Raw genomic sequence first — 41,092 nt, 5'->3', positions numbered from 1 at the left:
GGTCGCCCACCCCCCCCCCCCCCGGGCGCGGCGGCCGGGGGCCCCCCCCCCCCCCGCCCGGCCCCCCCGCGCGGGGGGGCCCCCCCCCCCCCGGGGGGGGGCCCGGCCCCCCCCCCCCCCCACCACGGTGGGGCGGCGGACCCTCGCGCTCGTCGTGGACCGGGAGGGCGGTCCTGTGCCCGGCACGGGCCTCGCGGGCGTCGAGACCCCGGCGACGGGCACCGACATGTCCGAGGCGCCGACGACGATCATCGGCAAGGGCCTGGCCGCGGCGGCCACCGCCCCGCGCCGCGTCCTGACCGGCTCGCGCCGCAACCTCGTCGCCGCCGGTGCGGGGGCCCTGCTGGCCGCCGTGCTCGGCACCGTCGTCACCCTCGGCACGACGGCCTCCGGGGGCGACCAGAACACCCCCATGAACGTGAAGCCGGTCGAGACCGCACAGGAGGACAACGCGGACGACGGCCTCCCGGCCGAGGACATCCCGAGCCCCGGCTCCAGCCAGCGGCCCCGGCCCTCCGCGAGCGGCAGCGACACCGCGACCACGCCGGCGGCCGGCACCGGCGGTGCCGGGTCCGTGTCCGGTGGCGGCTCCGGCGGCACCGACGGCGGCGGCTCCTCGACGGGCGGCGGCGCGGCCGGCGGCGGATCCGGCGGTGGCTCGCACGGCGGTGGCACGGGCGGCAACCAGACCGGGGGAGGGAACACGGGCGGCAGCCACTCCGGCGGCTCGGGCGACCCGACCGACGGCGGCTCGACGGACGGCGGTTCGACCGGAAGCCCGTCGACGTCCCCGTCGGATTCGGGCACTCCCACACCCACCCCGACCGAGACCGGCACCGACGGCGGTGCCGACGACGGCGGCACCACGGCCAGCGCGAGCGCTCCCGACGGTTCCGCGACCGGCACCGATCTGCCCGGCGTCCCGGACACCTCCGGCACGATCGCCTGACGAGGCGCGGCCCGTCGGCTGGTGCCCGGTGCGCCCGCCCGGGCCGTGCGCCGTCCTCGCCCCACCGTCCGGTGGGGCGGGACGGCGTCCGTCAGAAGAGGCGGAGCTTGTCGTCCTCGATGCCGCGCAGCGCGTCGTAGTCGAGGACGACGCAGTCGATGCCGCGGTCCGTGGCGAGGACCCGCGCCTGCGGCTTGATCTCCTGGGCCGCGAAGACGCCCTTCACGGGCGCCAGCAGGGGGTCCCGGTTGAGGAGTTCGAGGTAGCGGGTGAGCTGCTCGACGCCGTCGATCTCGCCGCGGCGCTTGATCTCGATCGCGACGGTCGTGCCGGACGCGTCCCGGCACAGGATGTCCACCGGGCCGATGGCGGTCGGGTACTCGCGGCGTACCAGGCTCCACCCCTCGCCGAGCACCTCCATGCGGTCGGCCAGCAACTCCTGGAGGTGGGCCTCGACGCCGTCCTTGATCAGGCCGGGGTCGACACCGAGTTCGTGGGTGGAGTCGTGCAGCACTTCCTCGATGGTGATGATCAGCTGCTCGCCGGCCTTGTTGGTGACCGTCCAGACCCCGTCCTCGCCCTCCTTGAGCGTGCAGGGCGGCGACATCCAGTTCAGCGGCTTGTAGGCACGGTCGTCGGCGTGGACGGAGACACTGCCGTCGGCCTTGACCAGGAGCAGCCTGGTCGCCGACGGCAGATGGGCGGAGAGCCGGCCCGCGTAGTCCACGGAGCAACGGGCGATGACGAGACGCATGGTCGGCAACGTTACTCGCTACCGGGCGCGGTCGGAAAATGGCCTGTTGTGAGCGCTCCCGCCTAGTGTCGTGGGACCTCTCCGCCTACGGTTGTGGGTGGAGGCCGTCGCGCGGGAGAACTCTGGGCGGCTTCTCTCCGTAGTCCGTCTGACTCCTCGGACAGGGGGGTCACGAGAGGAGTACTCATGTCGCTCGACGTCTCACCGGCCCTCCTCGAACAGGCCGAGCGAGGCGAGGTCGACGAACGGGAGTTCGTCGACTGCGTCCGGACTTCCCTGCCTTACGCATGGGACATGATCAGCTCTCTGGCGGCACAACTCAAGGTAGACGGCGGTCAGTTCGCCGACAACCAGGTACCCCCGCCGGACGAGCACGCGCGCGGTCAGCTGCTCCGCGCCCTGGCGAGTGACGCGATACGGGGGGCCCTGCAGCGGCACTTCGGGGTCCGGCTGGCGTTCCAGAACTGCCACCGGGTCGCGGTGTTCCCGCTGGACCCGGCGGTCGACGAGCGTTACGCCACCTTCACCTCCGTACGCGCACAGCTGCTGAACCAGTCCCCGGAGCTGCGGGACTGCTGAACCGGGCAGGGTGCTCCCGCAGTTGGTCGCACCACTGCTCTTTGATGTTTCAATCAGGCCAATTGCGGGAGCACTTCGCCGCCGAGCCGCGCCACGTTCTCCTCGGTGGCCGCGAGATCGCCGGAGCCCTCGACGAGCAGGGCGAAGCGGCGGATGCCGGTCCGCTCGGCGGTGGCGGCCAGACGGTCGGCGCACAGCGCCGGCGGGCCCACCGGGTGGAGATCGCAGAGGAGTTCGGTGTAGGCGAGCGGATCGCGCATCGTCCGGGGCCGGCCGTCGACCGTGCGGTGCGCGGCGAGGCCCCGCTGGAGCCAGCCGGGCATCACCTTGGTGAGGGTCTCCACGGCGTCCGCGCGGCGGTCCGCGATCTGCACGACGCCCGCCGAGACGTGTTCCGCGGCGGCCACCATTTCGGGTGAAAGCCCCGCATCGCGCGCCTCCGCCTGCCACATTGCGACCATGGCAGTTTTGTCCTCGTCGCCGCAGTGCATGCCGAGCAGCATCGGCAGACCCCTGCGCGCCGCGAGCCGGACGCTGCCCGGCGAGGTGCAGGCGACGACGACCGGCGGCCCGCCGGGCGCCTCGAACTCGTCCGCCCGCGGCACGACATCGACCTCGCGGAAGGCGAATCGTTCACCCGAGGCCCCCACGCGGGGCTCGCGCAGCCAACGCAGCAGCAGGTCCAGCGACTCGGGGAAACCGCTCTCGAAGGCGGCGAGTCCGGCGCCGAAGACCTCCAGGTCCACCCAGGGACCGCCGCGGCCCACGCCCAGCGTGAAACGGCCGCCCGAGGTGATGTGCAGCAGCGCCGCCTGCTCCCCGAGCGCCACGGGATGCGCGGTCGGCAGCACGCTCACGGCCGTCCCGATCCCGATCCGGCGCGTCCTGCCCAGCAGCAGCGCGGCGAGCGTCACGGCCGACGGGCACACGCCGTACGGCACGAAGTGGTGCTCCGCCAGCCATACGGAGTCCAGCCCGGCCTTCTCCGCCGCCTCCGCGGTCCGCACCGCGCGGTGCAGTGCCTCCCCCGGTCCCTGCCCCGGGAACTGGGCGGCGAGGACGAAAGTACCGACACGCATCGTGCTTCACACCTTCCTCGGTGGCCGACACGGCTCCCCTACCGGCATTAACGCCTGACACGTGCCAAAGGCACGGCCCGGCCGCCGCGATTTCATGATTTTCCAGATGATGGCCGGAATGGGGGATGTCCGATCGGGTACCCGGCACGGTGCGCGCTACGCGTACGCTGGGAAGCGGTCCGAGTCCCCCGAACGCATGAGGTGTGTGCCCGTGTCCCCGCGCCGAAACCGCCCGCGAGGCGCCGCCGGCAGAGCCGAGGAGCCTCCCGAGGCCGGACCGGGCCGCGGTCCGGAGCGCGTGGAGAGCTGGCAGGGCGAGCAGTGGAGCGTCCGCCAACTGGCCGGGAGCACCGGCGGCAAGCACTACCGCTGCCCCGGCTGCGACCAGGAGATCCCGCCGGGCGTGGGCCACTTGGTGGCCTGGCCCGAGTACGGCGGCGTGGAGGACAGGCGCCACTGGCACACCGCCTGCTGGAACGCGAGGGACCGCCGGGGCGCACGGCTCCAGCGGTCCCGCAACGCCCCCCGGTACTGAGCGGGGAGCGGAAGCCCGGTGACCCGGGTCAGACGTCGCGCTTGGCGAGCGCCGCGTAGGCCGCGCCCAGGGCGACGGCCGTGACGATCGCGAGCACGACCAACTGGCGTACGCCGTCGGCGTCCCCGTTCTCCAGCATCGGCATCTGGTAGAGCGACGCGATGGCGTTGGGGGAGGAGTACTCGATCAGCTTCTCCTGCACCGTGTGCAGGCCGTCCGACTGCATGAAGATCGCGATGATCAGCGGCAGCAGGACCACGCCCATCATCGTGGTGATCGCGCCGGCGGAGTGCCGCAGGAGCGCGCCCACGGCCAGCGAGAGGAGCCCGAGCAGGGCCACGTAGAGGCCGACGCCGACGGTGGCGCCGAGCCACTGGCTGCCGCTGGCGGTGGTGAAGCCGTCCTCGACGACCAGCCGGGGGCCGAGGAAGGAACCCTCGCCCACCGGCTTGCCGCCGAAGGTGGCGTAGTTCATCAGCGCGGTGAGCGCGCAGGCCACGGTGGTGACGGTGAAGGTCAGCGCGAAGAAGACGATCGCCTTCGCGGCGAGCACCCGGCCGCGCTGCGGGCAGGCGGTCAGGGTCGTGCGGATCATGCCGGTCCCGTACTCGGAGCTGATCACCAGAACGCCGAGCGTCATGACGCAGAGCTGGCCGAGGAGCACCCCGAACAGGCCGAAGCCGAGCACCGGGTCGGTGACGATGTCAGACGAGGACAGGCCGACGATCAGCAGGTTGATCCCGAGGATCAGCACCAGCATGACGCCGAGCGTCCAGATCGTGGAGCGCACCGTGCGGATCTTGGTCCACTCGGACCTCAGCGCGTGGCCGAGGTGGGTCCGCTCCACCGGGACGGCGGAGGAGAACTGCGGGGCCGGGATGTGGACGGGGGCGGTCATCGGGCGTCCTCGACGGGCTGGGTCGGCTGCGGGGCGGGCGGGGCGGGCGGCACGGCCGGCGACGCGGGCACGGCCGGCGGCACGGACGCGCCGGGCGGAACCGGCGGCTGCGCGTAGGGGTTCGGGGGAGCGCCCGGTGCCGCGCCGGGACCGGGCGGCACCGGCGGTCCGTACGGCTGCACCGGGGGCTGCGGGTGCCCGTAGCCGTACCCGTACGGCGGCTGCGGGGGGACGGGCTGCGGGGCGGGCTGCGGCCACGGGCCCTGCGGCGGCATGCCCCAGCCACCGGGCACCGGCGCACCGGCGGGCTGTTGCAGGCCCTGCCGGGGGTCGGCCGTGGAGCGGTAGTCCACGGCGCCGTTGGTGAGGCGCATGTAGGCCTCCTCGAGCGAGGCCTGGTGGGGGGAGAGCTCCCACAGCCGCACCTCGGCCTCGTACGCGAGGTCGCTGATCCGCGGCAGTTCCAGACCGGTCACGCGCAGTGCGCCGTCCTGCTCCTGCTGCACCTGCGCGCCCGCGCCGGTCAGCGCCTTCGCCAGCTTCTCGCGGTCCGCGGCCACGTCCGGGGTGCGGACCATCGCGAAGCCGGTGGAGTTGCCGGCGATGAAGTCCTTGACGCTCGTGTCGGCCAGCAACTGCCCGCGGCCGATCACGATCAGGTGGTCGGCGGTCAGCGCCATCTCGCTCATCAGGTGCGAGGAGACGAAGACGGTACGGCCCTCCGAGGCCAGCTTGCGCATCAGGTGGCGCACCCAGTGGATGCCCTCCGGGTCCAGCCCGTTGACCGGTTCGTCGAAGAGCAGCACCTCCGGGTCGCCCAGCAGCGCCGCGGCGATGCCGAGGCGCTGCCCCATGCCCAGGGAGAACCCCTTGGAGCGCCGGCCCGCGACGTCCTGAAGGCCCACGACGCCCAGCACCTCGTCCACCCGGCGGGCCGGGATCCCGGACAACTGGGCCAGGCACAGGAGGTGCTGGCGCGCGCTGCGCCCGCCGTGCACGGCCTTGGCGTCCAGCAGCGCGCCCACCCGGCGCGGGGCGTTGGGCAACTGGCGGAACGGCCGGCCGCCGATGGTCACCCGTCCCGCGGTCGGGGTGTCCAGGCCCAGGATCATCCGCATCGTGGTCGACTTCCCGGAGCCGTTGGGCCCCAGGAAGCCGGTCACCATACCGGGCCGCACCTGGAACGACAGGTTGTGGACGGCCGTCTTGCTGCCGTAGGTCTTGGTGAGGCCGACTGCCTCGATCATGCTCCGCCCCTCGACGAACAGTCCGCGGGGCGGCGCTCGCCCCCGTGAGTATCAGGAGGCTGGCGGGGCGCGATCGGTTCCCGCCCCGTGAGGCCCGAAACGTCCCGGTGCGGTCAGGCGTCCCGCTTCTTCAGCAGCGCGTAGCCGCCGATCAGCACGACGATCACCCACAGCGCCATGATGCCGAGTCCGCCCCACGCGCTGTACGGGGCGGGGTCGTCCGGGGCGATCGTGGCCCGCATGATCTTGCTGCCGGCCTGGTCCGGGAAGTACCGGGCCACCTCCTTGGCGCCCGGCACGGCCGAGAGGATCCCGGAGATCAGGAAGAAGAAGGGGATGAGGATGCCCAGCGAGACCAGCGGGCTGCGCAGCATCGTCGCGACGCCGACCGCGAAGAGCACCATCAGCGTCATGTAGAGGCCGGCCCCGAAGACCGCGCGCAGCACACCGGGGTCGCTGATCGAGGTGGCGAGGTCACCGCCGAGGATGGCCTGGCCGATGAAGAAGGAGACGAAGCTGACGATCACCCCGAGGACGAAGGTGATGCCGGCGGCGACGGCGACCTTGGAGAGGTAGAAGGTCGCGCGCTGCGGCACCGCCGAGAGCGAGGCCCGGATCATGCCGGTGCTGTACTCGCTCGAGATGATCAGCACGCCGAAGGTGATCAGCGCGAGCTGACCGAGGAAGAGACCGGACAGGCTCTGGCTGGTGGCGTCGAACTGGGCGCGCGCACCCTCTTCGATGGTGTCCCACTGGGTACGGAAGAGCAGGCAGAACAGACCGCTGATGACGATGGTCAGGACGGCGGCCGACGCCAGCGTCCACACGGTCGACCGGACGGTCCTGACCTTGGTCCACTCCGACTGCAGAACAGCGGTGGTCGCTGCCATGTCAGGCTTCCTTTCCGGCGCTGGTGTTCCAGGCGGAGCCCCACTGGGGTGCGGGAGCGGCGGCCTCGCCGGCCTCCGCCGCGGGCCCACCGGCGTGGTACTCCACCGACTCGGCGGTGAGTTGCATGAAGGCCTGCTCCAGTGAGGCCTGCTGGGGGCTGAGCTCGTGCAGCACCAGCTGGTTGCGGGCGGCCAGTTCGCCGATCTTGGCGGATTCCGCACCCTCGATCTCGAAGGCGCCCTCGTCGCCGATCACGGAGGTGATCGACGCGGCGGCCAGCACGTCCTTGAACTTCTCCGGTTCCGGGGTGCGGACGCGCACGTAGGAGCGGGAGTTCTCGGCGATGAAGTCCGCCATCGTCGTGTCAGCCATCAGCTTGCCGCGACCGATCACGATCAAGTGCTCGGCGGTCAGCGCCATCTCGCTCATGAGGTGGCTGGAGACGAAGATCGTGCGGCCCTGGGCGGCCAGCCCCTTCATCAGGTTGCGGATCCAGTGGATGCCCTCCGGGTCCAGTCCGTTGACCGGCTCGTCGAACATCAGGATCTCGGGGTCGCCGAGCAGTGCCGCGGCGATGCCGAGGCGCTGGCCCATGCCCAGGGAGAAGCCCTTGGAGCGCTTCTTGGCGACGGGGGCGAGACCGACGATCTCCAGCACCTCGTCGACCCGGCGGGCCGGGATGCGGTTGGACTGCGCCAGGCACAGAAGGTGGTTGTGGGCCGTGCGGCCACCGTGGATGGCCTTGGCCTCCAGCAACGCCCCGATGTGTTTGAGCGGTTCGTGGAGCTCGCGGTAGTGCTTGCCGTCGATGCGGATGCTGCCGCTGGACGGATTGTCCAGGTCCAGCATCATGCGCATCGTCGTCGACTTCCCCGCCCCGTTGGGGCCGAGGAAGCCGGTGACCACCCCCGGCCGCACCGTGAAGGTGAGGTCGTCCACCGCGGTCTTGTCGCCGTACCGCTTGGTCAGCCCCTGCAGCTCGATCATGCCGCATACACTATTTGGCCGCGGCGCGCGATGCACGCGGAATTCCCGCCCCCGTTTGCGCTCCCCCCCCGGACGTGCGCGAGCCCCCCGCCGAGGAGGCGGGGGGCTCGCCGTGCGCCAGGGGCTCCGGCTCCGCGGTGCGTCAGCGCTGGGCCGGGACGCCGCGCGAGACGGGCTCGTCGTCGGCGGGGGCGCCGGCCGCGGCGACCGCCGCACCGGTCAGCGTGGCCAGCATCTCGCGGACGTTGGTCAGCTGGGCGTTGATGCTGTCGCGGCGGTTGGTGAGCGCCGCCAGCTCGCGCTCGGATTCGCTGCGGATGCGGTCCGCCTTGGCGTTCGCGTCGGCCACGATGTCCTCGGCCTGGCGCTGCGCGGTCTCCACCGTCTGGCGGGCGCGGCGCTCGGCGTCGGTGCGCAGCTTCTCGGCCTCCAGGCGGAGCTGCTCGGCGCGGTGCTCGATCTCGGCAAGGCGCTTCTCGGCCTTGGCCTGACGGGACGCCAGGTCGCGCTCGGACTGCTCACGGCGCTTGGCCAGGTTGGTCTCGAAGTCGGCCGCGGCCTGGGCCGCCTTGGCGCGGGTCTCCTCGAAGAGGGCGTCCGCCTCCTCGCGCTTGGCCTGCGCGTCCTTCTGCGCGTCGGCGCGCAGCTGACCGGCCTCACCCTTGGCCTTCTCGACGATGCGCTCGCCCTCGTCCTCGGCCTTCGACTTCCGCTCGACGGCGTAGGACTCGGCGTCGTTGCGCACCTGGGTGGCGGCGGACTCGGCCAGTTCGCGGTGCTGCTCGGCGGCCCGGCGGGCCTCCTCGCGCAGGTCCTTCGCCTCCTCCTCGGCGAGGCGGAGGATCTTCTCGACGCGCGCGCCGAGACCGGCGTAGGACGGTTCGGCGTCGTTGACCTGGGCCTGCGCGTTCTGGGTCTCGAGGTGGAGCTCCTCGATGCGCTTCTCCAGCGCGTTGATCCGCGCCAGTGCGCTGTCACGGTCGGCGACGAGCTTGGTGATGCGGTCGTCCACCTGCCCGCGGTCGTATCCACGCCGCACGAGCTCGAAGCCGAAGGGGGAGGAAGTGTCGCTCATGGGGTTCCTGTCAATTCAGACCGGGTGGGGTGATAGGGGGAATCCTAGGGGCCCAAGCGGCGTGTCTTACAGTCACTGTCCAGTAACTGTGCACAATGACCGCTCAATCGAGTGGCGCATCGTCGGACCGCTTGCTCCCTGTCCGGGTCGTACCGGCCGCTGCACCGGCAGTGACCGCGTTCTTACCGTTCTGTGTGGCGTTCTGACTGGTGCCCTTTCCCCCCTCGATCGGCTGCTGGAATGACTCCAGTGCCTCGAGGACATCCTGCACGCGGGTGATCTCCGCGTTGATGTCCTGGCGGCGCCGACTCAGCACCTCGAGCTCCTTCTTGCCCTCGGTCACGATGCGCTCGGCCTCGACGCGGGCCTCGCTCCGCACCCGCTCCGCCTCGCGCTCCGTGTCGTTCTTCTTCTGCTCGGCCCCCTTGAGCAGCTCCTCCGCCTTCTTCACCGCGGCGATGCGCACCTTGCTCGCCTCGGCGCTGGCGTTGGACCGCGTCTCCTCGGCCCTGGCCTCGGCGTCGGTGACCATCTCGCGTGCCTTCGTCTCCGCCTTCTCCAGCTGCTCCGTGGCGGCCTCGACCAGCTTGTCGACCCGCTCGCCGGCCGACTTCATCGTGGCGGCCGACTCGGTACGGGCCCGCTCGTGCAGCTCCTCGACCTCGGCCTCGACGCGCTGCCGCAGCTCCTGCGCGCGCTCACGGATGGCGGTGGCGTCCCTGCGCGCCTCCTCCAGCAGGGTGTCGGCGTCCGTACGGGCGCGCTCCACCATGCCGTTGCTCTCCGCGATGGCCTCGGCGACGATCCGGTCGGCCTCCTTGCGGGCCGCGCCGACCATCGTGTCGGCCTGCTCCTCCGCGGCCGTGCCGATCTTGAGGGCCTCGCTCTGCGCGCCGGAGACGAGCTCGTCCGCCTGCTCGGCGGCCTCGGCGCGGCGCTTGTTGGCGTCCTCGCGCGCCTCGTCGCGGATCCGGTCGGACTCCGTGCGGGCCGCCTCGGCGTCACGCTCGGCGGAGTCCAGGGCGTCCTTGGCCAGGATGCCGAGCCGCTCCGCCTCCGCCCGGGCCTTGGTGATCAGCTGGTCGGCCTGCTGGGCCGCCTCCGTACGGCGCTTGTTGGCCTCGTCGCGCGCCTCGTCCAGGATGCGGCGGGCCTCCGCCTCGGCGACACCCAGCGACTCCTCGGCCGCGCGGCGGCGCTCCTCGGCGTCGCGCTCGGCGGAGTCCAGGGCGTCCTTGGCGAGGATGCCCAGCCGCTCGGCGTCGCGCTGGGCCTTGCCCACGGCCTCCTCGGCCCGGACGGCGGCGTCGGCACGGAGCCGGTCGGCCTCCTCGATGGCCTCGGTGAGCAGCCGGTCGGCCTGCTCGGCGGCATCCACCCGCTGGCGGTTGGCCTCCTCGCGGGTCTCCGCCCGCAGCCGGTCGGCCTCGTCGATCGCCTCGCCGACCGTGCGGTCGGCCAGCTGGCGGGCCTCCTCGGCCTCCTCCTGCGCCTCGCGGCGCATGCGCTGGGCGTCCTCGGTGGCCCGCTCCCGCTCGGCGTTGGCGTCCGAGTGCAGCCGGTCCGCGGCGTCCTGGGCCTCGGACCGCAGCCGCTCCGCGGCGTGCTCGGCCGCCGAGCGCAGCCCGGTGATCTCCTCCTCGGCCTGCTCGTGCATCCCGTTGACCGAGTCCCGCACCTGCTGGGCGGTCTGCTCGGCCGCGCCGACCAGCTCGGCCGCGTGCCGCTCGGCCTCGGCGACCAGCCGCTCAGCCTCGGCGCCGGCCTCCTCCACCCGCTTGCGGGCGGCCGCCAGCAGCTCCTCGACCTCGCGGCCGGCCTGCGCGCGCTCCTGCTCCGCCTCGCCGCGGGCCGCGCCCAGCAGCTCCTCGGCCTCCCGGCGTCGCCGCGTGGCCTCCTCCTGGGCGGCGGACAGCGCCTCGGCCGCCTCGGCCCGCAGCCGTCCCGCGGTCTCCTGGGCCTCGGCCCGGAGCCGGTCGGCGGTCTCCTGCGCCTCGGTGCGCAGCTGCTCGGCCTCGGCCGCGGCGTCGCCCCGCAGGCGTACGGCGAGCTGCTCGGCCTCGGCCCGGGTCCGCGACGCGTCGGCGGCGGCCTCGTCGCGCAGCCGCGTGGTCTCCTGCTCGGCCTGCTCCTGCAGCCCGCGGACCCGCTCGGCGACCTCGGTACGCAGCGTGGCCGCCTCCTCGGCGGTCTCGCGGCGCAGCCGCTCCGCCTCGGTGCGGGCCTCGCGCAGCGCCTCCTCGGCCGCGTCGATGCGGCGCTCGGCCTCCTCGCGCAGCCGGACCAGATCCGCCTCGGCATCGTCGCGCAGCCGCTGGGCGGCCCGCTCGGCCTCCTCGCGCAGCAGCAGCCCGGCGCCCTCGGCGTCCTCCTTGACCTGCTCCGCCTGCTGCTCGGCCTCGGCACGGACCTGCTCGGCCTCGCCGCGGGCCCGCTCCAGCAGCTCGTCGGCCTGCTTGCGCAGCCCCGCGGCGCGCTCGATCGCCTCGGTGCGAACCTTCTCGGAGTCGGTGGTGGCCTTCTGCCGGTGCTCCGCGGCGTCGGCCTTCGCCTTGGTCAGCAGCTCCTCGGCGGACCGGGCCGCCTCCTCGATCTGCTGGACCGCCTCGCGCCGTGCCTCGCCGCGGATGCGCTCGCCCTCGGCGACCGCCTCGGCGCGCAGCTGCTCGGCCTCGCCCCGCAGCCTGCGGGCCTCCTCCTGCAGCTCGACCGTCTTGGCGCGGTACTCCTTGGTGTCGTCCTTGGCGGTGCCGAGCAGCTCCTCGGCCGATTCCTCGGCCTGGCCGCGCAGCCGGTCCGCCTCGGTCTCCGCCTCGCGGCGGATGCGCTCGGCCTCCTCGCTCGCCGCGCGGGTGGTGGCCCGGGCGTCCTCGGTGGCCTTGTTGAGGACCTCCTCGGCGGTGCGGGCCGCCTTGGCCAACGCCGCCGCCGCGTCCTCGGCCGCCTCGGACTTGGCGGTCTCCTGCGCCTGGCTGCGCAGCCGCTCGGCCTCGGTGTTGGCGTCGGCGAGGATCTGCTCGGCCTCGGCCTTGGCGGTCTCCGCCTCCTTGGTCGCCTCGGCGACCAGCCGGGCCACCTCGGCCCTGGCCGTACGGGTGCGCTGCTCGTTGTCGGCGTCGACCGTGGCCAGCCGCTTGGCGGCGTTGGCCGAGGCCTCCTCGCGGAGCCGGTCGGCCTCGCTCTGCGCCTCGCGCAGCTTGTCCTCGGCCTCGCGCAGCTTCTCCTCGGCGGAACGGGACAGCTCGCCGGCCTGGGTGCGGGCGTTGTCCGCGTCGCTCTGCGTGGAGGCACGCAGCTGCTCGGCCTGGGTGGTGGCCTCCTGGGCCTGGCTGGCCGCGGCGTTCAGCAGCCGCTCGGCGTCCGCCCGGGCCCGGCGCAGCAGTTGCTCGGCCTCGGCGCGGGCGGCAATGGAGTCGGCCTCCAGCCGGTCGCGCGCGCCCTCGGCGATCCGCTGCGCCTCGGTGCGGGCGGCGGCCAGCGCGGCCTCCGACTCGGTGCGGGTCTCCTCCATGAGCCGGCGGGCCTGCGACTCGGCGCGGGCCCGCAACTGCTCGGCCCAGGCCACGTTCTCGTTGACGTGGCTCTCGACGTTGGTGCGGCGCTCGGCCAGCTCCTCGTCCAGCCGGCGGCGCCGGGCGACGGCCTCGGCGTGCCACTCGGCCTCGACGCGCGCCTGGTGCTCCGCCTGCTCCTGGAGGAGCCGCTGGGTGGCCGCACGGGCCTCGCGCAGCTCCCGCTCGGCGTCGGCACGCAGCTGGTCGGCCTGGATCTGCGCGTTGCGCAGCAACTGGTCGGCCTGATGGCCGAGGTTGTCGTAGGCAGGGCGAGTCGCGAGGTTACGGCGCGCCTCGTGCAGCTTGGCGCGCAGCACCTCGACCTGGTAGCCGAGGTCTTCGGCATGCTGGACGACCTTGTCCCGCTCCTTACGAAGCCGCTCCATCTCGGCCTCGAACTGCGAGAGGTGGTCGTCCTCAACCTCGTAGCGGTCGTAGCCCCGCACTCCGCGGTCCCATCCGTCTCCTGGTGTACCCACCCGCCAACCGAGTGAGATTCCCCGGGGCCCCGTTCACCGCGGAGCCTTACGGAGAATTGTGTCCGATCCCACGCCGAGGCGCGGGCAGGTACCCCAGCCCACCCCGGGGTCGCCAGGCCACTCTACCGGGGCGAGTCGTCTCCGGTCAGTGGTCCTTGGCCGAGGTGACGAGCTCGGTCAGCACACCGTGGCAGTCCTTGGGGTGCAGGAAGGTGATCCGCGACCCCATGGAACCCTTGCGCGGGCTGTCGTAGAGCACCCGCACGCCCTTGTCGCGGACGGCGGCCGCGTCCGCGTCGACGTCCTCGGTGCCGAAGGCGATGTGGTGCACCCCCTCCCCGTTCTTGGCCAGCCACTTGGCCACCGTGGAGTCCTCACGGGTGGGTTCCAGGAGCTGGAGGTAGGAGGCCCCGCCGTCGGAGGTCTCGTTGATCTTGAGCATCGCCTCGCGCACGCCCTGTTCCTCGTTCACCTCGGTGTGGAACACCTCGAAGCCGTAGGTGGCACGGTAGAACTCGACGGTCTTGTCGAGGTCGAAGCAGGCGATGCCGATGTGGTCGATTCGCGTCAGCATGACTCCAGTGGACCGCCGGACGGCATGGTCACGCAACGTGCGCGCGATCACACCGTCTGCCGGGTGACCGCCGGCCGTACCCCTCAGTACATTGACAGCACCCTCGAAAACCATCGTTAACATTCCCTCCGTGCAAAGGGGCCGCGTCATGACCAGCCAGGCACGAACGTCCGTGATCGTCGCGGGTGCGCGCACCCCCATGGGCCGGCTGCTCGGCTCGCTGCGCACCTTCTCCGGCGCCGAACTCGGTGCCGTCGCCATCAAGGCCGCGCTGGACCGGGCCGGCATCGGCGGCGACCAGGTGCAGTACGTGATCATGGGCCAGGTGCTCCAGGCGGGTGCCGGGCAGATCCCCGCCCGCCAGGCCGCGGTCAAGGCCGGCATCCCGATGAGCGTCCCGGCGCTGACGATCAACAAGGTCTGCCTGTCCGGCCTGGACGCCATCGCGCTGGCCGACCAGTTGATCCGGGCGGGTGAGTTCGACGTCGTCGTGGCCGGCGGCCAGGAGTCGATGACCAACGCCCCGCACCTGCTCCCGAAGTCCCGCGAGGGCTTCAAGTACGGTGCCGTCCAGATGCTGGACGCCATGGCGCACGACGGCCTCACCGACGCCTTCGAGGACATCGCGATGGGCGAGTCGACCGAGAAGCACAACACGCGCCTGGGCATCGGCCGCGCCGAGCAGGACGAGATCGCCGCGCTCTCCCACCAGCGGGCCGCCGCCGCGCAGAAGAACGGCCTGTTCGAGGCGGAGATCACCCCGGTGGAGATCCCGCAGCGCAAGGGCGAGCCGGTGGTCTTCGCCAAGGACGAGGGCATCCGCGCCGAGACCACGGTCGAGTCGCTGGCGAAGCTGCGCCCCGCCTTCAGCAGGGACGGCACGATCACCGCGGGCACCTCCTCGCAGATCTCCGACGGCGCCGCCGCGGTGGTCGTGATGAGCAAGGAGAAGGCCGAGGAACTGGGCCTGGAGTGGATCGCCGAGATCGGCGCCCACGGCAACGTGGCCGGCCCGGACAACTCGCTGCAGTCGCAGCCCTCCAACGCCATCGCGCACGCCCTGAAGAAGGACGGGCTGTCCGTGGGCGACCTGGACCTCATCGAGATCAACGAGGCCTTCGCCGCGGTCTCCGTGCAGTCCATGAAGGACCTGGGCGTGACACCTGAAAAGGTGAACGTCAACGGCGGTGCCATCGCCCTCGGTCACCCGATCGGCATGTCCGGCGCCCGCATCGTCCTGCACCTGGCCCTGGAGCTCAAGCGCCGCGGCGGCGGCGTGGGCGCGGCGGCCCTGTGCGGCGGCGGCGGCCAGGGCGACGCCCTGATCATCCGCGTGCCGGGCAAGTAGCCGCACACCGACAAGCAACGGAACGAATGGCGAGTGAGCCGAAGGGGAGCGGCCGGTGTCGAAAGGGAGAGCGCGCGGAGCCTGCGAGGAACGAGCAGGCGAGCACGGTCGACCGTCGACACCGGCTGAGCGAACCGGAGGCGAGCCGAGCCCGAGGAATGAGGAGCCATGGACGTCCCCACCCTGGTGGAGCAGGCGCGGCAGGGCCGCCCGCGGGCGGTCGCCCGGCTGATCTCACTGGTGGAGGGGGCGTCCCCGCAGCTCCGGGAGGTGATGGCCGCGCTCGCGCCGCTGACCGGCGGCGCGTACGTGGTCGGCCTGACCGGCTCGCCGGGGGTCGGCAAGTCGACGTCGACGTCCGCGCTGGTCGCGGCGTACCGGCGGGCCGGCAAGCGGGTCGGCGTACTGGCCGTGGACCCCTCCTCGCCGTTCAGCGGGGGCGCGCTGCTCGGTGACCGGGTCCGGATGAGCGACCACGCCTCCGACCCCGGTGTCTACATCCGCTCCATGGCCACCCGCGGCCACCTGGGCGGTCTGGCCTGGGCCGCGCCGCAGGCCATCCGGGTGCTCGACGCGGCCGGCTGCGACGTGGTGCTGGTGGAGACCGTCGGCGTCGGCCAGTCCGAGGTGGAGATCGCCGCCCAGGCCGACACCTCCGTGGTGCTGCTGGCCCCGGGCATGGGCGACGGCATCCAGGCGGCGAAGGCGGGCATCCTGGAGATCGGCGACGTGTACGTCGTCAACAAGGCCGACCGGGACGGCGCCGACGCGACCGCCCGCGAGCTCAACCACATGCTGGGCCTGGGCGAGTCCCGCCTGCCGGGCGACTGGCGCCCCCCGATCGTCAAGACGGTCGCCGCACGCGGCGAGGGCGTCGACGAGGTGGTCGAGGCGCTGGAGAAGCACCGCGCCTGGATGGAGGAGCACGGCGTGCTCGCGGAGCGCCGGCTGCGCCGCGCGGCCCTGGAGGTCGAGCACATCGCCGTCACCACCCTGCGCGAGCGCATCGGCGACCTGCACGGCGACCGCCGCCTCGGCGCGCTCGCCGAACGCATCGTCGCCGGCGGCCTGGACCCGTACGCCGCCGCCGACGAGCTCGTCGCGGGCCTCACCGAGCAGGCCTGAGGCCCGCGCCGGCGGGCGCGGGCCGGCGGACGGCGTCAGGCCCTGCCGCGCACCGAGCGCAGATGGTCCGCGACCGGGTCGAGGGCCCTGCGCAGGGCCGCCAGGTCCTCGGCGGGGAGCAGGTCGATGAAGTGCTCCCGTACGGCTCCGACGTGGTGCGGGGCGACCTTGCGCATGGTCTCCCAGCCGTCCTCGGTAAGGACGGCGTACAGCCCGCGCCGGTCGGACTCGCAGTTCTCGCGGCGGACCAGGCCCGCGGTCTCCATGCGGCTGATCTGGTGGGACAGCCGGCTCTTGGACTGCAGGGTGGCGCGGGCCAGGTCGCTCATCCGCATGCGGCGCTCGGGCGACTCCGAGAGGTTCACCAGGATCTCGTAGTCGTTGTAGGTCAGACCGTACGGCTGCAGGTCCCGTTCGAGCTGGTGCGTCAGCAACTTGCTGACCTCCAGGTGGATGCGCCAGGTGCGCTGCTCGTCGGCGGTCAGCCAAAGGGTGCCGGTCTCTGTCTCCATGCTGGAATTATACCCAGAAAGTTGAAATCCGGATTATTCGGGGTCCCGATACGTGTCGGTAGGGTCACAGACCGAAGCGGCGCTGCAGGTCCCCGAGCTGACCCGGGAGCCTCGGCACGCCCTGCGGCATGCCCGGGGCGCCCGCCCCGCCGCCCGGGACGCCGGCCTCGTGCGGCACCGCGCCGGTGGCCTGTTCGGGCATGAGGACCTCGCTGGACTGGAGCAGCACCTGCCCCGCGCCGACGAACTCGAACTGGTGCTCCTCGCCCGAGGTGCCGCCGACGCCGGTCAGCGCCCGCAGCCCGGCCAGGACGCCCCGCATGTACCCGTGGTCGTAGTGGTGGCAGGGGGACGGGCAGTCCGCCCAGCCCACCAGTGCCTGCGGGTCGACGCGCACCGGCGGCTCGACGAAGTGCACCGCGCCGTTGGAGGCCGCCACGAACTTCCCGGTGCCGATCAGGGTCAGGAAGCCCGGGATGATCGACTGCTTGAGCGCCAGCCCCGGCTGGAAGGCCAGCAGGTTCCCCGACCGGATGGTGAGGTTGCCGTCCTCCAGGTCGTAGGAGTTCACGTCGAAGGCGCGGTCGGCGAGGATCATCTTGCCCTGGCCCTCGGCGACCACCCAGTCCGCGGCGTGCAGCGGGGAGTGGAAGTTGGCGCGGATCAGCCCGTCGAGGGCGCCGTGGCCGATGCCGTGGAAGCTGATCTGCCCGTAGTAGGCGATCATCTTCCCCTTCTGCAGGAACCACTGGCCCTTCAGGTCGACGCTGAAGGCGTACGGGTTGACGTTGTCGTCGACCGGCAGCGTGTAGGGGTCGTGGACGACCGGTCCGTTGGGGGTCACAGCTTCTCCTCGCTCGCCTGTACGTAGACCGTGCCGTGCCCCGACAGCTCCAGCTGGAACGCCTCGCCGGAGCCGCGGCCCACCATGTCGCGCCAGCCGAGCGCGGTGGACAGCTTGTTGCGTACGTCACCGCGGTGGGCGACGTACGCCTGGGGGTCGACGTGCACCGGGCGCTGCGGGGTGATCGGCAGCTCGATGACGCCGCCGTGCGCCATCACCGCGACCGCGCCCTGCCCCTGCAGGGTCGTCGTGAACAGCCCCTGTCCGGTGACCTGGCCGCGGATGACGCCCATCACGCCGCCCTGGGACCCCATGAACATCGTGCCCTGCCGCAGCGAGCCGTCGAAGGCCAGCAGCCGGTCCGCCTCGACGTACAGGGTGTCTCCGGTCAGGTCCACGCAGTGGACGTGGTGGCCGCCGTGCCCGAACATCACCGAGCCGTGGCCCTCGACGGTCATCAGCGGGGTCGCCTCGTTGGCGAGCCGGCGGCCGATCATCGAGCCGATGCCGCCCTGGCCGCCCTGCACGTTCGGCGTGAAGGTGACGTTGCCCCGGTAGGCCAGCATCGCGCCGCGCTGGCTGAACAGCCGTTGTCCCGGCAGCACCTGGGCCTCGACCATCTTCGAGTTGATGCGGGTGAACGGCATCAGACCTGCCCCCCGATGGTGTTGCGCTCGCTCGGCTGCACGTAGACCAGGCCGTCGCCCTCGAAGCGGATCTGGAAGGACTCGCCGCCCGACTCGCCGATCATCGTCCGCCAGCTGATGCCGGCCTGGAAGTGCTGCTGGAGGTTGCCGGTGTGCGCCACGTAGGCGCCCGGGTCCACCTGGAGCGGCATCCCGGGGGCGACGCGGAGCACCACCGCCGGGCCGTCAGAGGTGATCGCCGCCTGGCCCATGCCCTCCACCGTGGTGGTGAACAGGCCGTTGCCCTGCGAGGCGCCGCGCAGCCCCGTGAAGGTGGTGCCGGTGCGCAGCGTCGCCTCGGCGGCCAGCAGGTTGCTGGCCTCGACGTAGAGCTTCTCGCCGTTCAGCCGTACGAGGTTGATCTCGCTCGCGCGGTCGGCGAAGAAGCAGGTGCCCTGCCCGCGCACCTCCATGACCTCCATCGACTCGCCGGTCAGCCGGCGGGTCACCATGCCGCGCAGACCCTCGCCGCCCCCGGACATCTTCTTGAAGCTCATCTGGCCGTCGTACGCGACCATCGAGCCGTTCTTCGCCTTCACGGCGTCGCCGGCCATGTCCACGGCGAGCACCTTGCTGCCCTGCAATCGAAACTGAGCCACGGGTCAGACCGTATCCGTCCGGGAGGAACCCGTCACCAGGGTCCTCGTCACTTGGTTTCCACCGGTTCCGTGCGGCGCCCCCGCCGCCGCCTCGACCTCCAGCAGCGAGGCGCCGCGGCGCTCGGCCTCGAAGGCCGCGTGGCCGCCGCGCAGCCCGAACAGCCGCTTCGCCAGCAGGATGTAGAGGACGGCGAGGAGGTTGAGGACGAGTGTGCCGATCTTGAGGTAGCTCACCTTCTCGGTGAGCTCCCAGACCTCCAGCGGCAGGAAGGCCGCCGTCGCGACCACCGTCAGGTACTCCGCCCACCGCTTGGCCGCCCACAGCCCGACGGCCTCGACGATCTCGATCACCGCGTACGCGAGCAGCGCGCCCGCCACGATCAGCAGCGTCGAGTGCCGGTACTCGAAGGTGCGGCGGATGGTGTCCACGACGGGGGAGTGGTCGAGGTCGTAGTGGAAGTGGCCGAAGACCGGGCGGAAGACGGTGAGGTACTCCTCGAAGAACCGGCGCACCGAGTCCTGCGAGTTGCTGAACCGCCACACCGTCCAGGCCGCGACGACGATGAACACCCCGCGCAGCAGCCGCTCGACTGCCAGGAAGCGCAGGATGAACAGGTCGCGCAGCGCCCGGCCGCGCGGCACCTCCGGCGTCCGGTCGGCCGGTCCCGAGCCGTGCGGCGCGCCCAGCGCGAAGTCGCCGCAGCGCAGGCAGCGCCAGACCTCGCCCAGCGCGGTGTCGGCACGCAGCCGCTCCCGCAGGTGCGCCTCGTCCGGCGCGTACGTGATGTGCCCGCGCCGGGCGCAGTGGCGGCGGTCCCAGTCCAGTTTCATCCCGCTTCTTCCTCGAGAGGGCGGTTCGTCGTCCGTCGAGGAGGGGGACGCGTCCGGCGCGCCGATGGTTCACCTGTTCCCCCGGGGGCCCCGGGGGCGGGGCGGCCGGAGGGCCGGGTGATAATGGGTGGACCACTTGTGATCACGTTCACAAGCGTCTCGGTCGCAGTGCCGAAGCCCGCCGCAGTCCCTGTCCCGATAGTGAGGTCCCGTGGACACCAAGACCGCCTCCGCCCTGAACCGGCTCCGCCTGGTCTCCGCCCCAGAGGCGGTGTCGTTCCTGCTCCTGCTGATCTGCTCGGTGCTCAAGCGCACGACCGACTTCGACGCGGTCCCCGTGATGGGGATGGTCCACGGCCTCCTCTTCATCCTGTACGTCCTGTTCTGGCTGGACGCCTGGAACCGCGCCAAGTGGCCGCTCGGCCGCGCCGCGCTGTACTTCGTGCTCTCCGTCCTGCCCACCGGCGGCTTCTTCGCCGAGCGCAGGCTGCGCCGCGAGGCCGAGGACAGCGTCATCGCCGCCCGCGCGCGCAAGGAGCTCAAGGAAGGCGTGGTCGAGGCATGATCGTCGCTTTCTCCGTCACCCCGCTCGGCGTCGGCGAGGACGTCGGCGCGTACGTGGCCGACGCGGTCCGCGTGGTCCGCGAGTCGGGCCTGCCCCACCGCACCGACGCGATGTTCACCTCCATCGAAGGCGAGTGGGACGAGGTCATGGACGTCGTCAAGCGCGCCGTGGCCGCCGTCGAGGCCCGGGCGCCGCGCGTCTCCGTCGTCCTCAAGGCCGACATCCGGCCCGGCGTCACGGACGGGCTCACCTCCAAGGTGGAGACCGTCGAGCGGTACCTCGCGCAGTAGGCCTCCCCCGCCCTTCGGGCGAAAAGACGCGGGCTGCGGGTGGGAGGGTGGCGGTCCGGGGCCGGTCGGCAGTCTGCGGCCCGGTGGTCGGCTGGGGTTCAGGCGCCGGAGCGGGGCTGGTTGTTCGTCCGGCTCGGGTCTCGTTGCCGTCCGCCGGTGCAGATGGCCGGTGACCACGCCCACCGTTCGTGGGTGGCGCGCCCGCCGTAACCGGCGTCTGCGGGTGCTTCCCCGATCCGACATCGGGCCCTCTTCCGACGGCTATACCGCTGAAAGCGAGCCCGATCTCACCCGGCTCAAAGATCGGGCTCTGTTTCGACGTCCATACCGTCGAAACAGAGCCCGATGTCGTTCCGATCGCTCGGCAGCACCCCGATGCACGCGCAGTCGCGGGTTACGGCGGGCGCGCCCAGCACCAGCAGTAGGCGTGGAAGCGGCCATCTATACCCGCGGACGGCAACGAGACCTCCGCCATAGGACACGCAACCCGCTCCGGCGCCCGAACCCCGGCCACCCACCCGCCCGCACACCGCAGACAAGCCCCGGCCCCCCACCCTCCCCTCCGCAGCCGGCGCTGTGCGCCCGAAGGGCGCGAAACGGCGCGACACCCGAACGACCCGCCACACCCCCCACACCCCCCCACAACCGCCGTGGCCGGCGGCGCCGGTCAGTCGCCGACGAGCGCGCTGCCCAGCGGGGTCCGCTCGTACAGCACCTGGTGCCCGTAGCGGCGCGAGGTGAGCAGGCCCGCCTCCCGCAGGACCGCCAGGTGCGCCGACACCGACGACAGGGCGAGGCCGTGCCGGTGGGCGAGCGCGGTCGTCGTGGCCGGTTCGCCCAGACCGCCGAGGATGGCGGCGCGGTTGGCCCCGATGAGCCGCACCAGGGCCTCCGAGGCGGCCTGCGGCGCCTGCCACAGCCCGCCGATGCCGCGCGCCGGGTAGACGACGGTGCCCTGCCAGGGCGGGTCGAAGCCCGCCGCGAGGTCCGGCCACACGAAGACGCTGGGTGCCAGGACCAGTCCGTCACCGCCCAGGTCCCGGTCGTGCTCGGTGGGCTTGTGCAGTGTGAGGGTGCCGTCGGCCCAGCTGAGCGACGGGTGCAGGTCGGCGAAGAGCCCGGTCAGCCCGCCGTCCGCGAGTCGGCGCGCACGGAAGGCGATGTCCGCCTCCAGCACCGCGCGCAGCCGGGGCCAGTACGGGGCGATCAGCGCCTCCCAGGCCCGCTCGTACAACTCCGCCAGCTCCCGCACCGCGCGTGCGGGGTCGGCCAGCATCGCCCGGCCCTGCGGGGTGTCGGCGGCGCCCTGGGTGTCCGCCAGTGAACGGGCCAGGTCCTGCCGGGCGACCTCCGGGTCGGTGGCCCGCACCCGGGCGAGCTCGTCCTCGATGGCCGCCGAGGGGCCCTGCGGGGGCGGGCAGAGGAAGTCCGGGCTGTGGCCGCGGCGGGGCATCAGCAGCCACAGCGGGGTGAGGTCCAGCGTCCGCGCCGCCTCACGGGTCTGCCGGAGCCAGGGCAGGTGGTACGCCTGCAGCCCGGGCTCCTTGAGGGTGCGCACCGCGCCCTCCGTCTCCCACAGCGGGGAGATCGCGAACCGGCAGCGCAGCAGGTCGTCCGGTCCGAAGCGCATGCGGAACGGCACGGCACACCTCCTGCTCCTCGGGAACGGCCCGTGCCCCCGGCTGCACCCCTGACTTTCGGCTGGAGCCGAAACACTACGGCGTGACCCCTCCGCCCGCCAGGCTGCGCCCATGACGCTGAACACCGACACCACCGCGGCCGGGCAGGCCGCCGGGCGCGGCTACCGCGCGGTCTTCGCCGTACGGGAGTTCCGGGCCGTCTTCGCGGCACACGTGCTGTCGCTCCAGGGCACCGTGGTCGCCGAGATCGCGCTGTCCGTGCTGGTGTTCCGGCTCACCGGCTCCCCGCTGCTGACCGCGCTCACCTTCGCGCTCGGTTTCGTGCCGTACGCGCTGAGCGGCACCCTGCTGGCCGGGATCGCCGACCGCTTCCCGCCGCGCCGGGTGCTCGTCGTCTGCGACCTGCTGTGCGCGGTGTGCGCCGCCGGGATGGTGCTGCCCGGAACGCCGATCGCCGTCCTGCTGGGGCTGCGGTGCGTGATGGCGATGATCGCCCCGGTGTTCACCGGTACTCGGGCCGCGAGCCTGGCCGACATCCTGCCCGGCGACACCTTCGTGCTGGGCCGGTCCCTGATCCGCATGGTGGCCCAGGGCGCGCAGATCGTGGGCTTCGGCATCGGCGGGTTCCTGCTGGTCGTCCTCCCGCCCCGGGCCGCGCTGGCGATCACCGTGGCGGCCTTCCTGGGCTCTGCCCTGCTGCTGCGCCTCGGTACGGCGCGGCGCCCGGCACGCGGCGTCGACGCGGCGCGCTCCGCCGGCGGCAGCGGCCGCCTGATGCGGGACCCCCGGGTGCGGGCGCTGCTGCTGCTCTGCTGGGTGCAGCCGTTCTTCGTGGTGTTCCCCGAGGCGCTGGCCGCCCCGTACACCGACTCCATCGGCGCCGGCACGCCGGGTCTCGGCCTCTTCATGGCGGCGATGCCCGTCGGCACCGTCCTCGGCGAGCTCCTCGCGGGCGCCTTCCTGCGCCCGGCGGCCCGCGCCCGCATCACCGTCCCCCTTGCCGCGTGCTCCCTCCTGCCGTACGCCCTCTTCGCCTTCCGCCCCTCCCTGCCGCTGGCCGTCGCCGCGATGTTCACCACGGGCCTGACGGCCGCGTACACCCTCGGGCTCGACCAGTGGTTCGTGGCGGCGGTGCCGGAGGCGTTGCGGGGGCGGGCGATGACGTTGCAGTCGGCGGGGCTGATGACGATCCAGGGTCTGGGGATGGCGGTGGCGGGTGCGTCGGCGGAGTTCGTGCGGCCGCACGTGGTGACGGCGTCGGCGGCGGGGGTGGGTTCGGTGTGCGTGCTGGTGGTGCTGGCGCGGGTGCGGGGGACCGCCGCCGGCGGGAAGTGAGGGGCCGGGGGTGAACGCGTGCTCGTGGTGCCGCGGACCGTATGGGGCGGTCCGCGGCACCACGAGTGATGGGGGTGCCGGTCGGGTCAACCGGTCCTGGGTCAGCTGACGTTGACCCCGGTCCATGCGGCGGCGACCGCGTTGTACTCGGCGGAGCCGCTGCCGTACAGGTCCTTGGCCGCGCTGAGGGTCGCGGTGCGGGCCTTGGCGTAGTTGGTGGACGAGGTGAAGTACACCGTCAGCGCGCGGTACCAGATCGCCGCGGCCTTGGCGCGGCCGATGCCGGTGACGGTGGAGCCGTTCTTCGTCGGGCTGTTGTAGCTGACGCCGTTGATGGTCTTGGCGCCGCTGCCCTCGGAGAGCAGGTAGAAGAAGTGGTTGGCGACGCCCGAGGAGTAGTGGACGTCGAGGTTCTTCACCGAGGACGACCAGTAGTCGGCGGAGGCGCCGTCCTTGGACGGCTTGTCCATGTACCGCAGCGGGCTGCCGTCACCGTTGATGTCGATCTTCTCGCCGATGAGGTAGTCGGGCGTGTCCGAGCGCAGGTTCTCGTAGAACTCCACCATGGTGCCGAAGATGTCGGAGGTGGCCTCGTTGAGGCCGCCGGACTCCCCGGCGTAGGTCAGTCCGGCCGTGGCACTGGTGACGCCGTGGGATATCTCGTGGCCCGCGACGTCGAGGGCGGTCAGCGGGTGCGTGTTGCCCGAGCCGTCGCCGTAGGTCATGCAGAAGCAACTGTCGTCCCAGAAGGCGTTGACGTAGTTGCTGCCGTAGTGGGCGCGCGACAGGGAGCCCTTGCCGTCGTTGCGGATGCCGGAGCGGCTGAAGGTGTTCTTGTAGAAGTCCCAGGTCGCCGCCGCGCCGAACTGGGCGTCCACGCCGGCCGACTGGCGGTTGGTGGCGGAGCCGTTGCCCCAGACGTCGTCGGTGTCGGAGAAGGTGGTCCCGGTGCCGCTGGTGCGGTTGTTCAGGTCCGTGGTGTAGATGCCGCCGCGGCTCGCGTCCTTGAGCGTGTAGGTGCTGCCGGACTTCGTGGTGGTCAGCGGGACCGAGCCGACGTGGACGCCGGTGCCGCTGCCGGTCTGGATGCCCTCGTAGCGCTGGATCACGGCGCCGGTGGCGGCGTCGGTGATCACGTTGAGCGCGCTCGGGGTGCCGTCGGCCTGCGTGCCGTGGACCACGGTCCGGTAGGCCAGGCGCGGCGTGCCGCTGACGGCCCAGACGACCTCCTGCGGGGCCGCGGCCTCGCCCACCGCCTTCAGCGGCTCCTCGCCCTTGACGAGGGGGGTCTTCAGCAGGCCCTTGACCGTGGACGTGGCCTTCTCCCGGGCGGCGGCGGCCGTGACGGAGGGCGTGAGCGTGGCGGGGGCGATTCTCGTGGTGACCGCGCGCGAGACGGACCGGGTGGCGCCGTTCGCGTCCTGGTGCACCACCAGGTCGCCGCCGAGCACCTCCAGGCCGGCGTAGGTGCGGTCGTAGCGCAGGTGACGGGTGCCGTCCGGGTCGACGACGGCGTCCCTGACGGTCAGTTGCCCGCGGTCGCCCAGGCCGAGGCTCCCGGCGAGGCCGGCGGCCTGGCCGCGGGCGTCGGAGAGGGCCTGCGCGTGGGAGGCGGCGATGCCCTGGGCGGTGGGGGCGCTCTGGGCGGTCGCGGTGAAGGACTGGAGACCGCCGGCGAGGAGCGCCGAGGCGGCGGCGAGGGTGCCGATTGCCAGCTTCTTGCGCAATGTGACTCCTTGGGTCCCGTCGCGTGGGGGCGACGGGCGAGGACCCCGGTCGTGTGGGGGACCGGGGCGGTGTGGGGGTAGCGCGGTGTTCCGCGCGCCAAAGAGCCTCGCACCGAACGGCGGGTTGATGACAGGTGCATTTCATGTCTTGGCCGGTTCGCACGACGGCGGCCCCCGCCCATGCGGCCATCTCCCGGCCCAAAGGGTGACAACTCCGTCCGAGGAGTAGGGGAAACCCTCCCCGGGGAGGGCGGCTTTCCGGTCACGATCCGGGTCCGGCGTGGCCGAAACACCGCGGTAATACGTGTGACGGGAACCCGGCGTACGATCACCCGCATCACGGCGCCGGTGGACGGCGCCGTCCCGCCCCGCGAGACGCCGCTGCCCAGCATGTGACCGACGGGTAGGCTCGGGCCTGTGCCCAAGCCGCTGAGCCTGCCCTTCGACCCCATCGCCCGTGCCGACGAGATCTGGACCCGGCGCTGGGGGCGCGTGCCCTCGATGGTCGCGATCACGTCGATCATGCGGGCCCAGCAGATCCTGCTCTCCCAGGTCGACTCCGTCGTCAAGCCCTACGGGCTGACCTTCGCCCGCTACGAGGCCCTGGTGCTGCTGGCCTTCAGCAAGGAGGGCGAGCTGACGATGTCCAAGATCGGCGAACGGCTCATGGTGCACCCCACCTCGGTCACCAACACCGTCGACCGCCTGGTCGCCGCCGGTTTCGTCGCGAAGCGGCCCAACCCGAACGACGGCCGCGGCACGCTCGCCTCCATCACCGCCAAGGGCCGCGAGGTGTGCGAGGCCGCCACCGAGGACCTCATGGGGATGAAGTTCGGGCTCGGCGCGTACGACGACGAGGAGTGCGCCGAGATCTTCGACCTGCTGCGCCCACTGCGGATAGCCGCTGGGGACTTCGAGGCGTGACGCGTGCCACGGCCGGGGCCGGGGGAGGCGCCGGCATCGCACCGGTTACGCTCGTCCGCATGAAGCAGAGTGTTCTGACCCGGTACCGCACGCTCGCCTACGTGACGGGTGTGCTGCTGGTGCTGCTGACCATCGGCGTGATCGCCAAGTACGTGCTGGAGGTCGACGGCGCCGCGGGCTTCACCAAGGTCGTCAGCATCGCCCACGGCTGGTTGTACGTCCTGTACCTGGTCTTCGCCTTCGACCTGGGCTCCAAGGCGAAGTGGCCGCTCGGCAAGCTGGCCTGGGTGCTGCTGGCCGGGACGATTCCCACCGCCGCGTTCTTCGTCGAGCGCAAGGTGAGCCGCGAGGTCGCCCCGCTGGTGGCCCCCGCGGGTGAACCCGTCAAGGTCTGACACCTTCCTGACCTGCGGTTTCCTCCCCTCCCTCGGTGGACGGGGGGATCCGCCGTCGACAGGTACTAGGACGTCCTAGTATTTTCGCCTTGTAGGGGTCATCCTCGTGGTACGGGGACCGGCCCGGTAGGCGAGAGAGGCGGAGACACGGCATGGACGCTGCAGCCATCGAGGAGGGGCGCAGCCGCTGGCAGGCGCGCTACGACGCCGCGCGCAAGCGCGAGGCCGACTTCAGCACGCTCTCCGGCGACCCGGTCGAGCCCGTGTACGGCCCGCCCGCGGGCGCCGACGTACCCGGCTTCGAGCGGATCGGCTGGCCCGGCGAGTACCCCTTCACCCGCGGACTGCACCCGACCGGCTACCGGGGCCGTACGTGGACGATCCGCCAGTTCGCCGGCTTCGGCAACGCCGAGCAGACCAACGAGCGCTACAAGATGATCCTCGAGGCGGGCGGCGGCGGCCTGTCGGTCGCCTTCGACATGCCGACCCTCATGGGCCGCGACTCCGACGACCCCCGCTCGCTGGGCGAGGTCGGCCACTGCGGCGTCGCCATCGACTCGGCCGCCGACATGGAGGTCCTCTTCAAGGACATCCCGCTCGGCGACGTCACCACCTCCATGACGATCTCCGGCCCCGCGGTGCCGGTCTTCTGCATGTACCTGGTGGCCGCCGAACGCCAGGGCGTCGACCCCGCGGTGCTCAACGGCACCCTGCAGACCGACATCTTCAAGGAGTACATCGCCCAGAAGGAGTGGCTCTTCGCCCCCGAGCCGCACCTGCGCCTGATCGGCGACCTGATGGAGCACTGCGCGGCGGGCATCCCGGCGTACAAGCCGCTGTCGGTCTCCGGCTACCACATCCGCGAGGCCGGCTCGACGGCCGCGCAGGAGCTCGCGTACACCCTCGCCGACGGCTTCGGCTACGTGGAGCTGGGCCTGTCCCGCGGACTGGACGTCGACACCTTCGCGCCGGGCCTGTCCTTCTTCTTCGACGCGCACCTGGACTTCTTCGAGGAGATCGCCAAGTTCCGCGCCGCGCGCCGGATCTGGGCCCGCTGGATGCGCGACGAGTACGGCGCGAAGACCGACAAGGCGCAGTGGCTGCGCTTCCACACCCAGACCGCCGGCGTCTCGCTGACCGCCCAGCAGCCGTACAACAACGTGGTCCGCACCGCCGTGGAGGCGCTGGCCGCGGTCCTCGGCGGCACCAACTCGCTGCACACCAACGCCCTGGACGAGACCCTGGCGCTGCCCAGTGCCCAGGCGGCGGAGATCGCGCTGCGCACGCAGCAGGTGCTCATGGAGGAGACCGGCGTCGCCAACGTGGCCGACCCGCTGGGCGGCGCCTGGTACGTCGAGGCGCTGACCGACCGCATCGAGGCGGACGCGGAGAAGATCTTCGACAAGATCAGGGAGCTCGGCGCCCGCGCCGTGCCGGACGGCAGGCACCCGGTCGGGCCGATCACCTCGGGCATCCTGCGCGGCATCGAGGACGGCTACTTCACCGGGCAGATCGCCGAGGCCGCCTTCGAGTACCAGCGCGCCCTGGAGAAGGGCGACAAGAAGGTCGTCGGAGTCAACTGCCACACCGGTTCCGTGACGGGCGACCTGGAGATCCTGCGGGTCAGCCACGAGGTCGAGCGCGAGCAGGTCCGCGTGCTCGCCGGCCGCAAGGGCGAGCGCGACGACGCGGCCGTCCGCAAGGCGCTGGACGCGATGCTGACCGCCGCCCGGGACGGCAGCAACATGATCGAACCGATGCTGGACGCGGTGCGCGCCGAGGCCACCCTCGGCGAGATCTGCGGCGCCCTGCGCGACGAGTGGGGCAGCTACACGGAGCCCGCCCGCTTCTGAGGCGGCACGCGGTACACGGCACGCCGCACGCGACGAAGGACGACGCGGGCCCGGCGGGAACACGCGCTGTTCCCGCCGGGCCCCGCTCCCGTGCCCGCCGCCCCCGGAGCCCGGGAGCGGCGGGCACACCGCTCAGAACTGCTCGACCCAGTACGGCTGCAGGGTCATCCAGCCGTTGCCGCGGGCGCCGTAGCGGGTGCCGTTGTCGCTCTGCGCCAGCGTGTACCAGGAGTCGACGTAGTCCGGGTCGTCGGTCCACCAGTCGTCCGGGATGGCGTCCAGGACCGCGTTCACCAGCGGGATGTAGGTGCCCTGGTCGGCGATGGTCAGCAGGACCCCCGCGATGGCTTTGGCCAGGTCGCGGTAGTTGGTGCTGCCGTCGTCCTCCATCATCACGGCGTCGGCGAGGTTGTACTTGTACAGCGACCAGTTGACCAGGATCTGGTTGGGGCTGTACGTCGTCCCGTCGTTGTCCAGGTACGGCATGTCGACGGGGTCGACCCGCGCGACGCCGTCCTGGCCGAAGCCCGTGACGAGGGTGTAGATCTCGGCGTCGCCCTTGACCCACGGCTCCTCGTCGTCGGAGAGCCGGACCTGGGTGATGCGCGTGGTCCAGAAGCCGGCCCCGGCCGCCGAGGCCGAGGAGGACTTCGCCGCGGACCGCGGGGCGGCGGAGGTCAGGCCCTGCCGGTCCAGCTCGCCCTGGAGCACGTCCAGGCCGGCGGCCAGCGCCTTGGAGCCGTCGATGTCGACGACGTACACCGGGTGGGTGGGAGCGGTACGGGCGTCGAGCCGGTGGGCGCGGCCCCGGCTGTCGTAGGCGGTGACGGTGCGGACGTCCTCGTCCGAACTGGCCGCGGCCACCCAGGGGGTGACGCCGGAGGCCAGCGCACCGCGCATCGAGTCGTCCCCGAGGCGCAGCCGCAGCAGGGAACCGACGTCCGCGCCGAGGCCCTTGGCGGCGGCGATCCGCCGGTCGGCGTCGGCGAGCGTGGACCGCAGCTGCGGCCCGGCGAGTTCGGTGACGGCCACTTCGTCCGAGGCGAGTGCCGCGTGGCGGACACGGGCGCGCCACGAGGCGTCGGCGAGGGAGCCGGCGATGGCGCGTGCCGCCTGGTCCTCCGCCACGGTGACGGCGGACGACGGGGTGTGGGCGCGCGAGGTGGCGGTCGCCGGGAGCGCGGTGGCGCTCTGGGCGGCCGTCAGGGCGATCAGCGAGGCGGCGACGGTGGCCATGGTGGCGACGACGCCGCGCCCGGTGTGAGGGTGTCTCACGTGGATCGATCCTCCTGGGGGCGAGCGATCAATGGACGCGCTGACAAGGTGGAACGAGGGAACGCCGAGCAACGGCCGTGCCTGGCCGCCGGGTTGTCTATGCGAGTAGATGACCCGCCGGTAAGCATGACGATGACATGCCATGCGGGCAAGGGGTGTTGAGGCTTCCGTGGGGGAAGACCGGTCGAACTCCGGGCGACGGCTAGATCGTCGGGGCCGCCGCGAGGCCCCCCAGCAGGACCGTGGTGAAGCGGGCCGCCCAGTCGGCGTCCACCGGTTGGCAGCTGACGAGGGCGCGGTGCACCACGGCCCCCGCGATCACGTCGAAGATCAGGTCGACCTGAGGGGCGGGGTCGCCGTCGTCCGGCGGGATCTCCCCGCGTTCCTGCGCGCGCCGGCGGCCCTCGATGACCAGGCGCTTCTGCCGGTCGACGATCGCCTCCCGGATCCGCTGCCGCAGGGCCTCGTCGTGGGTGGCCTCGGCGACCACCGCCATGAGCGCGGTCCGGGTGGCGGGCTGTTCCAGCAGGGCGGCGAACTGCAGGACGACGCCCTCCACATCGGCCCGCAGGCTGCCGCGGTCGGGCAGTTCCAGCTCGTCGAAGAGCGCGGCGACCGCGTCCACGACCAGCTCGTTCTTGTTCGCCCAGCGCCGGTAGAGGGTGGTCTTGGCGACCCTCGCGCGGGCCGCGACGTCACCCATGGTGAGCTTGCCCCAGCCGAGCTCGACCAGGGCCTGCCGTGCGGCGTCCAGGATCGCCCGGTCGGCCTCCGCGCTGCGGGGACGTCCGGTCCTTCTGCCTGTTTCACGCGCGCACATGGCTGGGAACCCTATCCCCGTTGCGTGGGATGCGACCGTACAGTTACGCTACGGGTCGTATCGAAAGGATGGCGGCCACCGCGCGCGGACGGGGACCTCGCGCCGAGCGGTGCGTCATCGTTCCGCGCCGGAAGTGGCGCTTTCGGGGGGCGATTCCCCGGGAACCGCGACGAGGGGGGAGGATTGGTCTCATGCAGCCACGGAACATGTCCATGAGCGGCGTGGTCGACCTCGCCGCGGTGAAGGCGGCCGGAGAGGCCAAGGCGAAGGCCGAGCAGGCCCGCGCGGAAGCCGCCCGCCACGGGGGAGCGCCCGCCGCCCCCGCCCTGGTGACCGAGGTCACCGAGGCCACCTTCGAGAGCGATGTACTGCAGCGTTCCACCGAGGTCCCGGTCGTCGTCCACTTCTGGACCGACCGCGCGGACGCGAGTGTGCAGTTGCAGGAGACGCTGGAGCGGCTCGCCAGCTCCTACGCGGGCCGGGTCGTCGTCGCGAAGATCGACGTCTACGCCAACCAGCTGCTGGTGCAGCAGTTCGGCGTGCAGGGCATTCCCGCGGTGTTCGCGGTGCTGGCCGGCCAGGCCATGCCGCTCTTCCAGGGCGCCGCTCCCGAGGACCAGATCCGTGAGGTGCTGGACCAGCTGGTCGCCGTGGCCGAGCAGCGGTTCGGCATCACCGGTGTGCCGGTCGAGGAGGGCGCCGAGGTGCCGGTCGTCGAGGAGCGGCCGCCCAGCCCGCAGGAGATCGCGCTCTCGGCGGCACACGACGCCCTGGACCAGGGCGACCTCGGTGGCGCGATCCAGGCGTACCGCAACGTGCTCTCGGACGACCCGGCCAACGCCGAGGCGAAGCTGGGCCTGGCGCAGGCCGAGTTGCTGCAGCGGGTGGAGGGCGCCGACGCGCAGGCCGCCCGCAAGGCCGCGGCCGACGCCCCGGGTGACGTGGCGGCGCAGATCGCCGTGGCCGATCTCGACCTGGTCGGCGGCCATGTCGAGGATGCCTTCGGCCGCCTGGTGGACACCGTGCGCCGCACCGTGGGCGAGGACCGCGACACCGTACGGCTGCGGCTGCTGGAGCTGTTCGAGGTGATCGGCGCCGACGACCCCCGGGTGACGGCCGCCCGTGCGGCCCTCGCGCGAGTGCTGTTCTGACCTGATCACATAAGGTGGCGGTGCCTCGAAAGCCGTTTCGAGCCCGGTACAGGACCGGCCGCGCTTTACCAAATCTTGATGAAGCGCGGCCGCTGTTACTTCGGGTAAGAGAGTGACGACACTCTGTCCGGAACTATCACCCGATGGGTGATTTTCACACCCTCATCGCAACTACTCAGTGTAGCGACTATGGTCTAGACCATATCTCCTGGGTTATCGCACCGTTACCCGCTAGTAACGACGCCCCTTGTGCAGCGGCGCCGAATGGACCACGATCGGCCAAGCCCGGTCCGTCGCCGAGAAGTCGGCATCCAGCCGTCCGATCGCGAGCGGGTCCCCACCGGGCCGGACCGCCGAAGCTGTGCCAGCAGCGGACGCGGACCGGGGACAGGGGGGTCTCTGCCGTCCGGCAGGGCCTGTCCAGCAGGTTGCGCGAGAGCGTGGCCATGTGGTTGTCGCTCGGGGGTGATCGCCGATTTTCGGACAGTGTCGTCCGCTCTTTCCCGCGTGACGGCCGTCGATACGGCGCTCTCCTTCCCGAGGACGTAGCACTTCTCCCATCCCGCCGCAATCCCCACGATTCCGGCCGGAGATGTACGTCCGAGAAGGAGGAAAGTCATGGAGTCGCTCATCCGCGGCGGTACCAGATGGAAGCGGTTCGCCGTCGTCATGGTGCCCAGCATCGCGGCCACCGCGGCGATAGGCGTGGCCCTGGGTCAGGGCGCGCTCGCCGCGTCGTTCAGCGTTTCCGGCCAGCAGTTCAAGGTCAAGGCCCAGGACCTGGACGGTGACGGCTTCGTCCAGTACGGAGCCCTGGACATCCAGCACGGCGGCAAGCCGATCCCGGTCGCGGTCTCCGCGTTCGACTCGGCCACGATCACCGGACTGTGCCAGTCCGTGGTCGTGCCGACGCCGATCGGCGACGTCACGCTGAAGCTCGGCGCCGGCAACGGCGGCAAGAAGGTCGAGGCGAAGAACCTCTACATCGACCTCGACCAGCTCGACGCCGATGCGGAGTTCACCGACATCAACATCGGTGTCGCCGCTGAGGACACCCAGCAGGGCCCCGGAGTGAAGGCCGGCGACAAGATCGTCCCCGGTTCCTTCGCCCAGGAGGCCCGTAAGGCCCACCTCACCGGTGTGGAGCAGACCGCCTGGGCGACCAGCGCGGGCACCTTCAAGCTCAGCGGGCTGAGCATGTCGGTGAAGATGGGTTCCGGCCCGAAGTACGAGTGCTTCTAGCCTGACCGGAGGGGGTGGGGGGCACGGGATGCCCCTCACCTTCCTCACCCCCCGACTCTTCTCAAGAAACGCCAGTCCCAGGGAGCTGTTTTCCATGAGCGCCGAGACACACGGACTGAGGGGCCGGTTCGGCTATTGGCGGTTCCGCTTCCGCGTATGGCGCGGGCAGCGGCCGTTCTGGGCGGGCCTGCTGACGCTGCTGGCCGGACTGCCCATCGCGTACTTCCCGTACGCCCATCTCTCGCTCGGCGCGCTGAGCCTGACCATGGCCACCACGGCCGGGTCCGGTTCGCTGATCATCGGCGTGCTGCTGGTCGTGCTCGGCCTGACCATGTGGTTCCAGTCGGCGGTGCGCGTCTTCTCGGGCGTCGCGTCGATCCTGCTGTCGCTGGTGTCGCTGGTGGTCTCCAACTTCGGCGGCTTCCTGATCGGCTTCCTGCTGGGCCTCGTCGGCGGTGCCCTCGCCGTCTCCTGGGCCCCGGGAGCACCGCCCGCCGAGGGCGGCGCGGACCCGGCGGAACTGCCCGGCAGCGGCACGGGCGACGACGGCGACACCGGCTACGTGCCGCCGCCCGGCTCCCCCTACGCGGCGGCCTACGGCGAGTACCCGGCGGACCCGGACGCCGGTCCGGCCGCCGACCAGGCAGGCACCGCGCCGCAGCACCCGGTGGACGGCGCCGAGACCGTAGACGCGAACGGGAGGCACAGTGCGGGGTGATGAGGTCCAGCCCGCTTCCGGGGTCGCCGCCGGCAGCGGCACCCGTGAGAGAACGGGGCCGCGGCACGCGGCACCGAGGAAGTCGCTGCTGACCAAGCTGCAGATGCCCGCGGGCAAGGCGATAGCCCTGGCCGCGATGCCGACGGCGGTCCTGATGGGCATGGGACTGACCCCGAGGCTGGCCTCTGCCGACGAACTGCCGAGGAACCCGTTCTCGGGCACGAAGTGCGTCGAGCAGCCCGACGAGCCGTCGGAGTCCGCGACGTCCGGCGCCACCCCGTCGAGCGGCGCCACCAAGACCCCGACCCCGACCGCGACCCCGTCCGGGGACCCCTCGTCGCACGACCCCTCCACCGGTTCCGGTGACGGGGGCGGCAAGGGCGAGGAGGGCGGCGGCGGTTCCTCCGGCGGCTCGGGGACGACGGCGCCCGACCCGTCCGCCTCGCCGTCGGCGACCAAGCAGAGCGACCCGCTGGACCCGCTGGGCGTCGGCGACGCCCTCGGGGACCTGCTGGGCCTCGGCAAGAAGAGCGGGGAGGCCGCCACCGCGACCCCCACGCCGTCCACGACGCCCTCCCCGGGCGCCACGTCGGCCGCTCCCAAGCCGAGCGCCTCCACGGGCACGGTGAAGAAGAAGGCCGAGGACACCACCGAGGCGCTGAGGAAGACCGTGTCGGAGGCGGCCGACAAGCTCTCGGAGACCACCGGGAAGGCCGCGGACGCCCCGGACCCCGCCGAGAGCACCCCGGCGGTGTCCGAGGACGGCAAGACCCCGTTCCCGTGCCCGACCCACGACGCGCAGGCCCTGGCGGACGCCGCCTACCAGGAGACGCAGTCGCTGCTGCCGGACGACCCCTGGGTCCTGCGCAGCAGCCTGCTGACCCTGACCGGGCTCGACTACAAGGGCATCGTCGAGGTCAAGACCTGGAGCGGGAAGGTCAAGAAGGTCCTGAAGTTCACCGCCACCGGCGTGGACATCAAGGACCTGAAGCAGGAGGTCGTGGGGCCGAACGGCACCGTCGGGCACGTGGACGCCCGCAAGGGCAGCACCTCGACGATCCGCAACGGCACGGTGACGATGTACACCGAGTCGCTGAAGGGCAACCTCTTCGGGCTCATCCCGATCGAGTTCACCCCGGACACCCCGCCCCCGGTCAACGTGCCGGCCGCGTTCTTCACCAACGTCACGGTCGTGCAGGCCGGACAGTTCGGCGGCACGCTGAGGCTCCCCGGCATGCACGTGTACAACACCGCGGACTGAGTCCGCGAACGGCCCGGCCGCGTACGACCCCTCCGGGAACCGCGCACGACGAAACGGCGGAGGGCGCCGTCCCCGCAGGGGGAGGTGCCCTCCGCCGTTCCCGTGTTCCGGGCGGCCCGGCGGCCGGTCAGACCGCGCGGTGGCCGAGGTGGTGGACCCGCACCAGGTTGGTGGTGCCGGGGACACCGGGAGGGGAACCGGCCGTGATGATCACGGTGTCGCCCTCGGTGTAGTCGCTGAGCTTCAGCATCTCCTGGTTGACGATCTCCACCATCTCGTCGGTGGTGTTCACGTGCGGGACGACGGTGGTCTGCACGCCCCAGGTGAGTGCCAGCATGTTGCGGGTCGACTCGTCGGTCGTGTACGCCACCACCGTCTGCGGCACGCGGTAGCGGGCCAGACGGCGGGCGGTGTCGCCGGACTTGGTGAAGGCGACCAGGGTCTTGGCGTCCAGGTAGTCCGCGAGCTCGGCGGCGGCGCGGGCGACGGCGCCGCCCTGGGTGCGCGGCTTGCGGCCGTTGAGCGGCCACAGACCCTGCTTGAGGAGCTCGACCTCGGCCGCCTCGATGATCCGCGACATGGTCTTCACGGTCTCGATCGGGTACTTGCCGACGCTGGACTCGGCGGACAGCATGACCGCGTCCGTGCCGTCCAGGATCGCGTTGGCGACGTCGGAGGCCTCGGCGCGGGTCGGACGGGAGTTGGTGATCATCGACTCCATCATCTGGGTCGCGACGATCACCGGCTTGGCGTTGCGGCGGCAGAGCTCGATCAGCCGCTTCTGCACCATCGGGACCTTCTCCAGCGGGTACTCCACCGCCAGGTCGCCACGGGCCACCATGACGCCGTCGAAGGCCGCGACGACGTCCTCCATGTTGTCGACCGCCTGCGGCTTCTCGACCTTGGCGATGACCGGCACGCGGCGGCCGACCTCGTCCATGACGCGGTGGACGTCGCGGACGTCCTTGGCGTCGCGGACGAAGGAGAGCGCCACCATGTCCACGCCCATGTGGAGGGCGAAGCGCAGGTCCTCGACGTCCTTCTCGGACAGCGCGGGCACGTTGACCGCGGCGCCGGGCAGGTTGATGCCCTTGTGGTCGGAGATGACGCCGCCCTCGACGACCAGGCAGCGGACCCGCTGGCCCTCGACCTCGATCACGCGCAGCGCGACGTTGCCGTCGTTGATCAGGACGGGGTCGCCGGCGCGGACGTCGGCGGGCAGGCCCTTGTAGGTGGTGCCGCAGATGGTCCTGTCACCGGGGACGTCCTCGGTGGTGATGACGAACTCGTCACCGGCGACCAGCTCCACGGGACCGTCCGCGAAGGTCTCCAGGCGGATCTTGGGGCCCTGGAGGTCGGCGAGCACGCCGATGGCACGTCCGGTCTCCACGGAGACCTTGCGCACCCGCTGGTAGCGCTCCTCGTGCTCGGCGTGGCTGCCGTGGCTGAAGTTGAAGCGGGCCACGTTCATACCGGCCTCGGCCAGCGTCTTCAGCTGGTCGTAGGAGTCGACGGCGGGACCCAGGGTGCAGACGATTTTCGCTCGGCGCATGACGACGATCCTATCGGGTTTGTTCCGCTCCGGAATTTTCCCGTGCGGGGGAGGCATGGACGGTGCGGACGGCGGCCATAGAGTAGAGCCTCCGGGTGGCCCCAACGAGTCACCGGCCCGTCACCAGCGAGTACGTCTGCTGTGCGATCTCCAGCTCCTCGTCGGTGGGGACGACCGCGACCGCCACCCGGCTGCCGCCGGCCGACACCAGGCGGGCGGCGCTGCCGCGCACCGCGTTGCGCACCGGGTCCAGCTCGATGCCCAGGGCCTCCAGCCCGCCCATGGCGGCGGCCCGGACCGCGGCGGAGTTCTCGCCGACGCCCGCGGTGAAGGCGATCGCGTCGACCCGGCCCAGCACGGCGGTGTAGGCGCCCACGTACTTGCGCAGCCGGTGGACGTAGACGTCGAAGGCGAGCTGCGCGGCCTCGTCGCCCTCGGCCATCCGGCGGGCGATCTCCCGCATGTCGTTGTCGCCGCACAGGCCGAGCAGGCCCGAGCGCTTGTTGAGCAGCTCGTCGATCTCCGGCACCCCCATCCCCGCGACACGGGCCAGGTGGAAGACCACGGCCGGGTCCAGGTCCCCCGAACGGGTACCCATCACCAGGCCCTCCAGCGGGGTGAGCCCCATCGAGGTCTCCACGCACTCGCCCCCGCGCACGGCCGAGGCGGAGGCGCCGTTGCCCAGGTGCAGGACGATGACGTTGACCTCGGCCGGGTCCCGGCCGAGCAGCTGCGCGGTGGCTCGGGAGACGTAGGCGTGCGAGGTCCCGTGGAAGCCGTAGCGGCGCACCTGGTGGGCGTCGGCGGTCTCCCGGTCGACCGCGTAGCGGTACGCGTGCTCGGGGATCGTGGAGTGGAAGGCGGTGTCGAAGACGGCGACCTGCGGCAGGTCGGGGCGCAGTTCGCGGGCGACCCGGATGCCGGTGACGTTCGCCGGGTTGTGGAGCGGGGCGAGCGGCACGAGTTCCTCGACGGCGGCGAGCACCTCGTCGTCGACCAGCGTCGGCGCGGTGAAGCGCGTGCCGCCGTGCACCACCCGGTGGCCCACCGCGGCCAGTTCGGGGGAGTCCAGGCCGAGGCCCCGGGCGGCGAGCTCCGCCGCGACGGTCTTCAGCGCCTCGGCGTGGTCCGCGACCCCGCCCGGTTCGCCGATCCGCTCGACGATCCCGGCCGCCGGCCGGGTGCCGTCGGCCATGTCCAGCAGCTGGTACTTCAGCGACGAGGAGCCGGAGTTGAGGACGAGGACGCGGGTGGCGGGCACGGTGCCTTCCTTGCTGTGGCCGGTCACCGGTCGCCCTGCGCCTGGATGGCCGTGATGGCGACGGTGTTGACGATGTCCTGGACCAGCGCGCCGCGCGACAGGTCGTTGACGGGCTTGCGCAGGCCCTGCAGCACGGGGCCGACCGCCACCGCACCCGCCGAACGCTGCACCGCCTTGTAGGTGTTGTTGCCGGTGTTGAGGTCCGGGAAGATCAGCACGGTGGCGTTGCCGGCGACCTTCGAGTCCGGCAGCTTGGTGGCCGCGACCTTGGCGTCGACCGCCGCGTCGTACTGGATCGGGCCCTCCACCAGCAGCTCCGGACGCCGCTGCCGGACCAGTTCGGTGGCCCGGCGCACCTTGTCCACGTCGGCGCCCGAGCCGGAGGTGCCGGTGGAGTACGACAGCATCGCCACCCGCGGCTCGACCCCGAACTGGGCGGCGGTCTCGGCGGACTGGATCGCGATGTCGGCCAGCTGCTCGGCGTCCGGGTCCGGGTTGACCGCGCAGTCGCCGTACACCAGCACCCGGTCGGCCAGGCACATGAAGAAGACGGAGCTGACGATGGACGCGCCCGGGGCGGTCTTGATGACCTCGAAGGCCGGGCGGATCGTCGCCGCCGTGGAGTGGACGGCACCGGAGACCATGCCGTCGGCGAGGCCCTGCTCCACCATCAGCGTGCCGAAGTAGGAGACGTCGGCGACGACGTCGTACGCCAGCTCGTAGCTGACGCCCCGGTGGGCGCGGAGCCGGGCGTAGAGCTCCGCGAAGTTCTCGCGCAGCGGCGAGGTCTGCGGGTCGGTCAGGGTGCAGCCGGGCACGTCGACGTTGACGCCGAGCTCGCCGGCCCGCTTGCGGATGGCGTCCTCGTCGCCGAGCAGGACGATGTCGCAGACGTCCCGGCGCAGCAGGACCTCGGCCGCGTGCAGGATGCGCTCCTCGGTCCCCTCGGGCAGGACCACCCGGCGGCGGCCCGAGCGGGCCCGCTCGATCAGCTCGTGCTCGAACATCATCGGGGTGACGCGCTCGCCGCGCACCACCGACAGCCGCTCGGTCAGCTCGGGACCGTCCACGTGCTTCTCGAAGAGCCCGAGCGCCGTCTCCGCCTTGCGCGGGGTGGCCGCGCCCAGCCGCGCCTCCAGGGCGAACAGCTCCGCGGCGGTCGGGAAGCTGCCGGCCGGCACCGACATCACGGGCGTGCCGGGGGCCAGCCGGGCCGCCAGGGCCATGATCTCCGGGCCGGGCACCTCGTCGAGGGTGAGCAGGATGCCGGCGATGGGCGGGGAGCCGGCGGAGTGCGCGGCCAGCGAGCCGATGATCAGGTCCGCCCGGTCGCCCGGGGTGATCACCATGCAGCCGGGGGTCAGCGCGCGGATGAAGGTCGGCAGCATCGCGCCGCCGAAGACGAAGCCCATCACGTCCCGGGACAGTCCGCCGTGGTCCCCGAGGAGCACCTCGGCGTGGAGTGTCTCGACGACCTGGGAGACCGTGGGGGCCGACAGCGCGGGCTCGTCGGGCAGCACGTACGCGGGCACCGGTAGCCGGCGGCGCAGCCGCTCCGCGGCCTCCTCCAGCACCTGCGGGGGCACCCGGTTGGCGATCATGGCGATGATGTCGCAGCCCAGCCCGCTGTACGCCTGGTGCGCGTTGCGGACCTCGTCCACCACCGAGTCGGCGCTCTGGTCGCGGCCGCCGACCACCGGGATCACCGAGGCGCCGAACTCGTTCGCCAGCCGGGCGTTGACGCCCAGCTCGCCGGGGAGGTTGGTCTCGTGGAAGTCCGAGCCGAGGACGAGCACGGTGGGGAACTCCGCGGCCACCAGGTGGTAGCGCTCCACCAGGCGCGCGATGAGCGCGTCCCGGCCCTGCTCGGCCTGGAGTGCGGCCGCCTCCTCGTAGCTCAGGCCGTGGGCGGTCGCCGGGTCCTGGGTGAGCCGGTAGCGGCTGCGCAGCAGCTCGAACATCCGGTCGGGCGTGTCGTGGACGAGCGGCCGGAACACCCCTACGCGGTCGACCTGCCGGGTCAGCAGCTCCATGACGCCCAGCTCGACGACCTGGCGGCCGTCCCCCCTGCCGATACCGGTTACGTACACGCTGCGCGTCACGCGCTCTCTCCGTTCCTGCCCGGCGTGATCCACCCGGACACGGGTGGCGGATACGTCTTGACATTACAGTTCGGCGTGCGTATGGCGCGCGGCGGGTGCGGTGCGGACCTACGATGCGAAAAGGCGACCGTACACGCGACCGGAGGGAGCGTGGAGCGCCATGCGCATCGGAGTCCTCACCGCCGGCGGCGACTGCCCCGGACTCAACGCCGTGATCCGCTCGGTGACCCACCGCGCGCTGACCTACCACGACGACGAGGTCATCGGCTTCGAGGACGGCTTCAAGGGGCTGCTGGAGGGCCGCTACCGTCCGCTCGACCTGAACTCCGTCAGCGGCATCCTCGCCCGGGGCGGCACCATCCTGGGCTCCTCCCGGCTGGAACGCGCCCGCCTCCACGAGGCCGCCGACAACTGGCGCACCCTCTGCTCCGGCTACGACCTGGACGTCCTGATCCCCATCGGCGGCGAGGGCACGCTCACCGCGGCCCGGCTGCTCGCCGAGGCCGGCATGCCGGTGGTGGGCGTCCCCAAGACCATCGACAACGACATCTCCGCCACCGACCGCACCTTCGGCTTCGACACCGCCGTCACCGTGGCCACCGAGGCCATCGACCGGCTCAAGACCACCGCCGAGTCCCACCAGCGGGTCATGGTCGTCGAGGTCATGGGCCGGCACGCCGGCTGGATCGCCCTGGAGTCCGGCATGGCCGGCGGCGCCCACGGCATCTGCCTGCCCGAACGGCCCTTCGACCCCGCCGACCTCGTCGCCATGGTCGAGGAGCGCTTCGCCCGCGGGAAGAAGTTCGCCGTCGTCTGCGTCGCCGAGGGCGCCCACCCCGCCGAGGGCACCATGCCGTACGCCCACGGTGAGATCGACGCCTACGGCCACGAGCGCTTCGCCGGCATCGGCGCCCGGCTCGCCGCGGAGCTGGAGCAGCGCATGGGCAAGGAGGCCCGCCCGGTCATCCTCGGCCACGTCCAGCGCGGCGGCGTGCCCACCGCGTACGACCGCGTGCTGGCGACCCGCTTCGGCTGGCACGCCGTGGAGGCCGCGCACAAGGGCGCCTTCGGCTGCATGACGGCGCTGCGCGGCACCGCGGTGGAACTGGTGCCGCTCGCCGACGCGGTGATGGTGCTCAAGCGGGTGCCCGAGGACCGCATGCAGGAAGCCGAGTCGGTGTTCTGACGAACCGTCACTCTCGGGCGGGTGGGCGGCGCTTGCGGTGAACGGCCGCGGGGCGCACGGCTCAGGGGCGGCGCTGCGTCGCCCAGCGGTAGGTGAGTTCGGGCCTGCCGACCTGGCCGTACTGCGGGGCGCGGACCGCGCGGCCGGTCTCCACCAGGTGCTCCAGGTAGCGGCGGGCCGTGATCCGCGAGACGCCCACCGCCTGGGCCGCCGCGTTCGCCGACAGCCCCTCCGCCGCCTCGCGCAGCG

General features: G+C 72.2%; 38 protein-coding genes (1 of these 38 running past the window's edge). 16 read left to right on the top strand and 22 right to left on the bottom strand.

The genetic code is table 11. The features are described from left to right. Nucleotides 1-175: 175 nt before the first annotated feature. Nucleotides 176-949 carry a hypothetical protein gene (locus ACFZAU_RS27690; protein WP_500554385.1) on the top strand — a complete coding sequence of 258 codons (774 nt, stop codon included), beginning with the start codon at nucleotides 176-178 and terminating at the stop codon, nucleotides 947-949. Between the two features lie 91 nt (nucleotides 950-1,040). Here ACFZAU_RS27690 and nucS read toward each other — a convergent pair whose 3' ends face one another. After that, nucleotides 1,041-1,703: an endonuclease NucS gene (gene nucS, locus ACFZAU_RS27685; protein WP_499602464.1), complete on the bottom strand. Its 663-nt coding sequence runs from the start codon at nucleotides 1,701-1,703 to the stop codon at nucleotides 1,041-1,043. Nucleotides 1,704-1,889: 186 nt separating this feature from the next. Here nucS and ACFZAU_RS27680 point away from each other — a divergent pair, with 186 nt between their 5' ends. Continuing rightward, the gene (locus ACFZAU_RS27680; RefSeq protein WP_499602463.1) at nucleotides 1,890-2,282 is read left to right on the top strand and encodes an SCO5389 family protein; all 393 of its coding nucleotides are present in this window, start codon (nucleotides 1,890-1,892) and stop codon (nucleotides 2,280-2,282) included. A gap of 53 nt (nucleotides 2,283-2,335) precedes the next feature. On the opposite strand, the gene ACFZAU_RS27675 is transcribed toward ACFZAU_RS27680, so the two are convergent. Next, nucleotides 2,336-3,361, bottom strand: a complete 1,026-nt coding sequence (locus ACFZAU_RS27675; RefSeq protein WP_500554384.1) for an LLM class flavin-dependent oxidoreductase — start codon at nucleotides 3,359-3,361, stop codon at nucleotides 2,336-2,338. A 211-nt stretch (nucleotides 3,362-3,572) separates the two neighbouring features. On the opposite strand from ACFZAU_RS27675, the gene ACFZAU_RS27670 reads away from it, so the two are divergent. Beyond that, the gene (locus ACFZAU_RS27670; RefSeq protein ID WP_499602460.1) at nucleotides 3,573-3,896 is read left to right on the top strand and encodes an Rv1322 family protein; all 324 of its coding nucleotides are present in this window, start codon (nucleotides 3,573-3,575) and stop codon (nucleotides 3,894-3,896) included. A gap of 28 nt (nucleotides 3,897-3,924) precedes the next feature. Here ACFZAU_RS27670 and ACFZAU_RS27665 read toward each other — a convergent pair whose 3' ends face one another. The 7 genes from ACFZAU_RS27665 to mce form a co-directional block, all read right to left on the bottom strand. Next, entirely contained in the window at nucleotides 3,925-4,794 is an 870-nt protein-coding gene (locus tag ACFZAU_RS27665; protein ID WP_500554383.1) for an ABC transporter permease, read from the bottom strand. Continuing rightward, a complete protein-coding gene (locus tag ACFZAU_RS27660) occupies nucleotides 4,791-6,041 on the bottom strand; it encodes an ABC transporter ATP-binding protein (protein ID WP_500554382.1) in 1,251 nt (416 codons plus the stop codon). Before ACFZAU_RS27660 ends, ACFZAU_RS27665 begins: the two co-directional genes overlap by 4 nt. A gap of 113 nt (nucleotides 6,042-6,154) precedes the next feature. Next, nucleotides 6,155-6,931 (bottom strand): ABC transporter permease, encoded by a 777-nt coding sequence (locus tag ACFZAU_RS27655; RefSeq protein ID WP_500464873.1) that lies wholly within the window; start codon nucleotides 6,929-6,931, stop codon nucleotides 6,155-6,157. Nucleotide 6,932: 1 nt separating this feature from the next. Beyond that, the gene (locus ACFZAU_RS27650) at nucleotides 6,933-7,919 is read right to left on the bottom strand and encodes an ABC transporter ATP-binding protein (protein ID WP_500554381.1); all 987 of its coding nucleotides are present in this window, start codon (nucleotides 7,917-7,919) and stop codon (nucleotides 6,933-6,935) included. A 142-nt stretch (nucleotides 7,920-8,061) separates the two neighbouring features. Further along, nucleotides 8,062-8,994, bottom strand: a complete 933-nt coding sequence (locus ACFZAU_RS27645) for a cellulose-binding protein (RefSeq protein ID WP_499602454.1) — start codon at nucleotides 8,992-8,994, stop codon at nucleotides 8,062-8,064. Nucleotides 8,995-9,097: 103 nt separating this feature from the next. After that, complete coding sequence (gene scy / locus ACFZAU_RS27640) at nucleotides 9,098-12,994, bottom strand: polarized growth protein Scy (RefSeq protein WP_500554380.1); 3,897 nt, start codon at nucleotides 12,992-12,994, stop codon at nucleotides 9,098-9,100. Nucleotides 12,995-13,172: 178 nt separating this feature from the next. Continuing rightward, nucleotides 13,173-13,601, bottom strand: a complete 429-nt coding sequence (gene mce, locus ACFZAU_RS27635) for a methylmalonyl-CoA epimerase (protein WP_499602451.1) — start codon at nucleotides 13,599-13,601, stop codon at nucleotides 13,173-13,175. Between the two features lie 172 nt (nucleotides 13,602-13,773). Here mce and ACFZAU_RS27630 point away from each other — a divergent pair, with 172 nt between their 5' ends. Further along, nucleotides 13,774-14,949 carry an acetyl-CoA C-acetyltransferase gene (locus ACFZAU_RS27630; RefSeq protein ID WP_499602755.1) on the top strand — a complete coding sequence of 392 codons (1,176 nt, stop codon included), beginning with the start codon at nucleotides 13,774-13,776 and terminating at the stop codon, nucleotides 14,947-14,949. A 168-nt stretch (nucleotides 14,950-15,117) separates the two neighbouring features. Next, nucleotides 15,118-16,074 (top strand): methylmalonyl Co-A mutase-associated GTPase MeaB, encoded by a 957-nt coding sequence (meaB, locus tag ACFZAU_RS27625; protein ID WP_499602449.1) that lies wholly within the window; start codon nucleotides 15,118-15,120, stop codon nucleotides 16,072-16,074. Nucleotides 16,075-16,109: 35 nt separating this feature from the next. Here the strand turns inward: meaB and ACFZAU_RS27620 are convergent, their stop codons facing one another. From ACFZAU_RS27620 to ACFZAU_RS27600, 5 genes are all read right to left on the bottom strand, one after another. Further along, entirely contained in the window at nucleotides 16,110-16,586 is a 477-nt protein-coding gene (locus ACFZAU_RS27620; RefSeq protein ID WP_500554379.1) for a MarR family winged helix-turn-helix transcriptional regulator, read from the bottom strand. Nucleotides 16,587-16,650: 64 nt separating this feature from the next. Then, the gene (locus ACFZAU_RS27615) at nucleotides 16,651-17,430 is read right to left on the bottom strand and encodes an AIM24 family protein (protein ID WP_500554378.1); all 780 of its coding nucleotides are present in this window, start codon (nucleotides 17,428-17,430) and stop codon (nucleotides 16,651-16,653) included. Beyond that, nucleotides 17,427-18,077 (bottom strand): AIM24 family protein, encoded by a 651-nt coding sequence (locus ACFZAU_RS27610; RefSeq protein ID WP_499602445.1) that lies wholly within the window; start codon nucleotides 18,075-18,077, stop codon nucleotides 17,427-17,429. The genes ACFZAU_RS27615 and ACFZAU_RS27610 overlap by 4 nt, the downstream gene beginning before the upstream one ends. Continuing rightward, nucleotides 18,077-18,715: an AIM24 family protein gene (locus ACFZAU_RS27605; RefSeq protein WP_500554377.1), complete on the bottom strand. Its 639-nt coding sequence runs from the start codon at nucleotides 18,713-18,715 to the stop codon at nucleotides 18,077-18,079. Before ACFZAU_RS27605 ends, ACFZAU_RS27610 begins: the two co-directional genes overlap by 1 nt. Before the next feature lie 3 nt (nucleotides 18,716-18,718). Further along, nucleotides 18,719-19,546, bottom strand: coding sequence for a DUF2127 domain-containing protein (locus ACFZAU_RS27600; protein ID WP_500554376.1), 828 nt, complete (start codon nucleotides 19,544-19,546; stop codon nucleotides 18,719-18,721). A 211-nt stretch (nucleotides 19,547-19,757) separates the two neighbouring features. Here ACFZAU_RS27600 and ACFZAU_RS27595 point away from each other — a divergent pair, with 211 nt between their 5' ends. Next, nucleotides 19,758-20,111 carry a DUF3817 domain-containing protein gene (locus tag ACFZAU_RS27595; RefSeq protein WP_500554375.1) on the top strand — a complete coding sequence of 118 codons (354 nt, stop codon included), beginning with the start codon at nucleotides 19,758-19,760 and terminating at the stop codon, nucleotides 20,109-20,111. Then, complete coding sequence (locus tag ACFZAU_RS27590) at nucleotides 20,108-20,401, top strand: MTH1187 family thiamine-binding protein (protein WP_500554374.1); 294 nt, start codon at nucleotides 20,108-20,110, stop codon at nucleotides 20,399-20,401. Before ACFZAU_RS27595 ends, ACFZAU_RS27590 begins: the two co-directional genes overlap by 4 nt. 667 nt (nucleotides 20,402-21,068) lie before the next feature. Here ACFZAU_RS27590 and ACFZAU_RS27585 read toward each other — a convergent pair. After that, nucleotides 21,069-22,043 (bottom strand): ArsR/SmtB family transcription factor, encoded by a 975-nt coding sequence (locus ACFZAU_RS27585; protein WP_500554373.1) that lies wholly within the window; start codon nucleotides 22,041-22,043, stop codon nucleotides 21,069-21,071. Nucleotides 22,044-22,152: 109 nt separating this feature from the next. Here ACFZAU_RS27585 and ACFZAU_RS27580 point away from each other — a divergent pair, with 109 nt between their 5' ends. Next, nucleotides 22,153-23,376: an MFS transporter gene (locus tag ACFZAU_RS27580; protein ID WP_500463088.1), complete on the top strand. Its 1,224-nt coding sequence runs from the start codon at nucleotides 22,153-22,155 to the stop codon at nucleotides 23,374-23,376. A gap of 101 nt (nucleotides 23,377-23,477) precedes the next feature. On the opposite strand, the gene ACFZAU_RS27575 is transcribed toward ACFZAU_RS27580, so the two are convergent. Beyond that, nucleotides 23,478-25,103, bottom strand: coding sequence for a M4 family metallopeptidase (locus ACFZAU_RS27575; protein ID WP_500554372.1), 1,626 nt, complete (start codon nucleotides 25,101-25,103; stop codon nucleotides 23,478-23,480). Nucleotides 25,104-25,520: 417 nt separating this feature from the next. Here ACFZAU_RS27575 and ACFZAU_RS27570 point away from each other — a divergent pair, with 417 nt between their 5' ends. From ACFZAU_RS27570 to icmA, 3 genes are all read left to right on the top strand, one after another. Beyond that, a complete protein-coding gene (locus ACFZAU_RS27570) occupies nucleotides 25,521-26,027 on the top strand; it encodes a MarR family winged helix-turn-helix transcriptional regulator (protein ID WP_089225095.1) in 507 nt (168 codons plus the stop codon). A 59-nt stretch (nucleotides 26,028-26,086) separates the two neighbouring features. Then, complete coding sequence (locus ACFZAU_RS27565; protein ID WP_500463090.1) at nucleotides 26,087-26,422, top strand: DUF3817 domain-containing protein; 336 nt, start codon at nucleotides 26,087-26,089, stop codon at nucleotides 26,420-26,422. A gap of 152 nt (nucleotides 26,423-26,574) precedes the next feature. Beyond that, the gene (icmA, locus tag ACFZAU_RS27560; protein WP_500554371.1) at nucleotides 26,575-28,275 is read left to right on the top strand and encodes a coenzyme B12-dependent isobutyryl-CoA mutase large subunit; all 1,701 of its coding nucleotides are present in this window, start codon (nucleotides 26,575-26,577) and stop codon (nucleotides 28,273-28,275) included. A gap of 132 nt (nucleotides 28,276-28,407) precedes the next feature. On the opposite strand, the gene ACFZAU_RS27555 is transcribed toward icmA, so the two are convergent. Both ACFZAU_RS27555 and ACFZAU_RS27550 read right to left on the bottom strand, forming a co-directional pair. Further along, nucleotides 28,408-29,550: a DUF3103 family protein gene (locus ACFZAU_RS27555; RefSeq protein WP_500554370.1), complete on the bottom strand. Its 1,143-nt coding sequence runs from the start codon at nucleotides 29,548-29,550 to the stop codon at nucleotides 28,408-28,410. 202 nt (nucleotides 29,551-29,752) lie between these two features. Next, the gene (locus ACFZAU_RS27550) at nucleotides 29,753-30,370 is read right to left on the bottom strand and encodes a TetR/AcrR family transcriptional regulator (RefSeq protein WP_500554369.1); all 618 of its coding nucleotides are present in this window, start codon (nucleotides 30,368-30,370) and stop codon (nucleotides 29,753-29,755) included. A 191-nt stretch (nucleotides 30,371-30,561) separates the two neighbouring features. On the opposite strand from ACFZAU_RS27550, the gene ACFZAU_RS27545 reads away from it, so the two are divergent. From ACFZAU_RS27545 to ACFZAU_RS27530, 4 genes are all read left to right on the top strand, one after another. Then, complete coding sequence (locus ACFZAU_RS27545; RefSeq protein ID WP_500554368.1) at nucleotides 30,562-31,521, top strand: tetratricopeptide repeat protein; 960 nt, start codon at nucleotides 30,562-30,564, stop codon at nucleotides 31,519-31,521. Between the two features lie 618 nt (nucleotides 31,522-32,139). Further along, nucleotides 32,140-32,763, top strand: a complete 624-nt coding sequence (locus tag ACFZAU_RS27540) for a DUF6230 family protein (RefSeq protein ID WP_500554367.1) — start codon at nucleotides 32,140-32,142, stop codon at nucleotides 32,761-32,763. Between the two features lie 94 nt (nucleotides 32,764-32,857). Then, nucleotides 32,858-33,481: a DUF6114 domain-containing protein gene (locus tag ACFZAU_RS27535; RefSeq protein WP_499602422.1), complete on the top strand. Its 624-nt coding sequence runs from the start codon at nucleotides 32,858-32,860 to the stop codon at nucleotides 33,479-33,481. Next, nucleotides 33,471-34,742, top strand: coding sequence for a hydrogenase expression protein HypF (locus tag ACFZAU_RS27530; RefSeq protein ID WP_500554366.1), 1,272 nt, complete (start codon nucleotides 33,471-33,473; stop codon nucleotides 34,740-34,742). Before ACFZAU_RS27535 ends, ACFZAU_RS27530 begins: the two co-directional genes overlap by 11 nt. A 127-nt stretch (nucleotides 34,743-34,869) precedes the next feature. Here the strand turns inward: ACFZAU_RS27530 and pyk are convergent, their stop codons facing one another. The 3 genes from pyk to pta form a co-directional block, all read right to left on the bottom strand. Next, complete coding sequence (gene pyk, locus ACFZAU_RS27525) at nucleotides 34,870-36,294, bottom strand: pyruvate kinase (RefSeq protein WP_499602418.1); 1,425 nt, start codon at nucleotides 36,292-36,294, stop codon at nucleotides 34,870-34,872. 109 nt (nucleotides 36,295-36,403) lie between these two features. Then, entirely contained in the window at nucleotides 36,404-37,555 is a 1,152-nt protein-coding gene (locus tag ACFZAU_RS27520) for an acetate kinase (protein WP_500554365.1), read from the bottom strand. Nucleotides 37,556-37,578: 23 nt separating this feature from the next. Then, nucleotides 37,579-39,657, bottom strand: coding sequence for a phosphate acetyltransferase (gene pta / locus ACFZAU_RS27515; protein WP_499602414.1), 2,079 nt, complete (start codon nucleotides 39,655-39,657; stop codon nucleotides 37,579-37,581). A gap of 160 nt (nucleotides 39,658-39,817) precedes the next feature. Here pta and ACFZAU_RS27510 point away from each other — a divergent pair, with 160 nt between their 5' ends. Continuing rightward, nucleotides 39,818-40,843, top strand: coding sequence for an ATP-dependent 6-phosphofructokinase (locus tag ACFZAU_RS27510; protein ID WP_500554364.1), 1,026 nt, complete (start codon nucleotides 39,818-39,820; stop codon nucleotides 40,841-40,843). Between the two features lie 61 nt (nucleotides 40,844-40,904). Here ACFZAU_RS27510 and ACFZAU_RS27505 read toward each other — a convergent pair whose 3' ends face one another. After that, nucleotides 40,905-41,092, bottom strand: the 3' portion of a protein-coding gene (locus tag ACFZAU_RS27505) for a response regulator (protein WP_499602410.1). The gene runs 496 nt beyond the window's last position; 188 of the gene's 684 nt are visible here — the last part of the coding sequence; its start codon lies beyond the right edge, outside the window; its stop codon occupies nucleotides 40,905-40,907.

It is taken from the genome of Streptomyces sp. NPDC008238, from assembly GCF_042956445.1.
Taxonomy (GTDB): domain Bacteria; phylum Actinomycetota; class Actinomycetes; order Streptomycetales; family Streptomycetaceae; genus Actinacidiphila.
This window is presented reverse-complemented; position numbering and strand designations above follow the sequence as displayed.

What these genes read in the sequence shown, in the direction of transcription:
- ACFZAU_RS27680 (WP_499602463.1), top strand. Translation starts at nt 1,890, where the DNA reads ATGTCGCTCGACGTCTCACCGGCCCTCCTCGAACAGGCCGAGCGAGGC.
- ACFZAU_RS27535 (WP_499602422.1), top strand. Translation starts at nt 32,858, where the DNA reads ATGAGCGCCGAGACACACGGACTGAGGGGCCGGTTCGGCTATTGGCGG.
- ACFZAU_RS27540 (WP_500554367.1), top strand. Translation starts at nt 32,140, where the DNA reads ATGGAGTCGCTCATCCGCGGCGGTACCAGATGGAAGCGGTTCGCCGTC.
- icmA (WP_500554371.1), top strand. Translation starts at nt 26,575, where the DNA reads ATGGACGCTGCAGCCATCGAGGAGGGGCGCAGCCGCTGGCAGGCGCGC.
- ACFZAU_RS27545 (WP_500554368.1), top strand. Translation starts at nt 30,562, where the DNA reads ATGCAGCCACGGAACATGTCCATGAGCGGCGTGGTCGACCTCGCCGCG.
- ACFZAU_RS27645 (WP_499602454.1), bottom strand. Translation starts at nt 8,994, where the DNA reads ATGAGCGACACTTCCTCCCCCTTCGGCTTCGAGCTCGTGCGGCGTGGA.
- ACFZAU_RS27650 (WP_500554381.1), bottom strand. Translation starts at nt 7,919, where the DNA reads ATGATCGAGCTGCAGGGGCTGACCAAGCGGTACGGCGACAAGACCGCG.
- ACFZAU_RS27580 (WP_500463088.1), top strand. Translation starts at nt 22,153, where the DNA reads ATGACGCTGAACACCGACACCACCGCGGCCGGGCAGGCCGCCGGGCGC.
- ACFZAU_RS27565 (WP_500463090.1), top strand. Translation starts at nt 26,087, where the DNA reads ATGAAGCAGAGTGTTCTGACCCGGTACCGCACGCTCGCCTACGTGACG.
- ACFZAU_RS27655 (WP_500464873.1), bottom strand. Translation starts at nt 6,931, where the DNA reads ATGGCAGCGACCACCGCTGTTCTGCAGTCGGAGTGGACCAAGGTCAGG.
- ACFZAU_RS27610 (WP_499602445.1), bottom strand. Translation starts at nt 18,077, where the DNA reads ATGCCGTTCACCCGCATCAACTCGAAGATGGTCGAGGCCCAGGTGCTG.
- ACFZAU_RS27550 (WP_500554369.1), bottom strand. Translation starts at nt 30,370, where the DNA reads ATGTGCGCGCGTGAAACAGGCAGAAGGACCGGACGTCCCCGCAGCGCG.
- ACFZAU_RS27665 (WP_500554383.1), bottom strand. Translation starts at nt 4,794, where the DNA reads ATGACCGCCCCCGTCCACATCCCGGCCCCGCAGTTCTCCTCCGCCGTC.
- ACFZAU_RS27600 (WP_500554376.1), bottom strand. Translation starts at nt 19,546, where the DNA reads ATGAAACTGGACTGGGACCGCCGCCACTGCGCCCGGCGCGGGCACATC.
- nucS (WP_499602464.1), bottom strand. Translation starts at nt 1,703, where the DNA reads ATGCGTCTCGTCATCGCCCGTTGCTCCGTGGACTACGCGGGCCGGCTC.
- meaB (WP_499602449.1), top strand. Translation starts at nt 15,118, where the DNA reads ATGGACGTCCCCACCCTGGTGGAGCAGGCGCGGCAGGGCCGCCCGCGG.
- ACFZAU_RS27510 (WP_500554364.1), top strand. Translation starts at nt 39,818, where the DNA reads ATGCGCATCGGAGTCCTCACCGCCGGCGGCGACTGCCCCGGACTCAAC.
- ACFZAU_RS27620 (WP_500554379.1), bottom strand. Translation starts at nt 16,586, where the DNA reads ATGGAGACAGAGACCGGCACCCTTTGGCTGACCGCCGACGAGCAGCGC.
- ACFZAU_RS27675 (WP_500554384.1), bottom strand. Translation starts at nt 3,361, where the DNA reads ATGCGTGTCGGTACTTTCGTCCTCGCCGCCCAGTTCCCGGGGCAGGGA.
- ACFZAU_RS27660 (WP_500554382.1), bottom strand. Translation starts at nt 6,041, where the DNA reads ATGATCGAGGCAGTCGGCCTCACCAAGACCTACGGCAGCAAGACGGCC.
- pyk (WP_499602418.1), bottom strand. Translation starts at nt 36,294, where the DNA reads ATGCGCCGAGCGAAAATCGTCTGCACCCTGGGTCCCGCCGTCGACTCC.
- mce (WP_499602451.1), bottom strand. Translation starts at nt 13,601, where the DNA reads ATGCTGACGCGAATCGACCACATCGGCATCGCCTGCTTCGACCTCGAC.
- ACFZAU_RS27590 (WP_500554374.1), top strand. Translation starts at nt 20,108, where the DNA reads ATGATCGTCGCTTTCTCCGTCACCCCGCTCGGCGTCGGCGAGGACGTC.